Source organism: Mycobacterium malmoense (assembly GCF_019645855.1).
GTDB classification, from domain to species: domain Bacteria; phylum Actinomycetota; class Actinomycetes; order Mycobacteriales; family Mycobacteriaceae; genus Mycobacterium; species Mycobacterium malmoense.
Window position 1 is genome coordinate 2220795 of sequence record NZ_CP080999.1, and the last position, 57671, is coordinate 2278465.

Annotated in this window: 55 protein-coding genes and 4 pseudogenes (2 of these 59 cut by a window edge); 38 read left to right on the forward strand and 21 right to left on the reverse strand. The window is 63.4% G+C overall.

The annotated features are described in order from the left end of the window. Positions 1–787, forward strand: partial view of a VWA domain-containing protein gene (locus tag K3U93_RS10420; protein WP_071513480.1) — the 3' portion only. It extends 221 nt beyond the left edge of the window; 787 of the gene's 1008 nt are visible here — the last part of the coding sequence; its start codon lies off the left edge, out of view; its stop codon occupies positions 785–787. 87 nt (positions 788–874) lie between these two features. Here the strand turns inward: K3U93_RS10420 and K3U93_RS10425 are convergent, their stop codons facing one another. Then, complete coding sequence (locus K3U93_RS10425; protein ID WP_083010914.1) at positions 875–1717, reverse strand: type IV toxin-antitoxin system AbiEi family antitoxin; 843 nt, start codon at positions 1715–1717, stop codon at positions 875–877. 165 nt (positions 1718–1882) lie between these two features. On the opposite strand from K3U93_RS10425, the gene fabG1 reads away from it, so the two are divergent. From fabG1 to K3U93_RS10440, 3 genes are read left to right on the forward strand one after another with little or no spacing between them, the layout of a single operon-like run. After that, complete coding sequence (fabG1, locus tag K3U93_RS10430) at positions 1883–2623, forward strand: 3-oxoacyl-ACP reductase FabG1 (protein WP_083010888.1); 741 nt, start codon at positions 1883–1885, stop codon at positions 2621–2623. A 10-nt stretch (positions 2624–2633) separates the two neighbouring features. Further along, a complete protein-coding gene (gene inhA / locus K3U93_RS10435) occupies positions 2634–3443 on the forward strand; it encodes an NADH-dependent enoyl-ACP reductase InhA (protein WP_071513535.1) in 810 nt (269 codons plus the stop codon). Between the two features lie 6 nt (positions 3444–3449). Next, positions 3450–4460, forward strand: a complete 1011-nt coding sequence (locus K3U93_RS10440; RefSeq protein ID WP_083010889.1) for a ferrochelatase — start codon at positions 3450–3452, stop codon at positions 4458–4460. A gap of 51 nt (positions 4461–4511) precedes the next feature. Here K3U93_RS10440 and K3U93_RS10445 read toward each other — a convergent pair whose 3' ends face one another. Further along, a complete protein-coding gene (locus tag K3U93_RS10445) occupies positions 4512–5420 on the reverse strand; it encodes an Rv1486c family protein (RefSeq protein ID WP_083010890.1) in 909 nt (302 codons plus the stop codon). A gap of 57 nt (positions 5421–5477) precedes the next feature. Between K3U93_RS10445 and K3U93_RS10450 the strand changes: the two genes are divergently transcribed. The 3 genes from K3U93_RS10450 to K3U93_RS10460 are packed head-to-tail and all read left to right on the forward strand — an operon-like array spanning position 5478 to position 7450. Further along, positions 5478–5912: an NfeD family protein gene (locus tag K3U93_RS10450; RefSeq protein WP_071513476.1), complete on the forward strand. Its 435-nt coding sequence runs from the start codon at positions 5478–5480 to the stop codon at positions 5910–5912. A gap of 29 nt (positions 5913–5941) precedes the next feature. Further along, entirely contained in the window at positions 5942–7084 is a 1143-nt protein-coding gene (locus K3U93_RS10455) for an SPFH domain-containing protein (RefSeq protein ID WP_083010891.1), read from the forward strand. Positions 7085–7093: 9 nt separating this feature from the next. Continuing rightward, a complete protein-coding gene (locus tag K3U93_RS10460) occupies positions 7094–7450 on the forward strand; it encodes a DoxX family protein (protein WP_083010892.1) in 357 nt (118 codons plus the stop codon). Here K3U93_RS10460 and K3U93_RS10465 read toward each other — a convergent pair. Continuing rightward, positions 7447–7863, reverse strand: a complete 417-nt coding sequence (locus tag K3U93_RS10465) for a nitroreductase family deazaflavin-dependent oxidoreductase (protein WP_139797001.1) — start codon at positions 7861–7863, stop codon at positions 7447–7449. The genes K3U93_RS10460 and K3U93_RS10465 overlap by 4 nt on opposite strands. A 195-nt stretch (positions 7864–8058) precedes the next feature. On the opposite strand from K3U93_RS10465, the gene K3U93_RS10470 reads away from it, so the two are divergent. Beyond that, on the forward strand, positions 8059–9411 hold the full coding sequence (locus K3U93_RS10470; protein ID WP_230981668.1) for an MFS transporter: 1353 nt from the start codon (positions 8059–8061) through the stop codon (positions 9409–9411). A 13-nt stretch (positions 9412–9424) separates the two neighbouring features. Here K3U93_RS10470 and K3U93_RS10475 read toward each other — a convergent pair whose 3' ends face one another. The 3 genes from K3U93_RS10475 to K3U93_RS10485 form a co-directional block, all read right to left on the reverse strand. Beyond that, positions 9425–9832 carry a type II toxin-antitoxin system VapC family toxin gene (locus tag K3U93_RS10475; protein ID WP_217808429.1) on the reverse strand — a complete coding sequence of 136 codons (408 nt, stop codon included), beginning with the start codon at positions 9830–9832 and terminating at the stop codon, positions 9425–9427. Beyond that, entirely contained in the window at positions 9829–10062 is a 234-nt protein-coding gene (locus tag K3U93_RS10480; protein ID WP_071513471.1) for a FitA-like ribbon-helix-helix domain-containing protein, read from the reverse strand. Before K3U93_RS10480 ends, K3U93_RS10475 begins: the two co-directional genes overlap by 4 nt. Before the next feature lie 129 nt (positions 10063–10191). Further along, complete coding sequence (locus tag K3U93_RS10485) at positions 10192–10962, reverse strand: TVP38/TMEM64 family protein (RefSeq protein ID WP_083010896.1); 771 nt, start codon at positions 10960–10962, stop codon at positions 10192–10194. 226 nt (positions 10963–11188) lie between these two features. On the opposite strand from K3U93_RS10485, the gene mutA reads away from it, so the two are divergent. The 6 genes from mutA to K3U93_RS10515 all read left to right on the forward strand — a co-directional run bounded on the left by mutA (position 11189) and on the right by K3U93_RS10515 (position 19899). Then, positions 11189–13042 carry a methylmalonyl-CoA mutase small subunit gene (mutA, locus tag K3U93_RS10490; protein ID WP_083010897.1) on the forward strand — a complete coding sequence of 618 codons (1854 nt, stop codon included), beginning with the start codon at positions 11189–11191 and terminating at the stop codon, positions 13040–13042. Between the two features lie 5 nt (positions 13043–13047). Next, positions 13048–15333: a methylmalonyl-CoA mutase gene (gene scpA / locus K3U93_RS10495; protein ID WP_083010898.1), complete on the forward strand. Its 2286-nt coding sequence runs from the start codon at positions 13048–13050 to the stop codon at positions 15331–15333. A gap of 88 nt (positions 15334–15421) precedes the next feature. Further along, positions 15422–16402, forward strand: a complete 981-nt coding sequence (meaB, locus tag K3U93_RS10500) for a methylmalonyl Co-A mutase-associated GTPase MeaB (protein WP_083010899.1) — start codon at positions 15422–15424, stop codon at positions 16400–16402. Between the two features lie 63 nt (positions 16403–16465). Beyond that, positions 16466–17752 (forward strand): esterase/beta-lactamase LipL, encoded by a 1287-nt coding sequence (gene lipL, locus K3U93_RS10505; RefSeq protein WP_083010900.1) that lies wholly within the window; start codon positions 16466–16468, stop codon positions 17750–17752. Positions 17753–17765: 13 nt separating this feature from the next. Continuing rightward, positions 17766–18944 carry an ESX-1 system-associated protein gene (locus tag K3U93_RS10510; protein WP_230981629.1) on the forward strand — a complete coding sequence of 393 codons (1179 nt, stop codon included), beginning with the start codon at positions 17766–17768 and terminating at the stop codon, positions 18942–18944. 85 nt (positions 18945–19029) lie between these two features. Then, positions 19030–19899: a peptidylprolyl isomerase gene (locus tag K3U93_RS10515; protein ID WP_083010902.1), complete on the forward strand. Its 870-nt coding sequence runs from the start codon at positions 19030–19032 to the stop codon at positions 19897–19899. Between the two features lie 93 nt (positions 19900–19992). Here K3U93_RS10515 and K3U93_RS10520 read toward each other — a convergent pair whose 3' ends face one another. From K3U93_RS10520 to K3U93_RS10530, 3 genes are all read right to left on the reverse strand, one after another. Then, entirely contained in the window at positions 19993–20364 is a 372-nt protein-coding gene (locus K3U93_RS10520; RefSeq protein ID WP_083010903.1) for a hypothetical protein, read from the reverse strand. Positions 20365–20476: 112 nt separating this feature from the next. Continuing rightward, complete coding sequence (locus K3U93_RS10525; RefSeq protein ID WP_139797002.1) at positions 20477–21127, reverse strand: hypothetical protein; 651 nt, start codon at positions 21125–21127, stop codon at positions 20477–20479. 405 nt (positions 21128–21532) lie between these two features. Further along, positions 21533–22093 (reverse strand): MarR family winged helix-turn-helix transcriptional regulator, encoded by a 561-nt coding sequence (locus K3U93_RS10530; protein WP_071513463.1) that lies wholly within the window; start codon positions 22091–22093, stop codon positions 21533–21535. Between the two features lie 893 nt (positions 22094–22986). On the opposite strand from K3U93_RS10530, the gene K3U93_RS10535 reads away from it, so the two are divergent. The 8 genes from K3U93_RS10535 to K3U93_RS10570 all read left to right on the forward strand — a co-directional run bounded on the left by K3U93_RS10535 (position 22987) and on the right by K3U93_RS10570 (position 30987). Further along, positions 22987–23286, forward strand: coding sequence for a PE family protein (locus tag K3U93_RS10535; RefSeq protein ID WP_220688608.1), 300 nt, complete (start codon positions 22987–22989; stop codon positions 23284–23286). A gap of 15 nt (positions 23287–23301) precedes the next feature. After that, on the forward strand, positions 23302–24522 hold the full coding sequence (locus K3U93_RS10540; protein WP_434084834.1) for a PPE family protein: 1221 nt from the start codon (positions 23302–23304) through the stop codon (positions 24520–24522). A 233-nt stretch (positions 24523–24755) separates the two neighbouring features. Next, entirely contained in the window at positions 24756–24980 is a 225-nt protein-coding gene (gene vapB, locus K3U93_RS10545) for a type II toxin-antitoxin system VapB family antitoxin (protein WP_071510089.1), read from the forward strand. Continuing rightward, positions 24971–25384 (forward strand): PIN domain nuclease, encoded by a 414-nt coding sequence (locus tag K3U93_RS10550; protein WP_083011642.1) that lies wholly within the window; start codon positions 24971–24973, stop codon positions 25382–25384. Before vapB ends, K3U93_RS10550 begins: the two co-directional genes overlap by 10 nt. An 861-nt stretch (positions 25385–26245) precedes the next feature. Then, positions 26246–27430, forward strand: coding sequence for a PPE family protein (locus K3U93_RS25370; protein ID WP_176220041.1), 1185 nt, complete (start codon positions 26246–26248; stop codon positions 27428–27430). An 81-nt stretch (positions 27431–27511) separates the two neighbouring features. Then, positions 27512–28312, forward strand: a complete 801-nt coding sequence (locus K3U93_RS10560) for a sulfotransferase family protein (RefSeq protein WP_230981670.1) — start codon at positions 27512–27514, stop codon at positions 28310–28312. 488 nt (positions 28313–28800) lie between these two features. Continuing rightward, entirely contained in the window at positions 28801–29133 is a 333-nt protein-coding gene (locus tag K3U93_RS10565; protein ID WP_139797137.1) for a hypothetical protein, read from the forward strand. Positions 29134–29685: 552 nt separating this feature from the next. Next, complete coding sequence (locus K3U93_RS10570; RefSeq protein WP_083011651.1) at positions 29686–30987, forward strand: hypothetical protein; 1302 nt, start codon at positions 29686–29688, stop codon at positions 30985–30987. A 1184-nt stretch (positions 30988–32171) separates the two neighbouring features. Here K3U93_RS10570 and K3U93_RS25650 read toward each other — a convergent pair. Then, positions 32172–32642 (reverse strand): annotated as a pseudogene (locus tag K3U93_RS25650) (PE family protein); the annotation flags it as partial. 1171 nt (positions 32643–33813) lie between these two features. On the opposite strand from K3U93_RS25650, the gene K3U93_RS10580 reads away from it, so the two are divergent. Then, positions 33814–34698 (forward strand): TetR/AcrR family transcriptional regulator, encoded by an 885-nt coding sequence (locus K3U93_RS10580; RefSeq protein WP_230981630.1) that lies wholly within the window; start codon positions 33814–33816, stop codon positions 34696–34698. A gap of 321 nt (positions 34699–35019) precedes the next feature. Here the strand turns inward: K3U93_RS10580 and K3U93_RS10585 are convergent. After that, positions 35020–35380 (reverse strand): annotated as a pseudogene (locus K3U93_RS10585) (PIN domain-containing protein). Positions 35381–35815: 435 nt separating this feature from the next. On the opposite strand from K3U93_RS10585, the gene K3U93_RS10590 reads away from it, so the two are divergent. Next, positions 35816–36409 (forward strand): helix-turn-helix domain-containing protein, encoded by a 594-nt coding sequence (locus K3U93_RS10590; protein ID WP_071510044.1) that lies wholly within the window; start codon positions 35816–35818, stop codon positions 36407–36409. Beyond that, the gene (locus K3U93_RS10595; RefSeq protein WP_083011661.1) at positions 36406–37035 is read left to right on the forward strand and encodes an RES family NAD+ phosphorylase; all 630 of its coding nucleotides are present in this window, start codon (positions 36406–36408) and stop codon (positions 37033–37035) included. Before K3U93_RS10590 ends, K3U93_RS10595 begins: the two co-directional genes overlap by 4 nt. Positions 37036–37168: 133 nt before the next feature. On the opposite strand, the gene K3U93_RS10600 is transcribed toward K3U93_RS10595, so the two are convergent. Together K3U93_RS10600 and K3U93_RS10605 are read right to left on the reverse strand one after the other, a co-directional pair. Beyond that, positions 37169–37420, reverse strand: a complete 252-nt coding sequence (locus K3U93_RS10600; RefSeq protein WP_230981631.1) for a MazF family transcriptional regulator — start codon at positions 37418–37420, stop codon at positions 37169–37171. Between the two features lie 47 nt (positions 37421–37467). Next, positions 37468–37698 (reverse strand): hypothetical protein, encoded by a 231-nt coding sequence (locus K3U93_RS10605; protein WP_083011666.1) that lies wholly within the window; start codon positions 37696–37698, stop codon positions 37468–37470. A 588-nt stretch (positions 37699–38286) separates the two neighbouring features. On the opposite strand from K3U93_RS10605, the gene K3U93_RS10610 reads away from it, so the two are divergent. The 4 genes and pseudogenes from K3U93_RS10610 (at position 38287) to K3U93_RS10625 (ending at position 40452) form a co-directional block, all read left to right on the forward strand. Beyond that, a complete protein-coding gene (locus tag K3U93_RS10610) occupies positions 38287–39015 on the forward strand; it encodes a hypothetical protein (protein ID WP_230981632.1) in 729 nt (242 codons plus the stop codon). Beyond that, on the forward strand, positions 39015–39737 hold the full coding sequence (locus K3U93_RS10615; RefSeq protein WP_083011669.1) for a hypothetical protein: 723 nt from the start codon (positions 39015–39017) through the stop codon (positions 39735–39737). The genes K3U93_RS10610 and K3U93_RS10615 overlap by 1 nt, the downstream gene beginning before the upstream one ends. Positions 39738–39817: 80 nt before the next feature. Beyond that, a pseudogene (locus tag K3U93_RS10620) lies at positions 39818–39970 on the forward strand (type II toxin-antitoxin system VapB family antitoxin); the annotation flags it as partial. Between the two features lie 80 nt (positions 39971–40050). Beyond that, positions 40051–40452, forward strand: coding sequence for a PIN domain-containing protein (locus tag K3U93_RS10625; protein ID WP_338156891.1), 402 nt, complete (start codon positions 40051–40053; stop codon positions 40450–40452). A gap of 113 nt (positions 40453–40565) precedes the next feature. Here the strand turns inward: K3U93_RS10625 and K3U93_RS10630 are convergent, their stop codons facing one another. Continuing rightward, complete coding sequence (locus K3U93_RS10630) at positions 40566–40814, reverse strand: hypothetical protein (protein ID WP_083011671.1); 249 nt, start codon at positions 40812–40814, stop codon at positions 40566–40568. A 534-nt stretch (positions 40815–41348) separates the two neighbouring features. On the opposite strand from K3U93_RS10630, the gene K3U93_RS10635 reads away from it, so the two are divergent. Both K3U93_RS10635 and K3U93_RS10640 read left to right on the forward strand, forming a co-directional pair. Next, positions 41349–42515, forward strand: a complete 1167-nt coding sequence (locus K3U93_RS10635; protein WP_139797141.1) for a hypothetical protein — start codon at positions 41349–41351, stop codon at positions 42513–42515. Between the two features lie 119 nt (positions 42516–42634). After that, entirely contained in the window at positions 42635–43288 is a 654-nt protein-coding gene (locus K3U93_RS10640) for a DUF5642 family protein (RefSeq protein WP_083011727.1), read from the forward strand. Positions 43289–43337: 49 nt separating this feature from the next. On the opposite strand, the gene K3U93_RS10645 is transcribed toward K3U93_RS10640, so the two are convergent. From K3U93_RS10645 to K3U93_RS10660, 4 genes and pseudogenes are all read right to left on the reverse strand, one after another. After that, positions 43338–43595, reverse strand: a complete 258-nt coding sequence (locus K3U93_RS10645; protein WP_071510051.1) for a Txe/YoeB family addiction module toxin — start codon at positions 43593–43595, stop codon at positions 43338–43340. After that, positions 43592–43867, reverse strand: coding sequence for a type II toxin-antitoxin system Phd/YefM family antitoxin (locus K3U93_RS10650; RefSeq protein WP_083011676.1), 276 nt, complete (start codon positions 43865–43867; stop codon positions 43592–43594). Before K3U93_RS10650 ends, K3U93_RS10645 begins: the two co-directional genes overlap by 4 nt. Before the next feature lie 575 nt (positions 43868–44442). Continuing rightward, positions 44443–44769: pseudogene (locus K3U93_RS25655) on the reverse strand (hypothetical protein); the annotation flags it as partial. A 141-nt stretch (positions 44770–44910) separates the two neighbouring features. After that, complete coding sequence (locus K3U93_RS10660) at positions 44911–45468, reverse strand: hypothetical protein (protein WP_071510053.1); 558 nt, start codon at positions 45466–45468, stop codon at positions 44911–44913. A 1089-nt stretch (positions 45469–46557) separates the two neighbouring features. Here K3U93_RS10660 and K3U93_RS10665 point away from each other — a divergent pair. Both K3U93_RS10665 and K3U93_RS10670 read left to right on the forward strand, forming a co-directional pair. After that, positions 46558–47070 (forward strand): MarR family winged helix-turn-helix transcriptional regulator, encoded by a 513-nt coding sequence (locus K3U93_RS10665; RefSeq protein WP_071510054.1) that lies wholly within the window; start codon positions 46558–46560, stop codon positions 47068–47070. A 200-nt stretch (positions 47071–47270) separates the two neighbouring features. Further along, complete coding sequence (locus K3U93_RS10670; protein WP_071510055.1) at positions 47271–47930, forward strand: DUF5642 family protein; 660 nt, start codon at positions 47271–47273, stop codon at positions 47928–47930. A 13-nt stretch (positions 47931–47943) separates the two neighbouring features. On the opposite strand, the gene K3U93_RS10675 is transcribed toward K3U93_RS10670, so the two are convergent. The 3 genes from K3U93_RS10675 to K3U93_RS10685 all read right to left on the reverse strand — a co-directional run bounded on the left by K3U93_RS10675 (position 47944) and on the right by K3U93_RS10685 (position 49861). Then, positions 47944–48435, reverse strand: coding sequence for a MarR family winged helix-turn-helix transcriptional regulator (locus K3U93_RS10675; protein WP_071510056.1), 492 nt, complete (start codon positions 48433–48435; stop codon positions 47944–47946). A gap of 632 nt (positions 48436–49067) precedes the next feature. Further along, on the reverse strand, positions 49068–49658 hold the full coding sequence (locus K3U93_RS10680) for a hypothetical protein (RefSeq protein WP_139797143.1): 591 nt from the start codon (positions 49656–49658) through the stop codon (positions 49068–49070). Between the two features lie 26 nt (positions 49659–49684). Continuing rightward, on the reverse strand, positions 49685–49861 hold the full coding sequence (locus tag K3U93_RS10685) for a hypothetical protein (protein WP_176220042.1): 177 nt from the start codon (positions 49859–49861) through the stop codon (positions 49685–49687). Between the two features lie 1441 nt (positions 49862–51302). Between K3U93_RS10685 and K3U93_RS10690 the strand changes: the two genes are divergently transcribed. From K3U93_RS10690 to K3U93_RS10710, 5 genes are all read left to right on the forward strand, one after another. Continuing rightward, positions 51303–52718, forward strand: coding sequence for a mannosyltransferase (locus K3U93_RS10690; protein WP_083011729.1), 1416 nt, complete (start codon positions 51303–51305; stop codon positions 52716–52718). 398 nt (positions 52719–53116) lie between these two features. Further along, the gene (locus K3U93_RS10695) at positions 53117–54691 is read left to right on the forward strand and encodes a hypothetical protein (protein WP_139797144.1); all 1575 of its coding nucleotides are present in this window, start codon (positions 53117–53119) and stop codon (positions 54689–54691) included. 383 nt (positions 54692–55074) lie between these two features. Beyond that, positions 55075–56130, forward strand: coding sequence for a rhamnan synthesis F family protein (locus K3U93_RS10700; RefSeq protein ID WP_176220043.1), 1056 nt, complete (start codon positions 55075–55077; stop codon positions 56128–56130). Between the two features lie 61 nt (positions 56131–56191). Next, positions 56192–56995, forward strand: coding sequence for a methyltransferase domain-containing protein (locus tag K3U93_RS10705; protein ID WP_083011685.1), 804 nt, complete (start codon positions 56192–56194; stop codon positions 56993–56995). A 541-nt stretch (positions 56996–57536) separates the two neighbouring features. Beyond that, positions 57537–57671, forward strand: partial view of a hypothetical protein gene (locus K3U93_RS10710; RefSeq protein WP_139797145.1) — the 5' portion only. The gene runs 678 nt beyond the window's last position; only the first 135 of its 813 coding nucleotides appear in the window; it begins with the start codon at positions 57537–57539; its stop codon lies off the right edge, out of view.

The window sequence follows — 57671 nt, forward strand, 5'->3', positions numbered from 1 at the left end:
GGCGCTGGTGCTGTTCACCATCGCGATGGCGGGGCCGACCAACGACGTCCGGATTCCCCGCAACCGTGCGGTGGTGATGCTGGTGATCGACGTGTCGCAGTCCATGCGCGCCACCGACGTGCCCCCCACCCGGATGGCCGCCGCGCAGGAGGCCGCCAAGCAGTTCGCCGACGAGCTCACCCCGGGCATCAACCTGGGCCTGATCGCCTATGCCGGGACCGCGACGGTGCTGGTGTCGCCGACGACCAACCGGGAGGCGACCAAGAACGCGCTGGACAAGCTGCAGTACGCCGACCGCACCGCCACAGGCGAGGGCATCTTCACCGCTTTGCAGGCCATCGCCACCGTTGGCGCGGTGATCGGCGGCGGCGACACGCCGCCGCCGGCGCGCATCGTGTTGTTCTCCGACGGCAAGGAGACGATGCCGACCAACCCGGACAACCCCAAGGGCGCCTTCACCGCCGCGCGCACCGCCAAGGACCAGGGCGTGCCGATCTCGACGATCTCGTTCGGCACCCCGTACGGCTTCGTCGAGATCAACGACCAGCGCCAGCCGGTGCCCGTCGACGACGAGACGCTCAAGAAGGTGGCCCAGCTCTCCGGGGGCAACTCCTACAGCGCCTCCAACCTGCAGGAGCTGAAGGGCGTCTACGCGACGCTGCAGCAGCAGATCGGCTACGAGACGATCAAGGGCGACGCCAGCGTGGGCTGGCTGCGGCTGGGTGCGCTGGTGTTGGCGCTGGCGGCGCTGGCCGCGCTGCTGATCAACCGCCGCCTGCCCGGCTAACCTTCCCCTTCTTGCGCCCGTCTTACAGCGTCTTGCGTCGCGAGCGTAACGCCACTGCGAAATCCAAGCCCGCTTTTGGCAGTGGCGTTACGTTCGCGAAGCGCGTGCCGCGGCCACTCGGCGGATGATGTCGGCGGGATGGTCCTCGGCGACCACGCGGATCACGATCCACCCGTAGTGGTGCTCCAATTTTTCACTACGGCGGATGTCCTTCACGTATTGCGCACGGCTGGAACGATGTTGATCGCCGTCATACTCGGCCGCGACCTTGATGTTCTCCCAACCCATGTCCAAATAGGCCTCCGCCCAACCCCATTCGTTGCGGACGGGGATCTGCGTCTGCGGACGCGGAAACCCGGCCCGCACCAGGAGCAGACGCAGCCACGTTTCCTTCGGCGACTGCGCGCCGCCGTCAACGAGTTCGAGAGCGGCTCGGGCCGCCTTGATGCCGCGGCGGCCCCGATAGCGGTCGACCAGAAGCTCGATGTCGGCCAGCTTCAACTCGGTCGCCTGCGCGAGGGCATCGATGGCAGCGACCGCGACGTCCGTCGGGTAATGGCTCGCCAGATCGAGCGCCGTTCGCGCCGACGTCGTGACGCGCATGCCGCCGACGACCGCGATCTCGTCGGCCTCGATGCGTTCTTCCCATACCTGCACCCCCGCTGCGTGTCGACGGTTGGTGTCGACGATTGCGGCCGGCCGGTCCGGATCGATCCACTTCGCACCGTGCATGGCGGAGGCGGAGAAGCCGGCGAGGATGCCGCGGCGGCGCGAGCGCAGCCAACATGCTTTGGCCCGCAACGCCGGCGTGAGCTCGGTGCCTTGTGGGATGTACACGTCCTGATGGAGCGTGACAAATCGACTCCGCAGCTCATAGGGCGTCAACTTGCCTGCAGCCAGGGCCTCACTGCCCAAAAACGGGTCCGTCATGGTCGGAAGTGTGCCGACCCACACCGACAACGCCCACGAGTGGAACGCCACTGCGAAATCCCGCTTACATTTTCGCGGTGGCGTTACGCTCGCGAAGCGCATGGTGCCTTCAGCTCGCGATGAGCCGATTGCAGCCCCGCCGCGGTGAGGCGATAGGTTGACGGGGTGACTGACACAGCCACCGACGGCAGACCCGCGTTCGTATCCCGTTCGGTCCTGGTCACCGGGGGAAACCGGGGAATCGGGCTGGCGGTGGCGCGCCGGCTGGCCGCCGACGGGCACCGCGTCGCGGTGACGCACCGGTCGTCCGGCGCCCCCGAAGGTTTGTTCGGCGTCGAGTGCGACGTCACCGACAACGACGCCGTCGACGCCGCCTTCAAGGCCGTCGAGGAGCGGCAGGGCCCGGTGGAGGTGCTGGTGGCCAACGCCGGAGTCACCTCCGACATGCTGATCATGCGGATGAGCGAGGAGCAATTCCAGAAGGTCATCGACGCCAACCTGACCGGTGTTTTCCGGGTCGCCAAGCGGGCGTCGCGCAACATGATCAAGCACCGGTTCGGGCGCTACATCTTCATGGGGTCCGTCGTCGGGTTGACCGGCCTGCCCGGGCAGGCGAACTACGCCGCGTCCAAGGCCGGGCTGGTCGGGATGGCCCGGTCGCTGACCCGTGAGCTGGGGTCGCGCTCGATCACCGCCAACGTGGTGGCCCCCGGTTTCATCGACACCGACATGACCCGCGCCATGGAACCCAAGTACGTGGAAATGGCGCAGCAGGCAATTCCGTTGGGCCGCATCGGCAAAGTCGGGGAGATCGCCGGGGTCGTCAGCTTCCTGGCGTCCGAGGACGCCTCGTACATCTCGGGCGCGGTCATCCCGGTCGACGGCGGCGCCGGCATGGGCCACTGAGAGGATGGACATGGCAGGACTGCTCGAAGGCAAGCGGATTCTGGTCACCGGGATCATTACCGACTCGTCGATCGCGTTTCACATCGCGCGGGTGGCCCAGGAGCAGGGGGCCGAACTGGTGCTGACCGGGTTCGACCGGCTGCGGCTGATCCAGCGCATCGCCGACCGGCTGCCGCGGCAGGCCCCGCTGCTCGAGCTCGACGTGCAAAACGAGAAGCACCTGGACACCCTCGGCGAGCGGGTGACCGAGGTGATCGGTGAGGGCAACAAGCTCGACGGCGTGGTGCATTCGATCGGCTTCATGCCGCAGAGCGGGATGGGCATCAACCCGTTCTTCGACGCGCCCTACGAGGACGTCGCCAAGGGCATCCACATCTCCGCGTACTCGTACGCCTCGCTGGCCAAGGCGCTGCTGCCGATCATGAACCCCGGCGGCGGCATCGTCGGCATGGACTTCGACCCCAGCCGTGCCATGCCGGCCTACAACTGGATGACGGTCGCCAAGAGCGCGCTGGAGTCGGTGAACCGGTTCGTAGCCCGCGAGGCCGGCAAGTACGGCGTGCGCTCGAATCTTGTTGCGGCAGGGCCGATCCGGACGCTCGCGATGAGCGCGATCGTCGGCGGAGCGCTGGGTGAGGAGGCCGGCGCCCAGATACACCTGCTCGAGGAGGGCTGGGACCAGCGGGCGCCGCTGGGCTGGAACATGAAGGACCCCACGCCGGTCGCCAAGACGGTGTGCGCCCTGCTCTCGGAGTGGCTGCCGGCAACCACGGGCACCGTCATCTACGCCGACGGCGGCGCCAGCACCCAATTGCTCTAGGACGCAATGGAATTTGACGCGGTCCTGCTGCTATCCTTCGGCGGGCCGGAAGGGCCCGAGCAGGTGCGGCCATTCCTGGAGAACGTCACCCGGGGACGCAACGTGCCACCCGAACGCCTTGACGACGTCGCCCAGCACTACCTGCATTTCGGCGGGGTCTCACCGATCAACCGGATCAACCGGGCGCTGATCACCGAGCTGGAAGCCGAACTGGACCTGCCGGTGTACTTCGGCAACCGCAACTGGGAACCCTACGTCGAAGACGCCGTTGCGGCTATGCGCGACAACGGCATTCGGCGTGCCGCGGTGTTCACCACGTCGGCGTGGAGCGGATACTCCAGCTGCGCACAGTACACCGAAGACATCGCCCGGGCGCGGCGAGCGGCCGGGCCGGACGCGCCCGAGCTGGTCAAGCTGCGGCCCTACTTCGACCACCCGCTCTTCGTCGAGATGTTCGCCGGCGCCATCGCGGCGGCGGCCGGCACCGTGCCCGCCGGCGCGCGCTTGGTGTTCACCGCGCATTCGGTTCCGGTTGCCGCCGACCAGCGCTTCGGCCCGCGGCTGTACAGTCGCCAAGTAGCCTATGCCACAAGGCTTGTCGCGGCGGCCGCCGGATACGCCGACTACGACCTGGTCTGGCAGTCGCGATCGGGCCCGCCGCAGGTTCCCTGGCTGGAGCCCGACGTCGCCGACCACCTGACGACGCTGGCCGAAGCGGGCACCAAAGCCGTCATCGTCTGCCCGATCGGGTTTGTCGCCGACCACATCGAGGTGGTGTGGGATCTCGACCACGAATTGCGAGAGCAGGCCGAGGCGGCGGGCTTGGCGTTTGCCCGGGCCGCGACGCCCAACGCCGACCGGCGACTCGCGCGGCTGGCCGGGGGCCTGATCGACGAACTCCGATACGGCCGTGAGCCGCTACGGGTGAGCGGTGCCAATCCGGTGCCGGGCTGCCTCGCCGGCGTCAACGGCGAGCCGTGCCGCCCACCGCATTGCGTTGCGCGGGAAAGCGGTTAGCGGCGATCGCGAGCGCGGGGGACCGGGCGAAGCGGGTCGCCGCCATCAGGACTAGTCGGGCCAGGCCGAGTGCAGGATCGCGGTGACCGCGGCCATCCGCGCCGAACGCACCACCGCGGTGAGCGGCCGCAGCGCATCGTTGGCGATCCGAGCCTCCGACGATGACTGCGCCCCAATCGCGGTGACGATGCGGTCCGTCACGGCGTCGGACGGTCGATTGAGCCCGGCGCTGACCGCGATGATCGCGTCGACGTGCGCGGCATTCTCCAGGACCCGCAACGCGCGCGACGGCGCATGGTCCGGAATGCGGTGTTGCCGTGCGGATTCCAGCAGCCGCTCGACGAGCCCGCGCGGGTCGTCGACGTCGGACGCGGCGCCTCCCGGCCCAATCGCGACGAGCGCGTCAGCGGCCGAACGCACCGCCGACCGCAACGTGTACTCGGCGTCGCCCAGCTCGTGGTGGTCGAACACGGGCGCACCGGGCAGCGAGTACACCGTCCACGACAGCGCGCACAATTCCGGCGGGCCCGCCTCGTCGGAATCGTCGTAGGAGAACTCGGGCACCAGCCCGACGGCGGCGGCGGGATCGTCGGGGTTGGTGACGATGATCGCCTCACCGGCGGCCAGGGCATCGCGCTCGAACTGCGTTCCCGCGGCCAGCCCGCGCACGTCACCCGGCACCGGCAACACCACGTTGATCGTCCCCCGCAAACGACACGGAACACCGGGCGAAGCCGACCGGCCAACCGCCGCGCGCAGCGTCTGTAACAACGTGACGGTCCCGGCGTCGTGGACATCGGGCCACGGCAGCCCCGTGTGCCCCGCGGCGACGGCATCATACGCGGTGACCGATTGCTTTGGCGCCCAAAGAGATAACGCGTCCAAAACGTCGTCGGGCGCGGCCTTGCCCGCGAGCCAGGCGTTGGCCCATACCGACAGCGAAACGCTGGGACACCACATGACCTCGGAGTGTAGTTGTTCGATCCGGCAAAGGCTGATCACGCGTATTCTGACCGCATGCCCGCCGCGGTGATTTGGCTCATATTCGCGCTGGTGCTTGCCGGCGCGGAGGCGCTGAGCGGCGACATGTCCCTGTTGATGCTTTCCGGCGGCGCGCTGGCCGCCGCGGGGAGCAGCTGGTTGCTGGGCTGGCCGCTGTGGGCCGACGCGGCGGTGTTCCTGGTGATTTCGGTCTTGCTGCTGGTCCTGGTGAGGCCGGCGCTGCGGCGGCGGCTGAGCCCCGCGAAGGGACTGCCGACCGGCATCGAGGCGCTGGAGGGCAAGAGCGCGCTGGTGCTCGACCGGGTCGCCCGCGACGCAGGCCAGGTGAGGCTGGACGGCCAGGTGTGGACGGCGCGCCCCCTCAACGAGGACGACGTGTACGAGCCCGGCGAGCGGGTGACCGTCATGCAGATCAACGGCGCCACCGCGGTGGTGTTCAAAAGCATGTAATCCCCGATGCAGAAATGGGAGGAAGCGCGATGCACGGTGAAGTTGCTCTCCTGGTGGTGGCGGTCGCGCTGGTGGTCTTTGCGATCGTCGTGGTGGCCAAATCCGTTGCGCTGATTCCGCAGGCCGAGGCCGCGGTGATCGAGCGCCTGGGTCGATACAGCCGCACGATCAGCGGGCAGCTGACGCTGTTGGTGCCGTTCATCGACCGCATCCGCGCCCGGGTGGACCTGCGCGAGCGGGTGGTGTCGTTCCCGCCGCAGCCGGTGATCACCGAGGACAACCTGACGCTGAACATCGACACCGTCGTCTACTTCCAGGTCACCAGCCCGCAGGCGGCCGTCTACGAAATCAGCAACTACATCGTCGGGGTCGAGCAGCTGACCACGACCACGCTGCGCAACGTGGTCGGCGGCATGACGCTGGAGCAGACGCTGACCTCCCGCGACCAGATCAACGGCCAGCTGCGCGGCGTGCTCGACGAGGCCACCGGTCGCTGGGGGCTGCGGGTGGCGCGGGTCGAGCTGCGCAGCATCGACCCGCCGCCGTCGATCCAGGCCTCGATGGAAAAGCAAATGAAGGCCGACCGGGAGAAGCGGGCGATGATCCTGACCGCCGAAGGCATGCGCGAGGCGGCGATCAAGGAGGCCGAGGGCCAAAAGCAGGCGCAGATCCTGGCGGCCGAGGGGGCCAAGCAGGCCGCGATCCTGGCCGCCGAGGCCGACCGGCAGTCGCGGATGCTGCGCGCCCAGGGTGACCGCGCCGCGGCGTACCTGCAGGCGCAGGGGCAGGCCAAGGCCATCGAGAAGACGTTCGCCGCGATCAAGGCCGGCAGGCCCACCCCGGAGATGCTGGCCTACCAGTACCTGCAGACACTGCCGGAGATGGCCCGGGGCGACGCCAACAAGGTGTGGGTGGTGCCCAGCGACTTCAGCGCGGCGTTGCAGGGGTTCACCAGGCTGCTGGGCACCCCGGGCGAAGACGGCGTCTTCCGGTTCGAGCCGTCCCCGGTCGATGACGCACCCCAGCACACCCCCGACGACGACGCCGAGGTCGCCGACTGGTTTTCCACCGAGACCGACCCGATGATCGCCCAGGCGGTGGCCAAGGCCGAGGCGATAGCCCGTCAGCCGGTGGACGGACGGCCGGGAGCGCCGCCGGAGTTGAGTCAATAAGCTTGCGGCATGAGTGTTCTGACTTCACCCAAGGCGTATGCGGCCCTTGCCGCTTTCCATGCCGGCGACGCGGTGGCCTGCGCGGTCCAGGTGGCTCCCATCAAGAAGGTCCTCGACGACCTGGGGGTCCCGGACAACGTTCGCCCGGTGCTGCCGGTCGTCAAGGCCGCGGCCGCGGTCGGTCTGCTGTCGGTGACCTGGTTCCCGGCCTTGGCGAGGCTGACGACGGCGATGCTGACGCTGTATTTCGTGTTGGCCGTCGGCGCGCACATTCGGGCCCGGGACAAGGTGGTGAACACCGTTCCGGCGGCGTCATTCCTGGCGACGTTCGCGGTGATGACGGTGCAGGGTCCCGACCGGGCCTAAGACAGCCTCAGCTCCACCATCGGCAAGGGCGTGTTGGTGTCGGTGATCGGCGCGCCGAGGGTTTCCTCCAGCACCGGTTTGAACCGCTCCCACGCCCGGGCGTGGCGGCCGCGGTAGGCGGCCAGCGTGCGGTCGGCTTCCGGTTGGTCGAGGACGCGTGCGACGGCGGCCGCCGGTGCGTGGCTGCCGGCGTAGACGCGTACCCGCGGGTTGGCCTGAATGTTGCGGAACCACTGGGCTTTTCGGCCGAAGCCGGAGGCGACGACGTAGGTGTCCGGGGCGGGGTGGTCGACGACCTCGAGGACGACGTAGCGCCGCGCGCCGGAAGTGCGGCCGATGTGTTCGAGCATCAGGATCCGCGAGCCGAACAGTGCGCCCGCCCGGGCCTTGTAGATCCACGTCGGCGCGCGCATGAGACGACGCGACCGCAGCAGCCGCGCGCCGATTCGGGCGATAGGGGATGCTTTTGCAGACCGTGCCATCCTTGTGATTCTCGTCCAAGTGATGAGGCGGGCCGCATGGAGGCCGGGCATTTCGGGTAAGAAATCTTCTCAATGAGTCGAAAAGCCGGCAAAGGCTCCCGCGAAACGTGGGCGCGCGACGAGATCATGGTCGTCGACACCGGGGTGACGCGTCGGTCAATCCAGGGCACGGCGATCGGCAACTTCATGGAGGCGTACGACTTCACCCTGTTCAGCCTTGTCGCCACCATCCTCGCGCAGAAGTTTTATCCCGGGGAAAATTCCGGCGCGGGCAACCTCATCGCCACCTTCGGCACGATGACGGCGGGATTCGTCGTGCGGCCGCTCGGTGGGTTTATCTTCGGCCCGCTCGGCGACCGCATCGGGCGTAAGCCCGTCTTGGTGATGACGATCTCGCTGATGGCGGTGTGTGCGGCGGCGACCGGCGTCCTGCCCGTCTACCACACCATCGGGGTCTGGGCGCCGGTGCTGCTCACGGCCGTTCGGATCTGCCAGGGCCTTTCCTCCGGTGGGGAGTACGCGGGCGCCATGACCTTCATCGCCGAACATGCCCCCGACCACAAACGGGGGATGTTCGCCGGCTTCTTGCCGGTGGGCACGCTGAGCGGTTTCGTGGTGGGTGCCACGCTGGTGACGGTGCTGCAGACCGCCCTGCCCACCGCCGACATGCTGGCCTGGGGCTGGCGCGTGCCGTTCATCCTCGCCGCTCCGTTGGGCCTGGTTGCGGTGTACCTGCGCTCGCGGATCGACGAGTCGCCCGATTACGAGGAGATGCACGCGGCCGCGGAGCCGACCTCGGGCCGCACGCAGTTCAGGCGGACGGTCGTACAGCAGTGGAGGGCGCTGCTGATCTGCATCGGCCTGGAGCTTGCCATCAGCGACACCAGCTACATGCTCAGCGGATACGTGCCGACCTACCTGAAGAAGACCGTAGGCCTGCCAGACACTCTGGCACTGGTGATGGTCCTGGCGGTGTTGGCCGTACTGAGCGCCGGCGTGCTGCTCGTCGCGATGCTCTCCGACCGCGTCGGCGTCAAACCGCTGCTGTGGACGGGCTGCGGGCTGCTGATCACGGTCTCGATACCCGCGTTTTCGTTGATGCGGTTCGGCGGGGGTTACCCGACAAAATTCCTCGGCGTGCTGCTCGTCGGCCTGGCCATGCTGTTCTTGAGCAGCATCGAACCGGCGGTCCTGCCGGCGCTGTTTCCCACCAACGTGCGCTACGGGGCGGTGTCCATCGGATTCAACATCTCTGTGTCGGCGTTCGGCGGCACCACGCCGCTGATCGCCGAGACGCTGGTGGCCGGCACCGGCAATCCGATGATGCCGGCCTACATGCTCATGTGCGCCGGCTTGGTCGGTTTCGTGACGCTGCTGTTCACCCCCGAGGTCGCCGGCAAGCCGCTGCTGGGTTCGGGGCCGTCGGTCGAGACCCGTCAGGAGGCGCGCGACCTGGCCGGAACGCGGCGCGTGGAATAGCGCCGCATCGTCGTCAGCCGAAGCCGGGGACCGACACCGAACAGGTGATGCCGGGCGCTCGCGGGATGCGTTGGTCCAAGGTCACCAGGGGAACGGCCAAGATCTCAGCGAGCGCGACGTACGCGGCGTCGTAGCTGGACAGATTGGCCCTTAGTTCCCGGATACGGGACGCCAGCACGTCGTATGGCCACAGGTCTACCGCGAGATCGAGTAGATCGGCGTGGGCTTGCGCGGCCTGGTCGGCGCCGATCGCTCCGCCCAGTTCTGCCCGCCTGATGACGTTGGCGCATTCGTACGGCAACAACGTGGGTGCGAAGAGATCCGCTTCCGTCAATTGTGTTGTGGCCCACTGCCCGTCACTGCCGGAATCCAGTAGGACGGCCACCACCGCCGACGCGTCGCAGACGACGCGGTCGTTCACCGACGCTCGGCGTCTTTGGCAGCGAGGATGGCGGCCGCGTCGAGGCACGCTCCCGTCGCGTTCACCCGGGCGCGGGCGCGGGCGACGACGTCGCGCGCTGCCGGCTTGTCCGCCGTCGCGACGAGCAGACCACGCAGGTACTCCTGCAGTGACTGCCCAGAACGCGCGGCGCGCGCGGCCAGTTCGTCGCGGACTTGATCGGGGACGCCACGAATCGTAATCGCAACCATGCCTGCACAATAGCAGCATCGCAGGCATAACGCTGGCTGGGGCAAGTCGCTGTCTGGGGATGGTAGGCATTCAGTTCATCGAACGCGAGGAAAGCCGTCCTTAGGGCGCAGCCGCAGGGAGCTGCGCGGTCAGCCGATGGTGGCCGGCTCGGGAGAAGGCTCGTCGCCGTGCGAGGCGCTTCCCATCTTGCGGCGATGGTGCCGGCGGTAATGCTTAATCTCGACGACCAGGCCCGTCAGCCCCAAAGCGCCCGTGCACAGCGACACCAGGTAGAGCAGCGGGCTGGGGTGACCGGCCAGCGCGTCGCCGAGGATCACCACGGCAGCGGTGCCGGGAAGCAGACCGGCCAGCGTGGCCAACGCGTAAGGCAGCACCCGCACGGCCGACGCGCCGGCGGCGTAGTTGATCGCCGAAAACGGCACGGCGGGTATCAATCGCAGCGACAAAATGGCCAGCCAGCCACGTTGCCGCAACCGCTCGTCGACCGTGTCGATCGATCGGTGGCGAACCAGGCGATTGAGCTGCCACCCAGCCGCGCGCACCAGCAACATGGCGGCCATCGCGCTCGCGGTGCTGGCCACCACCGCGATGGCAACACCCAGCACCGGGCCGAACAGCAGCCCCGCGGCCAAGGTGAACGCCGTGCGGGGGATTGGCACCACCGTGACGACGGCGTGCGCCATCAGGAACGCCAGCGGAAACCACGGGCCCACCGATTGCGCCCAGTCGCGCAGCTGCACCGGGGTGGGCAGCGGAACCAGCAGCGCCACCGCAACCAGGGCGGTGACGCCGACCACTGTCCCGACCGCGCGTGGGCGGGACAGCTGCCGCGCGGCCGCGCCGAGCGCGCGGCCGAGATCACGCAGCGTCTCGTTGATTCTGCTGGTGGCGGAAGCCATCACGCCTGTCAAGGTTACGGGGCCCAGATGAATAACTCGTATCCCGAGGCTGGCGTTTCTTGGGTGTCACGAGGCGTCCCGAGGCTGTCCCGAGGCTTCCCGCCGCGATCGCCCACACCTCGCGGTTTTTAGCGGAGCGCCTCGATCAATTAGCCTGATTAGTAACTGGCAGACCCCGGGCAACCCACGCGTCACTGCCAATTTGCTGGGAAAAAGGGAGCAATCGGTGTCCATAGAGGTACCCGAGCTCGCCGACCTAGAACAGGTTCGCGGGCGTTGGCGCACTGCGGTCGCCGGTGTGCTGTCCAAGAGCACCCGCAAGGACCCCGAAGAGTTGGGGGAAGAGCCGGAGCGGCTGCTGGAAACCCCGACCTATGAGGGGATCGCCATCCGGGCGCTCTACACCGCGCTCGACGAGCTGCCGGAGCCGCCGCTGCCCGGCGAGTGGCCCTACGTGCGCGGCGGCGACGCGCTGCGCGACGTCAACTCCGGCTGGAAGGTCGCCGAGGCGTTCCCTGCTCCCGGCGGCCCCGACCACAACGCGGCCGTGTTGTCCGCGCTCGGCGACGGCGTGAGCGCGCTGCTGATTCGGGTGGGGGAGTCCGGGATAGCGGCCGGGGAGCTTAAGCAGCTGCTGTCGGGGGTGTACCTGGACCTGGCGCCGGTGATCCTCGACGCGGGCGCCGACTACGCCGAGGTCGGCGATGCCCTGCTGGCGCTGGTCGATCAGCTGGATCCGGACAGGCGCACCGCCGTGTCGATCGACCTGGGCGGCGACCCGCTGACCGCGCAGCTGAGCGGCCGGGGGAGCCCGTCGCTGGAGCGGGTGGTCGCGGTCGCCAGGCGGGTGGCCGGCAACGGCGGCGTGCGAGCGATCACCGTCGACGGTCCCGCATTCCACAATCTGGGTGCCAATGCGACCTGGGAGCTGGCCGGCAGTATTGCGGCCGCGGTGGCCTACCTGCGGGTGCTCACCGCCGCCGGGATCGCGGTCGGCGAGGCGTTGCGGCAGATCAGCTTTCGGCTCGCCGCCGACGACGACCAGTTCATGACGATCGCCAAGATGCGCGCGGCGCGTCGACTGTGGGCGCGCGTCGCCGAGGTGGTCGGTGACCCGGAGGGCGGCGCGGCCGTCGTGCACGCGGAGACCTCGCTGCCGATGATGACCCAGCGGGATCCGTGGGTGAACATGCTGCGCGGCACGCTGGCCGCGTTCGGGGCCGGGGTCGGTGGCGCCGACACCGTGCTGGTGTCCCCGTTCGACGCGGCGATCCCGGGCGGCTTCCCCGGCGTGGCGAGGGGCTTCGCACGCCGGATCGCCCGCAACACCCAGCTGCTGCTCCTGGAGGAGTCGCACGTCGGCCAGGTGTTGGACCCCGCCGGCGGGTCGTGGTTCGTCGAGGACCTCACCGAGCGGCTGGCTTCCCAGGCTTGGCAGCGCTTCCAGGAGATCGAGGCCCGCGGCGGATTCGCCGACGCCCGAGGCTACGTCGCCGAACGGATCGCCGAGGTAGCCACGCGGCGCGCCGACGACATCGCGCATCGCCGCACCGCGATCACCGGCGTCAACGAATACCCGAACCTGGCCGAACCCGCTCTGCCGCAAGGCGATTCGGCGTCGACGGTGCGGCACTACGCCTCCGGATTCGAAGCGTTGCGGGACCGCTCGGACGCCCATCTGGCCCGCACCGGCGCGCGTCCGCGGGCGCTGCTGCTGCCGGCGGGGCCGTTGGCCGAGCACAACATCCGGACGACGTTCGCGGCCAACCTACTGGCGTCCGGCGGTATCGAGGCGATCAACCCGGGGCCCGTCGACGCGGCCGGGGTCGCCGCGGCGGTCGCCGAATTCTCCGCCGAGGGATCGCCCGTCGTGGCGGTGATCTGCGGCACCGACAAGCGCTACCACGAGGAAGCCGTGGACATCGTCGAGGCGGCCCGCAACGCCGGGGTCTCGCGGGTTTATTTGGCGGGACCCGAACGGGCGCTGGGTGACGCCCGGTGCCGGCCGGACGAATTTCTGACCGCGAAAATCGATGCGGTCCAAGCCTTGTCGAATCTGCTTACCCGATTGGGAGCATAGCCGCGATGACTGTTAATGATATCGCCGACCAAGCGGCTCCGGCGACGACCGGTACCGTTGGCAGTTTCTCGGATGTTCCGCTACACGGCGATCGCGAAACGCGGCCGCCCACCGAGGCCGCCGCGGAAAAACACGTCGCCGCCGCCGCGTCGGCGCACGGCTACACCCCCGATCAGCTGCAGTGGCACACGCCGGAAGGCATTGACGTCAAACCGGTCTACATCGCCGCCGACCGTGCCGCCGTCGTGGCCGACGGCTACCCGCTGAACAGTTTCCCCGGCGAGCCGCCCTTCGTGCGTGGCCCCTACCCGACGATGTATGTCAACCAGCCCTGGACGATTCGCCAGTACGCCGGGTTCTCCACCGCCGCGGATTCCAACGCCTTTTACCGCCGCAACCTGGCCGCCGGCCAGAAGGGCCTGTCGGTGGCCTTCGACCTGGCCACCCACCGCGGCTACGACTCCGACCATCCCCGCGTCCAGGGTGACGTCGGAATGGCCGGTGTGGCAATCGATTCCATCCTCGACATGCGGCAGCTGTTCGACGGCATCGACCTGTCGGCGGTAAGCGTGTCGATGACGATGAACGGTGCCGTGCTGCCGATCCTGGCGCTGTACGTGGTGGCCGCCGAGGAGCAGGGTGTGCCGCCGGAAAAGCTGGCCGGCACCATCCAGAACGACATCCTCAAAGAGTTCATGGTGCGCAATACCTACATCTATCCACCCAAGCCGTCGATGCGTATCATCTCCGACATCTTCGCCTACACCAGCGCCAAGATGCCGAAGTTCAACTCGATCTCGATCTCCGGCTATCACATTCAAGAGGCCGGCGCCACAGCGGATTTGGAGCTCGCCTACACGTTGGCCGACGGCGTCGACTACATCAAGGCGGGCCTGGACGCCGGGCTGGACATCGACAAGTTCGCGCCCCGGCTGTCGTTCTTCTGGGGCATCGGGATGAACTTCTTCATGGAAGTCGCCAAGCTGCGGGCCGGCCGGCTGCTGTGGAGCGAACTCGTCGCCGGATTCGGCGCCAAGAACCCGAAATCGCGGTCGCTGCGCACACATTCGCAGACCTCGGGCTGGTCGCTGACCGCCCAGGACGCCTTCAACAACGTCGCGCGCACCTGCATCGAGGCGATGGCCGCGACCCAGGGCCACACCCAGTCGCTGCACACCAACGCCCTCGACGAGGCGCTCGCGCTGCCCACCGACTTCTCCGCCCGCATCGCGCGCAACACCCAGCTGGTCCTGCAGCAGGAATCGGGTACCACCAGGCCGATCGACCCGTGGGGCGGCTCCTATTACGTGGAGTGGCTGACCCACCAGCTCGCGCAACGGGCCCGCGCCCACATGACCGAGATCGCCGAGCATGGCGGCATGGCCCAGGCGATCGGCGACGGCATCCCCAAGCTGCGCATCGAGGAGGCGGCCGCGCGCACCCAGGCCCGCATCGACTCGGGCCAGCAACCCGTGATCGGGGTCAACAAGTATCAGGTCGACGAGGATCAGGAGATCGAGGTCCTCAAGGTCGAGAACAGCCGGGTGCGCGCCGAACAGCTGGCGAAACTGCAAGAGCTGCGGGCGAATCGGGACCAGTCGGTCGTCGACGCCGCCCTGGCCGAGCTGTCCCGCGCCGCGGCCGCCCATGGCCGCGCCGGTGAAGATGGCCTGGGCAACAACCTGCTGGCGCTGGCCATCGACGCCGCGCGCGCCAAGGCCACGGTCGGGGAGATTTCCGACGCGCTGGAGAAGGTGTATGGCCGTCACCAGGCGGAGATCCGTACCATCGCCGGGGTCTACCGTCACGAAGCCGGAAAGGCCACCAACATCGCAGCCGCCACCGAATTGGTCAAGAAGTTCGCGGAGGCCGACGGACGCCGGCCCAGGATCCTGGTGGCCAAGATGGGCCAGGACGGCCATGACCGTGGGCAGAAGGTGATCGCGACGGCCTTCGCCGACATTGGGTTCGACGTCGACGTCGGATCGCTGTTCTCCACGCCTGAGGAGGTGGCCCGCCAGGCCGCCGACAACGACGTGCACGTCGTCGGGGTGTCCTCGCTGGCCGCCGGGCACCTGACGCTGGTGCCGGCGCTGCGCGACGCGCTGGCCGAAGTGGGACGGCCCGACATCATGATCGTGGTCGGCGGCGTCATCCCGCCCGGCGACTTCGACGAGCTGTACGCCGCCGGGGCCGCCGCCATCTTCCCGCCCGGGACGGTGATCGCCGACGCCGCAATCGACTTGCTGCACAAGCTCGCCGAGCGGCTGGGATACGACCTCGGCCAGTGACCCAGCCCTTGCCCGCGAGCGTAACGCCAGTGCGAAAAACCGCCCACAATTTCGCGGTGACGTTACGCTCGCGCGCGGTGACGGCCATATGAGTCCGCAAACGATCGAGAAGTTGGCCGAGGCCGTTCGCAAAGGCGACCGCGCGGCGCTGCCGCGAGCCATCACGCTGCTGGAGTCCACCCGCGCCGACCATCACGAAAAGGCGCAAAAGCTGCTGCTCGAGCTGCTGCCCGACTCGGGCAACGCCCATCGCGTCGGCATCACCGGGGTCCCGGGAGTCGGAAAGTCCACCACCATCGAGTCACTCGGCATGCATCTGATCGAGCGGGGCCACCGGGTGGCCGTGCTGGCCGTCGACCCCTCATCGACCCGCACCGGCGGCTCGATCCTTGGCGACAAGACCCGGATGGCGCGCCTGGCGGTGCACCCCGACGCCTACATCCGTCCCTCGCCGACGTCGGGCACGCTGGGCGGGGTGGCAAAGGCCACCCGGGAAACCATCGTGCTGCTGGAGGCCGCCGGGTTCGACGTGATCCTGATCGAAACCGTCGGCGTCGGCCAGTCCGAGGTGGCCGTGGCCAACATGGTCGACACGTTCGTGTTGTTGACCCTGGCGCGCAGCGGCGACCAGCTGCAGGGCATCAAAAAGGGCGCGCTGGAGCTGGCCGACGTCGTCGTGGTGAACAAAGCCGACGGGGAGCACCTGAAGGAGGCACGGTCGGCCGCGCGCGAACTATCCGCGGCGATCAGGTTGATCCACCCGCGTGAAACACTCTGGCGCCCACCGGTTCTCACGATGAGCGCGACGGAGGGGACCGGGCTGACGGAGCTGTGGGACACCATCGAGCGTCATCGCCAGGTGCTCACCGACGCCGGCGAGTTCGAGGCGCGCCGACGGGCCCAGCAGGTCGACTGGACCTGGCAGATGGTCCGCGACACGGTGCTGGACCGGGTGCTCTTCCACCCGGACGTCCGCAAGATCCGCGCCGACGTCGAGCGGCAAGTCAAGTCAGGGGAGCTGACCCCCGCGCTCGCGGCCCAGCAAATACTGGACGCCGCGTCTCGCTAACGGAAAGGTAAATTCATCATTGTTTGCCCTTGGCCCGTGTGAAATCCAAGTAAATTCGAAAGCGTGACGGTGGAAACCGGGGTCGATCGCCGCGCGGTCCTTCCCCACGATGCCCCTGGCGCGGGTCATCGTGTGTTCGGCGCGGCGGACCCACACTTTGCTTGCGCCATTCGTAGCTTTTCCACCATGTTCCCCGGGCGCCGGTTCGGTGGCGGGGCGCTGGCGGTGTATGTCGACGGCCAGCCCGCCGTCGATGTCTGGACCGGCTGGGCTGACCGGTGCGGCCAGCTGCCGTGGACGGCCGATACCGCTCCGATGGTGTTCTCGGCGACCAAGGGGATGACCGCCACGGTCATCCACCGGCTCGCCGACCGCGGGCTGATCGACTACGACGCCCCGGTTGCTGAATACTGGCCGGAGTTCGCGGCCAACGGCAAGTCCGCCCTGACCGTGCGCGAGGTGATGAGGCACCAGGCCGGCCTGTCGGGTCTGCGCGGCGCCACCCAGGAAGACTTGCTGGATCACGTCGTCATGGAAGAGCGGCTGGCGGCCGCGCCTCCGGGACGCCTGCTGGGCAAATCGGCATATCACGCGCTGACGTTCGGTTGGCTGATGTCCGGGCTGGCCCGGGCGGTGACCGGGAAAGGCATGCGTGCGCTGATCCGTGAGGAGCTCGCCGAGCCGTTGGACACCGACGGCATGTATCTGGGCCGGCCGCCGGTGGAAGCGTCGACGCGGGTCGCCGAGATCATCATGCCGCAGAACATCGTCGCCAACCCGGTTGTCAACTATGTGATGCGCAGGGTCGCCAACGAGCTGTCGGGCGGATTCCGGTCGATGTATTTCCCGGGCATGATCGCCGCGGTCCAGGGTGAGGTTCCGTTGCTGGACGCCGAGATCCCGGCGGCCAACGGGGTGGTGACGGCTCGTGCGCTGGCGCGCATGTACGGGGCGATCGCCAACGGCGGCGAGATCGACGGCACACAGTTCTTGTCCCGCGAGCTGGTTGCGGGTTTGACCGGTCGGCGGAGCCTGCGTCCGGATCGAAACCTGTTCGTGCCGTTGGCTTTCCACCTCGGCTACCACAGCCTGCCGATCGGGAACGTGATGCCGGGCTTCGGCCACGTGGGGATGGGCGGTTCGGTCGGCTGGGCCTGCCCTGCCGAAGGGGTGGCGTTCGCGTTGGTGCACAACCGGTTGTTGTCGCCATTGGTGATGACCGATCACGCCGCGTTCGTCGGAATCTACAAGCTGATCCGCCAGGCCGCCGCGAAGGCCCGCAAGCGTGGCTTGCAGCCGGTGACCGAGTTCGGGGCGCCGTTCCCCGAACCCGGAGCGGTCGCCGGTTGAGGTTGCCCCAGCCGTGTCGTCCCGCCGACATCCGCTTGCTACCGTCGGCCAGCCGCGGGATGCGCGCGAATTGCGAATCCGTCGACAGTGCAACGCGTTCTCATTTAAGCTGCCGAGCGTGAAGTCTGAGATCGACGAGCTGGACGACGATGACGATGACGACGACGATGACATCGACGAGCCGGATGACAAAAAGAACCTGAAACGAGCACTGGGTGCGGTGACTGTGGTCGCCGCATTGGCGATCATCCTTGCGGTGGTGTTGTTTTTCAACGGCAGCGATTCCGGAAACAATTCGTCTGCAACTCAGGGGACCAGTTCGAACCAGGAGCCTGCGCCTGGAGTTGCCAGCGCCCATGACGACGGGCCGGCCGCGGTGATCACCGACGACCCCAGCTGCCCGGCGTGGTCGTCGATCAACAATTCGCTGGCCAACGATGGGCAGGGGCTCTGGAACGACCGCGACCGGTCGGTCCCGGCTTCGGCGTGGAACGACAAACAGCGCGTGCAGTTTATGGCCGCGGCCCAGTCGATGCGTAACGCGGCCTCGCAGACCGTCGGCCTGGTCAAGCTGACGCCGCACCGGATCATGCGGGAGCTCTACGAGCAATTCATTGCCTATGCGTTCGCCTACGCCATGCATGTTCCGAAATACACCCCCGCCGACGACAACTTCGCCGGCACCGCGAACAGTGCGGCTTCGGCGCTCGGCGCGATATGCACCGCCATCGTCGACGGGTCGGCGGCGGCGCGTGGACCGATGGTGCCGCCCGCGGCGCCGCCGGCAAAGGTCGCGCCTGTCGGCAACCCGACCAACCCGCTGCCGTTCCTCACGAGTCCCAATCCCACCTGCGCTAAGTGGAAGGCGGCGCTGGATCGGTTCGCCGAACAAACCACCGCGTGGCAGAGCATCAATCCGAGCATTCCGTCGATCCTGTGGAGCGCGGAGCAAAAGGCGGCCAATTTCGCCGCGGCGCAGGTGATGAACACATTCGCCGGCAACCTGGAAGAGCTGGGTCGCGGCAGCGCCAATCTCATCTGGCAGGATTTCGCCAATCTCTCCGCTCAGTACCGCCGGGCTTTTGCCCAGGCCGTGCCGACGTATTCGCCGGCCGACAACCATCTGGCAAACGCGGCAAACTATCTTTCCACAACCGTCCTGGGAGCGTGTGCCGTAATCCAGGGCACCTAACCCAATGCTGGCGAGCTAGCGGCAGCCTTCCAAGGAGGGTGCCCCTGTCCAAGTTTGCGGAACGACCACGGAGGGATACCGGCGGGTGACGACCAACCAAGAGCGACGTGAGACGGCCAGGCGCAAGCTGCAAGAACACCTGGAGCACCAAGCTCAGCAGGCCCGTCGTCGCCGGATCCTGACCGTCATCGGTTCGTCGGTCGGGGCGGTGGTCGCGATAGCCGCGATAGCGACGAGCATCTACCTCGCCAATCACGACAACAAGCACAACGCGACGTCGGCGGCCACGAGCAGCGTCGCCCCTTCCCACGGGGGGATATCGCCGCTGCCGCCGTTCACGCCGTCGTCCAACGTGGGCGCCGACTGTCAATACCCGCCCTCGCCGGAGCCGGCCGGCAAACCGGTCGACCCGCCGAAGTCGGGCAAGGTGTCCACCGACCCGGCCCAGACGAGCGCCAGCATCGTTACCGACCAGGGGCCCATCGGGCTGCGGTTGGCCAACAACGAATCACCTTGCACGGTCAACAGCTTCACCAGCCTGGCCAAACAGAAGTTTTTCGACGACACCCACTGCCACCGGTTGACCACCTCACCCAAGCTCGGTGTGCTGCAGTGCGGCGACCCCAAAGGCGACGGCACCGGCGGCCCGGGTTATCAGTTCACCAACGAGTACCCGACCGACCAATACAAGCCCGACGACCCCAAGGCGCATCAGCCCGTCGTCTACCCGCGCGGCACCCTGGCCATGGCCAACACCGGGCCGGACACCAACGGCAGCCAGTTCTTCCTCGTCTACAAGGACTCCCAGCTGCCACCGGAATACACGGTGTTCGGCACCATCCAGGCCGACGGGCTGGCCACGCTGGACAAGATCGCCAAGGCGGGCGTTGCCGGCGGTGGTGACGACGGCGCGCCGGCCACCAGCGTCACGATCAAGTCGGTCCAGGTCGGCTGAGAAAGCGTGTGATCGCGCGCCGCTGATTTGGTCCGCGGCAGGTGGCCGTGTGTCAAACCTCTGCGGCGGCTCTCAACGCCGCCCGCTGGGAGCTTACTCGGCGGTTCCGTTCCGTTCTTCATCAGTGATGATCGTCTGAAGAAGGTCGACGATTTGCTGTTGTCCTGCTGCGGTGGCATCGAATTTGCCGCGCATCTCGGTGAATCCTTGGTCGACATGGTCGCGGAGGTCGCCGAAATCCTGGCGGAGGTCGACGAAGTCCTGGCGAAGCGCGTTGAAACTTGCCGCTGTGGCCTGGCGGAAATCGCGGAATTCACCGCGGAATTCGCTGACGTCGCGGTCGGCGGCTCCTGCGAGCACCCGAGCCGCTGCGGCGTCCTGTTCACTGGCCTGTACTCGCCCGGCCAGGTCGCGCACCTGGCGTTCGAGTGCAGCGACGCGTGGTTCGAGATCCGCGGCGTCCATGACGGATGAGCCTACCGGTCTTCGCTGACAAAGACACTTCGCTGGTCGTCCTGCCGTGGCGGCGTCGAGTTTGCCGCACGCTCTGACGCAAGACGCCGGCGCAAATCGGCGTTCAAGACGCCGGCGCGAGCAACGGGGGAAGCTTGTTCGACGATTCCGATTGAGCTGGGAGTTGACGAAGCACAGCAGCGAATACATCACGCAGCGACGAACCTGGCGTTAGTCCGAACTTCGTCAGGCCGACGGGGGGCCGGCGGGGATCTGCAGATGCTTCCGAACCCGCGATGACAAGCCACATCAGTTGCTTCGGTTTCGGCCCGCCGTCCCCAAGTCCCATGACGACGATCAATGAATCGAACGGGGTCATCTGGTTAAAGATGGTGTCCAGCGAATCATCGGGGGCGCCAGGGATTACGACGGCATCGCCGCCGGCACTCGGATTGCTATAGAACCATTCGAGATCTTCACGTGGGTAAAAAGAGATCTGCCTGGCGATCTCTTCGAATGCATGCTCTCGTCCTGGAGCTGTCATCGGTGTGCGCACCCAAATGCCGAGATGAGCCTCCTCTTCGACGTATTCGCGAATCTTGGGCAATCGATCCGTACCGAGTGAGAAGCGAAGAGCGTCGCGATACTGTTCACGTGCTTCATCGAGTGTCTTGCCGCCCCCAACGATGCTTTCTGGCATCGAGTGGAACTGCCATCTTGGTTCGTGCGCCTCATCGAAGCGGTAGATGGCTGTCTGTGCGGGTGCTGCTGCCATCAACTCACCTCTCGTCGTGCTTCGTCTTCACTGAGGCCGACTCCTTGGATCAGGATCCGGCGGACGGCGTTGCCGTGAATGTCATCACGATCATGGTATGCGAATGTAAATTGCCTGGTACGCCCTTGGTACCGGCGGTGTGACCCATCCCGCCTGAGCGGGGTACCGCAGTGTTTCTGGATAATTCGCTCCAATGCTTTACCACGCATCGAAGGCCATCTGTGGGTCAACGGCGCGGGCTCCGAGTCACCGGGGGATGGCTTGTCACTTGATGTAGCTTAGCTGGCAGCAGGTAGCTACAATCCGGCTCCGATCTTCGGGCTGTGGATAAAGCGAGCCGGTCAGTTGCGCCAGATTATGTTTCCGAGGCCACCGTTTTCGGGGGCACTCAGACGCAACGTGTGATCACATGCCTGGCCCGCGTAGCGGACCTGGGTGTCGAGGGCGTCGGGCGCGCAAGTCGACAAGGTTGGTCGACGCTTCAGCATCTTTCAGCGCCCCGGCGATCCGGCGGCACTTGCTTTCCATGGCAGTGATTCGCGCCTGCGACAACGGGGCGAGGAAAATCTTTCGGACTTCGTTGGCATAGGTCACCATCGCTTGCTCCACCAACATTTGCCCCTGGTCGGTGATGGTCGCTATTACACCGCGCCGGTCATTCGGGCTCACACCACGTCGCACCAGCTCCTGGCTTTCAAGGCGACGGATTTTCCTGGTAACCCGCGTCGGGGGAGAGGGAAGCGCGGCAGCGAGATCACCCATGCGGGCACTGCCGTTGGGCGAGTTGCTCAATATATGCAGTAAACGCACGTCGCCGAGTGATAACCGGTGGGCCTCGACCAGCCTTCCGTTCAGCACGGCATACACGCGTATGGCGGCCGAAAGGAAGTTCTGCCAAGACTTCTGTTCGGCTATATCCAACCCAGGAATATCGCCGGCGGTCCGGCCGCCGATGAGGCCGTTCATGAATGCTGATGGTAAGCGACGAACGGCGCGAAGAAGGCAAAATCGGCAATTCTCGTCACACCGGGGTGTACCGTGTCACGCTGGCCAACCGGCGCATGAATCCTATTGCGGTGTAACGATACTTGGCCAAAGAACTCGCCACCGTATTGCAAACAGATATTTTCACCTTGAAGCAATCTAGCCGTAATAAACATTTGCTAACCGCAGGTGACGAACGCCATGATCAGCGGATCTTATCCATGAGTGCGTTGCCAGGCACGGGAAACGTTACGCGGCTTGGTCTTTTGAGCCAGAACGTGTCATTCGGCGGCGATGTCTTCGATACTGTGCCGACAACGGATGAGGTTATCCGAGGTGGGAGGTGTTGGAGGGGATGGAAATGCGGCAAGCTTTTTGTCATCGACCCACCGTCGGGGTGGTCGGGACAGGGCGGCGTCGCGTCGGCATCGTCGTGTTGGCGAAATGCCTCCAATCCTTTGCGCAGTACAACTCATCGCGGGTCCGGGCACTCCATTCGATGCATTGGGTAGCACCATGATCGAAGGCTCCGATTCCGGTGAGTGTCCCGCCCTGTGGGTGACACCTAGGGTGCTGCTGTTGGTTCTTCTGGTCGGAAGGCTAGCTGGCGACGACGGGCGGCGTTCGGCACGCCCGCGGCTGCCGGAAGGCCGCCGGCGCGTCGGCTGCCCGCCGCGGGCGCAGACGCCGAGACAGTCGCGCCGGCCGTCGAACTCGGTTGTGCCGCGGGCCAACCCGATGGCAGCGAGATTAGGAAACGTAATAGCCGGAGCCCAAAGCGCCGGACATTTGGACGTGAGACGCGTTCTCCAGCAGGCAAACTGAATGAATCCGCCGGGCAGGGAGTTCGGCGGCGGTAAGAAGGAGGTGGGGGCGTGTCCTTTGTGACAACGCAACCGGAATTGTTGGTCGCTGCGGCGGATAGTTTGTCGAGTATTGGTGCGTCGATGGCGGCGCAGAATGGGGTGGTGGCGGGGCCGACGACGCAGGTGGTGGCGCCGGCGGCGGATCAGGTGTCGGGGTTGGTGGCGACGCAGTTTGCTGCGCATGGGTTGGCGTATCAGACGGTGGCGTTGATGGCGACGCAGATTCATGAGGCGTTTGTTAGTGCGTTGGCGGGTGGGGGTACGGCGTATGCGGTGACTGAGGTGGCTAATATTGCTGCGGCCAGTTAGGGGGGTGGGGTCGGGATGTTTTTCGCGTTTTTTCCTCCTGAGGTGAATTCGGGGTTGATGTATACGGGTCCGGGGTCGGGGCCGTTGGTGGCTGCGGCGGCGGCGTGGGAGGGGTTGGCCACGGATTTGTATGCGACGGCGGGGTCCTATCAGTCGGTGCTTGCGGGGTTAAGTGGGGGGTGGTCGGGTCCGTCGGCGGCGGCGATGGTTTCGGCGGCCGCGCCGTATGTGTCGTGGATGAGTGCGACGGCGGCTCAGGCGGTGCAGGCTGGTGTGCAGGTGAAGGCGGCGACGGCGGCCTATGAGGCGGCGTTTGCGATGACGGTGCCCCCGGTGGTGGTGGCGGGGAATCGGGTGTTGTTGGCGGGGTTGGTGGCGAGCAATATTTTTGGGCAGAACACTCCGGCGATCGCGGCCACCGAGGCTGAATACGTGGAGATGTGGGCCCAGGATGTGGCGGCGATGAATGGTTATGCCGCCGCGGCCACGAGTGCGGTGCAGGTGCAGGGGTTTAGTACACCGCCGGCCACCACTACCACGGCGGCGGTGAATGCGGTGGTGGGGGCGCCGGCGGCCGGGATCACCGACGGGTCCAGCATTTTGGCGGGGTTGACGGGTTTGGGTACGACGGTTAATGGGGCGTTGGGGGCGTTGACGACTTCGGGTCCGTTGGCGGGGGTGCTTAGTCAGTTGGGGTTGGGGTCGTTGGGCACGACCGCGTTGAGCAGTGTGAGTTCGACGAGTAGTTTGCAGCAGGCTGCGGTGGTGGCGCAGTTTGCGATGTATCCGGCGCAGATGTTGATGCAGATGAGTTCGATGGGTCAAAACGGTGGGGCGGGGTTGGTGTCCTCGGGGCCGGAGGAGTTGTTGACCACGATCGGTAATTTTGTGGATGACAAGATGAAGCTGGTGGTGGGGGGGATCAGCAATCAGCTCAGTACGTTCGGGTCCTCGATCTCGGCGAAGTTGGCCAGCGCCACCCAGCTGGGTGGGCTTTCGATTCCGCCGGGTTGGTCGAATGCCGCGGGCGGGCTCGGTGAGCTGAGCCGGGCCGCGCCGTTGTTGCCGTCTAACAGTGTGAGCAGCGTGCCGCTGTCTCAAGCTGTGGCTGGGATGCAAACCAGCCCACTAGCCCAAGCCCTGGCCGGGGCTCTGGGCGGCGAACACAACCCCGCGGGCATCGCCACCAAAATGCCACCCATCAAATTCATGCCCCGCTCACCCCTCGGCGGATAACCAAACACGTTGCGCCGCATGGGCTAATGACGTCGCCTGAGTATTTGATAGCGTGCGTGCTATCACATCGATGATTCGTCATGAGGAAGTTTCGGCCGCTGCGAGTATGGCTTCAGAGAGCCTGATCGCCGACGAACTTACGGACCGCCCATCGGCACATATCAGAGGTCAGCACGGCCGGGAAGCCTGCATCTGATATCTTGATATCAAGCCAATGTGTTGAGGTGAGCAGCATGCCGGACGTCTTGATCCGAGGCCTGTCCGAGGAGGCCGTCGAAAATATCGATGCCGCCGCGGCAGCTCTCGGACTGTCACGTAATGAATACTTGCGGCGCACGTTTGAGCGAGCGGCCGTCCAGCCGGTCAAAAAGACAGTCACCGCCGAAGACTGGCAACGGTCCGCCGAGACGTTCGCCGATCTCGCCGATCCTGATGTCATGGCGGCCGCGTGGCGGTGACACGCTGGCTGATCGACAAGTCCGCGTACGCACGTCTTCAGCTCGGCCAGGCATCCAACGTCGACCAGTGGAACGCCCGCATTGGACGTGGCTTGGTTCACCTGTCCACGATCACCCGGCTCGAGCTCGGGTACTCGGCCCGCAACGGTCATGCTGGGCGACGCCAGTTCGCCTCGCCGCCCTTGTCCCTGATGCCGGTGGAATACTTGACGCCTGCCATCGAGGACCGAGCGCTAGAGGTTCAGATGCTTCTGGCCGACCGGGGCCAGCACCGCGCGCCGTCGATCCCCGACTTGCTCGTCGCCGCCACCGCCGAGAAGGCCGGGCTGCGGGTTCTGGTGGCGGACAAAGACTTCGACTTGATCGCCAATATCACCGGCCAGCCAATCGACGCCTTAACGTGAGTTGGCCTGAATACGCTTTTGGTTATGCTGACAGCGTGGGCCGACGAGAGTGGGTGGCGCCCAGGCCTGGACCTAGGTGCATATCTGCTGGCGGCGGTCTTGTGCGTATAAAGGGACGCCTCCATGATTTCGGGGGAAGCCGATGTCGGTCACCAACGGATGAATCCCGTTGCGGTGCAGTCAAACTTGGCCAAAGAACTCGCCACGCCATTGCCATCGAATATTTTCAACTTGAAACAATCTAGCTGTCGTAAGTATTTGCCCTATAAGCGAGGCATGGTCGATGACCAGCGCTTCTCATCGAGGAGTGCATTGCCGGCAACCAGAGGGGTTCCCTAGCTTGGTCTTTTAACTCGGAACGCGTCATTTGGTGGTGACGTCTTCGGTACTGTGCGGACACACGTCAATTCAATCCCGGTCAATCCCGATCCGGGATGATGTCGGAGGAGACGGAAAAAAATATGGCTCGCAATCATCACACATGCTTCGCATGTCGCCTTGACCACAGAGTCGATCCCTTAACTACCGGGCATTAGAGACCAACGGGTAGCGGTGGCCGCGAGTCGGCTGCCGCGATTGTCGAACACGCCTAGGTAGCTCTCGAGTTCGGTTGCGTTGTCGACCGTTTCGATGACGGCATGGCCAGCCCAGTCGAAGGCAAAACGCACCGACGTCTATCGAGTGTGAAACGTGTTCTGCACCAGGGAAATTAACTAATGCCCGCCGAGCGGGGAGCTTGGTGGCTGTGTTGAAGGAGGCGGGGCGTGTCCGTAGTGATCACACGACCGGAATTGTTGAGCGTGTCGTATGCGGCGCTGATTGAAGCAGCTAACACAGCTGTGGCTAGCTAAGGGGGTCGCGGTGTTTTTTTCGTTTTTTCCTCCGGAGATTAATTCGGGGTTGATGTATGCGGGCCCGGGTTCGGGGCCGTTGGTGGAGGCGGCGGCGGCCTGGGATGGGTTGGCGACGGATTTGTATTCCACGGCGGCGTCGTATCAGTCGGTGATCGCGAATTTGAGTAGTGGATGGTCGGGACCCTCGGCGATGGCGATGGCTTCGGCGGCCGTTCCCTATGTGTCGTGGATGAGCACGACGGCGGCGGCAGCGGCCGAGGCGGGTGCGCAGGCCAACGCGGCAGTGGGCGCCTACGAGGCGGCGTTTGCCATGACGGTGCCCCCGGCAGAGATCGCCATCAATCGGGCGTTGGTGATGGCGCTGACGGCGACGAATATTTTGGGTCAAAACAGTCCGGCGATCGCGGCCCTGGAGGCCCAGTACGCGGAGATGTGGGCCCAGGATGTGGCGGCGATGAACGGCTATGCCGTCTCGGCGCAAGCCGCGGTGCAGGTGCCGACGCTAAGCATCCCGCCGACGATCACGAACGCGATGACGTCGGCGGGGAGTATCACCGATGGGGCCAGTGTGCTGGCGGCGTTGACCACGCTAGGTACCCAGGTGCAGGGGGCGTTGGGGGCGTTGACCGTGGCGCCTCCGGTTGCCGAACTGTTGAACGTCACGGGCCTGAGTTCGTTGGTGAATGGGACCGGGTTGAGCCAGTCGTCGATCTATTCCATTGAGGCTGCCTACTACGGGGTGATGATGGGCAGCACGCCGGCGCGGATGTTTATGAGCATGGGCAATTCGGCCAGTTCCTCGGGGGTGGGATTGACCGGCAGCAGCAACAGCCTGCTGGAAAGTATTGGTCAGTTCATTGACGGCAAGATGCAGCTCGTCGTGGGTGGGGTGACCAATCAGCTCAAGTCGTGGGGCGGCTCGATTTCGGCGCAGTTGGCGCATGCCAGCAAGATTGGGGGGCTCTCGATTCCGCCGGGTTGGTCGACGGCGGCGCAGGGAGTGGGGATGAGTCGGGCCGCGCCGGTGCTGCCGGAAACCAGCGTGGCCACCCCGGCGATGGCGCAGGCCTCGGCCATGCCCCAAAGCCCGTTTGCCCAAGCACTCATGGGAGCGCTGAGCGGACGCGGCCTCGGCGGCATCGCCGGCAAGATGCCCGCCAAGATCATGCCCCGCTCACCAGCCGGCGGATAATGTAATGCGTTGCGGTGCAATGCTCTTCATGTTGACTTCCGCGCGGCGGATGCGTTAAGGAGGTAGTGCACCATGGCGTCCATGCACTTCATCTCGGGTCTGCCGCGCTCCGGCTCGACTCTGCTGGCCGCCTTGCTGCGACAAAACCCCCGTTTCGAGGCCGGGATGTCGGGTCCGCTGGCTGGTCTGTTCGGTGCCCTGCTGGGCCAGATGAGCGCCCGCAACGAGTTTTCGGTGTTCATCGATGACGCCAAGCGTGAGCGTATCCTGCATGGGTTGTTCGACAATTTTTATGCCGAGTGTCCCGCCGAGGTGATCTTCGATACCAGCCGCGCCTGGTGTGCGTGGATGCCGGCGATTGCGCGGCTGTTCCCCGAGTCGAAAGTGATTGCCTGCGTGCGCGAATTGCCCTGGGTGATCGACAGCATCGAACGCTTGGTGCAGCGCAACGTCTTTAGCCCGTCGTCGATTTTCAACTACGAGCCCGGCGGCACGGTCTATACCCGCGCCAATGGGGTGGTGGCACCGGATGGGATGGTCGGCGGTCCCTACGATGCGCTCAAGCAGGCGTGCTACGGCGCGCAACGGGAGCGCTTGTTGCTGGTTCAGTACGAAACTCTGAGTACCGACCCTGTCAAAGCGCTGCACGCCATCTACGCGTTTATCGGCGAGCCGGTTTTCGAGCATGATTTCGACCACGTCGATTACGACGTCACCGAATTCGATGAGCGTGCCGGCACGCCCGGGCTGCACACCGTGCGGGGCACGGTCAAGGCCCAGCCGCGCGCCACGCTGCTGCCGCCGGACTTGTTCAACCGCTTTGTCAACGACGCGTTCTGGCGTGATCCGCAGAGCGTTCCCGATGGTCTGCAGGTCGTATAAAATTAAGCGAGCGTCGCGCTGCCGTGTGCTTTGAACGTAACCTGCATTCGGTCATTGGTGTGATCGCCTTGAGAACCGAGAATCGGAAATAACGTGTTACATTACGCGAAGACATGACTAAAAAAGAAATTCCAGACTCCAGTAGCTCAACTGCAGCCTTCGGGTAGTGGACCGATTACTAGCTACCGACTTATCGTTCTAGAACGTGTCTCAAAGAGCTATCAACGGGTAACTTTGCTTTGGAGAATATGTTCCATCGTTACTGCCTTCTGACGTGGGGGCTATAACACTCTGCGAACAGGACAAAGCGCACAGCGGAATAAGTTGCGGATGCCGGGTCCAACTAGCGGATCTACGACTGTTATTTACACTAACGCTGTTTCAACTTTTGACTGCCGACTCGGTTGGATACCGTCCTCCGTCGTGGACGAGACAGGTCCCGAGTCGCCAACGCGACATTTGCCCGAGATTGGTGAGATGGAGCGAAAATGCTGAGAAGCGTTTCTGGAGTGTTCCTCCTGACCTTGAACCGGCGCCTTGTCGATCATCACGAACCGACGTTATTCGATTTTCTGGTGCTAGATCTGCTTGCCGAGGTTCCCACCGGCTGGGCTCGTATGGGTGATCTGCCGCAGGTTTTCGCGCCCAGGCCCAGTCGAACGACCCAGCAGGTGAGGGGCACAGATTCCGAGGATTGTTCGGTCGTGGTTGCAGAACAAAAAGACGCGCGGGGTGTAACCGCAAGCATTATGCCCGAAGGGTTGTACGCGACCGCGGCCGCCACCCAGACCTATGCCGGCTTATTCACGAGGTCAACCTGAATCAGATGGCCTGGACCAGAAATGATTGCGATGGCGACAGCCACCGCCGGATCAACTATTCGCGGAGAAATTTCTCACGAACATCACAGGGTTGCGTCCGCGCACACCTCATCAAAGCCCAGCTACGCGGCCAAGCACCTGGAGATCTTCGAATCCTGATCGCCAGAAAAGTGCCTGGCAGGCCATCGATTTCAGTCAAAGTGAATCATCGAGGAGAAATCGAGAGCACAACCGCCTGGCAGAGCAAAATCAAAGCTACCGGCTTACGATCGGAGAACTAGCGGGATGCGCAACTAAAGTTAGTGACCCCCAATGGACACCTTATTGGTTGTAGTTGTCACGGTTGTTTCGCAATGAAATATTTGGCTGCGAGCCATGGTTTGCCATCCGTAACAAAGTCCTAGTTCGAGCTGCATCTTTCGATCTATTGGCGGATTGCGGAGTGTCGAATCTTGTGATGGATTGGCGTATGTTGGCCGAAAGTGCCAGCACTTAACTTTCTCTCAGGTAGGTTTTGGCTCGTCCGCATAGGCAATCTTCAAAGGAGACGTCGTGCAGCTCGCAGCTCGCCCCTACCTCACCGCCGGTGTAGCCCTCGCCGGCGCCGGCATCATCGCCGCACCCCCTGTGGCCCAACACCTGCCTGAAATTCAGGCGTCTGAGGTGCGCCTCGCCAACGCAGAGGAGAGCATCACTGACTTGTTCTCAGGGGCGGCGAACGGCGCCGCTAACCTCGCTAGCGCAGCCTCGGCGGCCGACGTGCCGGGGAGCCTGTTCAGCCCCCTGGCGGCCGCCGCGGGCAGCGATCCGTACTTCGTCAACCCGCTCCAAACCTGGGTCGACGTTTTCGCGAACTCGGCCGCCAACCTGCAGACGATCGGCGCCGACTGGGCCAACATTCCCGCGGTGCTCGCGCAACAGGTCGCCGCGAACTGGATCGAGTACGCGAACCTTTACGTCGGCGCGTACCAGGCTGCCGCGAATGGCGCCGTCAACTTCTACACGTCAGTGGCGGTCCACGGCACGCCGACCACCTTTTGGCCGCTAATGACGACGATATTGTCTGATTTCCAGACGGGCGACCTTATCAACGCGTTTGAGGACCTCGGCTACGCCCTGATTCAGGGCCCAATCCAACAAATTTTTGAGCCGATGGAACAGACCCTGAACATCCCGGTAGATATCACACAGAATATCGCGACCACTACTAGCAATCTCATCGGTACTCAACTCACCAGCGGCATCTCGGCTCTTGGTGCCTCCCTAGAGGTCGGGGCGATTCCGTCTTTCTTTGAGGGTCTGGGCGCTGGCCTTCAACCTGCTTACGATGCGTTCGCCGCCGGGGACTTCCCCGGCGGGGTGCTCAACGTACTCAATACCCCGGGTGTGGCAGTGGACTATTTGCTCAACGGAGTGCCAGGCGGCGGGGCCACGGGTCTGCTCAGCCCCGAAAATGGTTCCGTAGATATAGATAGTGGTCTGCTTTCGGTCTTGGTGAACTACATCCCCCAACAGCTGGCAGCGGCAATCCCGGTTTCCGGTGCGGCCAACATCACTGAAGGCGGCAGTCTCGCCACGGGGTGGGGGGCATTCGTGAACCAATTGATCAACGGTTGGCCACAGGCGAACCAAATCGTCGACAATATCGTTGCTCTCATCAACTATCTTTCCCCGGCCGACTTCGGAAACGCGGCGGCGGCTGTCGGCGCTCTGCCGATCGACGTCGCGGGCATAGCCCCATCCATCGCGGCCGATCTCTCCGGCTTGCTGCCGTCGATCGCGACAGGCATTGCCGGGACGTTGCCGACCGAACTCGGGACATTGGCGGCCAATATCTTGACATCGCTGCTCTGAGGGTTCGTTAGGCGTACACGGTCGTCGCAACACTTTCCATGTGGGAGGTTGCGGCGACCGTGTCCTTTTTTGGGGGGTTGTACTGGAATTTGGGGATCCGCCGGCGAAGCTCGTTGGCGGGTCCCTTCTGATCAAATTAAGGATTGGCCTGAGTATCGGGAACTCGCCACGTCGCTGCTGGTGTTCACGTCGGGGATGTAGCTGCAACTACTTTCGGCACGTCGTGGCCAAACACACCATGAGCTTTCGGGAAGCTTTTGTGGCACAGGTTGATTCGCTTGGTAATGGAAACTGCACCACTGGAATTTAAGGCACATCAACACCTCAACACGACACCATGCCGGCCGGTGGACGCACGGTGGACTGAGCCGGACTATTTAACCTTCGCCAAGGTCCCGATCGTCCGACACCGGCGCCCAGGCGTCAAGGTCCTCAACCCGTGGGTCGCCTAACTATGCCTGACGACAGATGGTGTGGAGAGCGCGTTGGGTGGCAACAGACACGGCGGGTTCGCCGAGCGGCGTGGGGCCGCCACCGCACCCAGGCCGACTCAACCACGAGGACCGCCCCAGGTGGCACCGGCGCTGGAAAGGCGGTTTGATCATGTGGACGATAACAACAAGACTGGTCGACACTACGCTGCTGGCGCATGCCTATCCAATGAGGTTCGCTGGTTGACGCCGCTACTTCGCGTTGACTTCACAACGATGAAGACCGAAACGGACCACGTAGCAGATCCGGGCTCGGAGCGGGCGGCTAGATCAGCAAACAACTTCTCCGTCGACAATCGACATCGGATGAGGCAGCTGAATTGTTCGCCTGCGATTGACTCTGCCGGGCCATTTCGAAGAATCGTGGAGATCCTCGCCTGAGGCATGGAAATACTCACCTGAGGTACGACACGTCCGCGATATGGTTGGACGCAATGCCTATGGTGGCCGCCGCATTTCGCACGAGGCATTGGTGTCACGTTCGTATATCGCGGGCAGAGCCACAGGTTGGGCTGGGCATGGGGTGCTACTACTCCCGACAAGAAGTGCTACTACTCCCGACAAGAAAGTGATGGGGTCTTTGCACGCGAGACGCGCAAAGACCCCATCACAGCCACTGCGTTATTGACTTAGGACGCATCCTGTGTTACCGGCCGCATCGGCTACCGCCAAAGCCAATCAGGGTAATGGCTCACCGGTACCGGCCACACCGACGGCGCCGAGGATCCCGGCAAGGCCGCCATTACCAGCAAAGCCCACGGAGGTGCCGGTGCCGCCATCGCCGCCATCGCCCCCGTTGCCGGCCAGTAATCCGCTGATCCCGCCATTGCCGCCAATACCACCGTGGCCTGCGGTAGGGCTGCCACCGGCGCCGCCATTGCCGCCATTACCGACCAGTTGACCGCCGGCGCCACCAGGGCCACCAGTACCGGCGACGAGGCGGGCGCCGGTGCCGCCGGCACCCCCCGGACCCCCGTCACCGAACAAAAGGCCGCCCGGACCGCCGGCACCCCCAGCACCGCCGGAAATGGTGCCGATAGTGCCGCCACCCCCAGCACCCCCATTACCGAACAGGAAACCGCCGGCACCCCCGGGGCCGCCGATATAGCCACCGGCACCGGTAGCGGTGGCGCCGGCACCACCGACACCCCCGTTGCCGATCAAGCCGGCGGCACCGCCGGCGAAACCGGTGGTGTGAGTGGCGGTACCGGCCGCGCCGGCTCCGCCATCGCCGAACAAGAACCCGCCATCGTGGAGGCTGCCGTTGAGGCCCAGGCTGCCGATCAACGACGTGTTGGTGCCGCTGAAGTTGTCGACACCGTTGCCGATCAGATCGCGGCCGAACAAGTCGACGAACGGCGTATTGATCGCCCCATCCAGTTGCTGACCGGTCGGGCTGGCGATCCATGCCTCGCCGGCCGAGTGAATCCCGTTATAGAAAGTTTCGAATGCCCCATAAACGAGTTGATTCAGAGTCACATTCCCCGCAGGGACACCAGCACCTAGGCCGCCGACTTCCACAGCGGCGGCGCTTGTGTTGATGCTGTTAGTAATGCTCTCGAGCGCGGCCGAATGAAGGGCATCGAGAGTTCCCGTAGCGGTATTTATGCCATCGAGAGCGACTGTGCTAAACCCGCCGACATCGAGAGCGGCGGCGCTGGTGTTGATACTGCTAGTAATGCCTTCGAGGGCGGCTGAATGAAGGCCGCCGAAGGCAGCTGCGCCGGCGCCAAGGCCGTCGATTGCAGCACTGCCCGCGTTAATGCCTTCGAGGGCGGCGGTGCTGGCGGCCGAGATCACGGGCTGGATGATCGGGTCGATGATCATGTCAAGTACGCCGGCGTGGGCGGTCGGCGCGGTCGCCATCGGAGTCATTGCAGCAGTGAAAAAGGCCCCAGCCGCCGTGCCCAACCCAATCACGCTGCCGCGGCGGCGTGTCGTCGGGGTGGGCGACTGGCGATCCTGCCTCGTGCTGTGCTGCTTACGTTTCATCTGCGAGCCTTCCTGTCACGACAACTATGACGATGAGTCAGAAACCTACCTGAGAAGAATCTAAGTGCTGGTGGCTTTCGATCGACGTTTGAGGATCCGCTTAGCGGTGCCAGCTTCCGCAATCTTTTTGTCTTTAAAAATCGCTGGCAATCGGCTAGCGCACGATGAAGCAGCAAATGCTTGAAGTCACTTAGGTATTTCAACGCGAAATTACAGCGTGGTAGCAGTGGTAGCAATTGAAACGCGTTCACCTGCGGTACGCAGTTGACTGACCGGTGGCCATCTGCCGGTCTATCTGCATAGAAGCTCCACCACCTGCGCGCGACGAAGGCGAGGTTGATGAGTGGTGTTTCGCGACGTGCGGCACCGACGTCGCCTACAAACAGCGAATGCGCCGCTGCAGGATCCCTTATCATCTGCCTCTAACTTAAGAACACCTAAGAAGATGCTGCTCAGCGCATTCCCGATCTTGGCCATCGGGCCCCGAGGTGGAGGTCGCATCGTCAACATGTCGCATTCAGGCTCCCCGCCGTCGCACGGTGCACTGCGCGAGCGTCCTCGGGTCGACCAGAACAAATCCGCTGTCGTTCCGTTTGCAAAGATGAGCAGCAGTCAGCAGAAACGGCAAGCCAAGATCGTCGACGCGGTCATCGCCCTCATCGCCGAGGCCGGCGCCGAGGCGGTGCAGATGCGAGACGTGGCCCAGCGCTCAGGGGTGGCCCTGGCTACGGTCTATAAGTACTTCAACTCCAAAGAGGATCTCTTGGCCGCGGCCCTGGACGGTTGGCAGAAACGAGTGGCAGGGCTCATCCTAGGCACCGACGAACTGCCCGATCAGGATCCGGTGCACAGCGTTCTTGGCTACTTACGGCGTTCGCAGCGCGCCTTTAATAGCGACCGCGAGATCATCGCGCTGGCGCTGCAGTTGACGATATCCACCGATCTCGCGGCTAAGGTGGCGGTCGACCAAATGAGGTGCACGAACGCCAAGATTTTCAGTCGCCTCGTCGATGTTGTTGCGCCGGAAGATCTTCAGCACCTCAATTTCGGTCTCAGCGGCGCGTTGACTGGTTCGTTGATTGGCTTACTCACCGGAAGAGTGACTTTGGAAGAATCCCTGAACCACGTCGAGTGGGTCGCGCGTGCCCTGCTCGGCGAAGCACAGCCGCGCACGCGAAAGTGGTCGACGTCGCTTCGCGCGAGGGAAGAGATCGATGAGACCGAGTAGCGGCCGTGGTGTCTCCGATAGCCGCGTTCACGAGCTGACCGGCCTGCGGTTGGTCGGCGGTGCCCGCGGGCGCTCCGCTGCTGGATGCTGTTGGGGTCGGCAAGGCATATCTGGTGAACGCCGTCGGGCACATCGCCACGCGCAGCCGCGCCCCGAACCCGACGCTTGGTGCCGTCGCAACGTTCAACTGCTGTAAGGCATTCCGACGCGACAATAGCCGATATGCACCGCCCACCATCGGCGCCTCCGAAAACCCCAGTTGACAACAACAGCCCGAGCCAGATTGCCGGCTAAGTGCAGGCCGTCTTGTCGGCGGAACGGTTACGCGACTGCGGCGCCGGGTGATGCGGTTGCGATGCCGACCTCGTGGCAGCCGTCCAACGAACGCCGTGAGTTCCCGCTTGATCTGGGCCGCGGCCGCAAGATGAATGGCGTCGAGAGAACGCAGGGTGGGCGGGCCGATGGTTTCGGCCAGAGCGATCACTGGTTTGGCGAGCGGGAGGATGTCCAGCCCGTCGAGTAGGTAGCGCGCACGCTCAGCCTGGCCTGGTTCCCCGTGTCGGGCAACGACTCTCATCAACTCGACCCGGCCAAGCGCGCTCGTCGCGGCGTACTCGCCCTGGCCGCTTTGCGCGGCGAGCCACGCCTGGGCGCACGTTAGAATTGTTGTCTTGCGCGCCAGGGCACACGCCCGTGTCGGCGTCCATCAACCGGCGATGTCGTGTCGCTCGTAGGTGGGCACATCGGATGCAGTCTCTCCCGCCGTGACAGCTGGGGCAGAAGGGGCTCGACCGTCGGCGCCGGTGGTCCAGCTGCGGTTCAACACTCGCCCGTGCCAGACACCAGACATCGCCACCGTAACGCCACTGCGAAAACTCGGCGCGAGTTTCGCAGTGGGGTTACGGTGGCGGCCGCCAACGCCCAATGGAAGAAGAATCCCCGAACGTGAATCTCTGCCGCCGTGACAGCTGGGGCAGAAGGGACTCGGCGGCAATGCGACGGTGGGTTCTCGCGCGTATTGCTTTGCCGTGCCGGCCGCTTGAAAGACAGGTGACGCCCCGGCGAACTCCCGCCACAGGGCCGCATGCAATCGCACGGCCGTGCTACGATGTGCGCTATGGGTGGCTCGGGCGTTCATAGGCTGGATGCGCTATTGGAAAGGCATCAGGTTGACATGACGAGCCAAGAAGTTCTGGACCAGCTGGACTCCGCGTTCGCGACAATTCCCGGCGCCGGCGCGGCGCCCCTGTCAACGGATGAAGTGCATTTTCTTCGCGCGCACGCCGGCCCCCCAGCGACGGCGGTGATCGACAACTGGTCTGGCGAACGGGAACGTCAGGCCCGCGCGGGCTTGGCGGTGCGAGAGCTCGGCGACACCCTCTCTGGGTCGATGAGCATCAAGGAAGCAGCCGCCGTCCTGCAGATCGACCGGTCGCGCGTGTCCCGGCGTATCACAGGAAAAACATTGTGGGCGTTCGACATTCATGGCAGCCGCCGTATCCCTCGCTGGCAGTTCCTCGACCGCCGGTTGCTTCCCGGCCTGGATGTAATCGTGCCCGCGATACCGCTCGACGCAACGCCGGCAGCCGTCGAAGCGTTCATGAAAATACCGCAGCCAGATTTCGGCGACCGCACACCGATCGAACATCTCGCCGCCGGCGGTGATCCCACGCTGATTGCCCAGTTCATATCGGATCTCACTCGCTGGTGAGTCGGCCCAAACCGAAAGTCCCGCGGACACCGCCCAACCGGCTCGCGAGAGAACCAGACGACGTCGTCGACTACGCGGGCATACTGTGGCGAGTCCACCGCAGCAAAGGCGAATATGTCCGGCCGTGGAACGAATTACGCACCTACGGCCCACTGGCTTCGATGCGGTGGGACCCGCATCCGGGTTTATCACCCGCTACCCATCCCGATGGCGTCCTGTATGCCGCAACTGACGTCGCCACCAGCCTGGCTGAGGTCTACCAAACAACACGGGTCATCGACACACGCGCCGGTGCGCCGAGGCTCACCGCGTGGCAGCCGACGAGGCCTCTCAGGCTGCTGGACTTGTCCGGGACATGGCTGCTGCGCAACGGCGCTTCGGCGGCACTGCTCGCCGCACCTCGATCCATCTGCCGCCGCTGGGCCGGCGCGATTTACGCAAACTGGCCTGAACTGGACGGCCTGTACGCGCCCTCCACCATGACGGGGCAGCTGAGTGTGGCTCTGTGGAGCGCCGCAGCCGACTCCATACCCACGACGCCGGCCTTCTCCCGCCCCCTCACGCAGCCGCTGGTCTGGTCCCTCGCGCAAGCGGCAGCCGCCGAAATCGGCTACCAGATCGTCTGAGGAAGGGCATCGATCGAGCGCGGTGTCGCCGCCGTAATTCCGGCGGCACCAGAATTTCGCCGGGGCGTCACGGCGGCGGGCCGGCTTGCACGTGAGCCGCCAACTCGCCCCGCCGTGACGTAAGTGTTGCCCGCTACCTGTCTGGCGTGGCGAGGATCTTAAAAAGCATGTTGTTGACATCGGTGAGGGACTGGATGTCCGCTTCGCGGTGGAACTCGTCCAGGGCAGACTTGCGGAGGCTGGTGACCAGACCGGGGGCCGTCCACTTGGCATCGCCCAGCTCTATTCCGAAGCCCGTGTCGGGGTCGTGGTCGAATATCGGGACGACAATAACGGTCGGTTCGCTGGCAATCTCGTTGTAAACAGTCGAAGAGATGACAAGCACGCCGATTCCGGTGTCCGTCGTCCAAATATCGCCCCGGCGTGGCGATCTCAACGCTTCGTCAACTCGTTCAGATTCCGGTCGGCCCATGCCTCACTGAATGCGGCGACATCAGGGTGTTCCTGCAGCCACTGGTCGTGGGCTTGGCAGCGGCGCCGCATGTCCTCCATATCGAGCAAGTGCTCGATCCAGGAGTTCATCGATTTCTGGTCGGCCTCCGCGTAGCGTTTGACGGCGTCGTACGCGGTGTCCGAGAGTCGGACCGTAATCATCCTCGCCATCGGGAAATGCTAGCACCTACTGCTAGCTGATGAGGTGAGCGCCACCTTCGCGTCGCCTACGGACCGGGCGCGGGTGAAACTCTCGCGCATATAGCTTCGTCGTGCTGGCCGCTTGGACCTACTGAATCCCACAGGCACCGTTTAATTCAATGCGAAAATACTTAGTGGCCGCAAGCCACAAATGTTTACCGGTGTCGCTCCGCGCCGCTTCGTGACTTCACCGATCGGGCAGTTCTTCGACGGTTGCCGACTTCAAGGCGGCACACCATTTCCCGATGAGCCAAATGAGCGTTCTGCAGCTGGTAGCCTCACGACGTGTTCAGCTCGCAAATTGGACTCAGCTGGTGGATGCGCCGCCCCGCCCCAGCAGACAAACCGTCTTCCTCGATGGTCCAGAAAAACGGGTACCGGACACGCCAATCGCATTGAAAGCGGTAGCCGTTTGACCCGTACTGTCCGCTCGCCGAAAGTTGTGCACCCATGCCGAGAAGATCATCGGTAACCGATATGCGGGAACACCGCACGCACGGATCGAGAGGGGGATGGGGAATCGGACCCGCGACGCGGGCGCCGCGCCCCTGACTGCCCATGCCCGACGCAGAGTCCGCCAACGCACCCTCGGATAACGAGCCGGTCGACGACACCGACGACGAATCCCCGGAAGCATCAGACGACGAGCCGGCCGAGACGTCGGAAGACACCGACGACGAGCCATCGGAATCGTCAGACGACTCCGATGACGAGTCGCCGAAACGGTCTCGCCGCAGGCCGCTTTCGGTCTACGGCATCGGGTCGGCCGTCGTCGGAATCGTGTTGGTTGCCGCGATCGTCGTGTGCGCGTTCCTGTGGTCGTCGCATCGCGGCGACCTCGATGAGCGCGACTACCAGACCCGCGCCAAGAAGGCGGCAGGGGAGTGGGCCTACGTGCTGATGAATATGAACACCGACAACCTGGATGCCAGCCTGCGACACCTGCACGATGGCACGGCCGGCCAACTCAAAGCCGGGTTCGACGCCGCGATGCAGCCCTACCGGGACATGGTCCAGCAATTGCCGTCGCACAGTGCCAGCCAGATCGAGTCGGTGGTGGTCCAGTCGATGCACCACGATCTGGGTGACGTCGGCGGGTGGCCTTCCGCGGCACCCGAGCCCGCGCCTTCCTCGGTCGGTAAGCGCACCGACACCATCCAAGTGGTGGCCAAGTCGCTGCGCGGGAACCCCGGAACCAAGCCGCAGTCGGTCTACTGGAACCTGCTGCTGGACGTCTCGGATGTGGACGGCAAATTGCTGATTTCCCATTTGAAGGCGATCCACTGATGAAAAGGTGGTGGAGCTTCATCAACGGCGCGTTCCGGACGAACCTGTGGCGCGTGCTCGCCTTTGACATCGTCCCTCCACTCGCGGCGATCGCCGCGTTGGTGATGATCGGGGTCGCCCTTCGCTGGCCGCTGTGGTGGGTTTCGGCGTGCTCGGTGCTGGTGCTCCTGGTGGTCGCGGGTGTGGCGGCGAATGTTGTTTTGCTACGCCGTAATTCGGTGAGCGTCGGCACCAACGCCAACGGCCCTAGGCTTCGACTGCTCGTGGTCGCGGTGTGCACGGTGGCACCTGTGGCCGCGGCTGTGGTCGCCTACACCCACTGGACGGTGCCCGACCGTGACCTCAAGCATGACTCCGCGGAGGTGGTGCGGATCGCGTCCGCGATGGCGGAAAGCGCGTCGTCGTTTTCCCCGCAGAACCCCACCGCGTCGCTGGATCGCGCGACGGCAATGATGGCACCCGAGCACGTCATCGCGTTCACCGAGCTGTACAACAAGTCCACCGCCCCGCTGGCGGAACGCATGATCACTGCGGAGGCCGCGACGGTATCGGCCGGGGCCGAGGCGGTCGAACCATCGGCGGCCAGCGTGGCCGTCGTCATGCGCGGCACCCGAAGCAGGCCCGACGCGGCGCCCGTATATGAGGTGATCGCGCTGCGGGTGAAACTGATGAAGAACGACGGCCGGTGGATGGTGCTCGACGTGTCGCCTATTCATCACTGACCGGGCTATCGCCACCGGTCGGCTTCCGCTATGTTGTCGATATATGCTTAAGCAATACATTACCAACATGGAGGTTGCTGGTGTCGGTGACGCAGGTTGACCTTGACGACGACGCGCTGGCCGGGGTGATGCGGATCGCCGGGGTGCACACCAAGAAGGAAGCCGTGAACCTTGCGATGCGTGATTACGTCGAGCGATTCAGGCGCATCGAGGCGTTGGCCCGGTCGCGCGAACAAGCGAAGGGCTGGGACCATGAGGGCTGGCTTACCGCAAGGGCCGATGAGAAGGCCGTCGGCCCGTGATCCACTTTTTGGTGGACTCCTCGGCGGTCTGGCGGCTCCAACGCCAATCGGAACTCGCCGAAAGCTGGGACGCTGCGCTTGTCAGCGGGGCCATCGGATCATGCGAACCCCAACGAGCTGAGTTCCGTCGATCGGCACGAAACGCAGACGAGTTCGATCAGATGAACCAGACGTTCCGCGACCTCTACCCCGATGTGCCGGTGCCGAAATCCGTGTGGCGCTGGATAGATTCGGCACAGCACCGGCTCGCGGGCTCGAGTGCGGTGCGGGCCCTATCGGTCGTTGATCTGCTGGTCTGCGCCACCGCGGCCGCCAAGGGTCTGGTAGTCCTCCATGACGACGCCGACTACGAACTCGCACAGCGCTATCTTCCTGATGTCAGAGCACGGCGCGTCGTAAGCGCCGACCAATAGAGCTTCGCCACACGGCTACGGGACCTCTTCGAGCGCAAAGCCTTTGAGGCGCTGGTACTTTCGCCTCAGCGGATCGGCTGCTGATTGCCTTCAGTATCGAAAAGGCAAAGCCCCTACTCGGGGGGCTGCGCGAGTTTCTTCACACCCTCTTCCAGGGCGCCGAGGGCGTGGACAACCTCCAAGTGCGAGCCGATAAGCAAAGCCATCAGCTGGCGGTTGGCTTTGAGCTGCTGCTCGATTCCCGCGGAGCTTTGGTCGGTTTCGGTCTGGCTGATCAGGAAGTCCTTGAGAGCCTTGCTGGCGTTCATCTTTTCGGGAACCTTGAGGCTCCGCAGCCCGGCGATCGCATTGGGGTTGGTCACGACGCGTCTCCTCTGCTGGTGTGTGACGACATGAGCTTAGAGAAGAGCGGCCCCTAATCCGGGGGATAGCTTCGAATTTGTGTCACCGGCCGTGCTCGTGGCGGAGGTGTTGCGGGCCCTTGGCGACATCCGTGGTGTGGTTGGCCCTTCGGACCGGCCGACCTCTAAGCGATTTCTCAGCTACTTCTCCATTAAGGTCTCGCCGGCGGGCTGCACGTGGTACAACGCGCAGCTATTAAAGCAAACGGGACCCATAGGCGAAATATCCAGACAAAGCCGATATTGACCCGCCCGGCAGCTAATTAATTGTTACCAGCAAGTAATTTCATATTGAACTATATAACAGGTTGTAAGCGTTCGCTACACTGCATGGATAGCCCACTCTACCAGCGCCTTCCAACCTTACAAAGCTTGCGAAGCTGCCGGTTACTAGATCCATGTTCAAAATGTTCGTCGAGGGGCGGTAACGCTTAAGTTTTTCTCAGTTATGTTTGCATTCTGAAGTATCGGCGTTTGATCGACAAAGGAGTCGTCATGGACCTCGCCGTTCGTCCTCGCATAACTGTTGGACTCGCTTTAGCTGGTGTCGGAATTATCACCTTGAATCCGTTGGGCGCCCGCCTACCCGAAGTCCAGGTAGCCCAACACCTTCCCCAAGTTCACCTCTCGGATGTGCGCCTTGCCAACGTCGACGGCTTCACGGACTTGTTTTCCGGTGTAGAGGGCGACCTCGCCAGCCTCGCAGGCGGAGTCGCCGCGGCCGGTGTGCCCGCCAACCTCCTCGCTGCAGGCGCTTTTCCAGGATGGCCTAGCTGGCTGGACGTCTTCACGACCGCGGGCAATAACGTGGAGACGCTCGCCAATAACTGGCTCGCCGAGCCTTTTCCGGTTCTACAGCAGCTCATCACAAACCAGATCGGCTACGGCCAAACCGTTGCCACGTCGGTTCAAAGCGCTGCGACGAGTTTCCTCAACTTCGTGACAGGTAGTGGGGCATCTGACCTGCCAGCGCTGTTCGCGAACGCCATCCAGGCTATCAACGGCGGCAATATCGAAGGCGCGACGTCGATCTTCCAAGAAATCGTCGTGACCCTGATGTTGGATCCGCTGGAACAGCTCTATCCCGCGATCCAGATCCCCGCCACGATGTCGCAGAATTTCGCGGACGTGGTCAGCGCGCTGACAGGTCCGGCTACGCTCCTGCCGGTCTTTGAAGCTTCGCTGGGTCCGTGGCTCAGTGCGACCACCGACTTGGGCGACGTCCTGCAGTACGTTGACGGCTTCTGGCATGCGGGTCAGCCGCTCGAAGCGCTGACCGCGCTCGTCAACGGGCCGGCTTTGGTCGCGAATGGATTCCTCAATGGAGTGACCCTGCAGTTCCCGCCCGGCGAGCCGCCCGGCCTGCTCAGTGAGGCCGGACCCATCGGGACGCTGCTTATCACGTTGCCGCAGCAGATCGCGCAGGCACTGGGCGATGGGCCTCAAAGCCTCGCCGCCGCCGCTGGCCTGGCCGGCCCCAGCATCGCGGGCGACCTCGGCGGCCTCGCCGTTTCGCTGGACCTGACCGGTTTGCTGCACGGCCTCGATCCGTCAATCCTGACGGATCTGGCCGGCATACTCCCGTCGGTATTGCCCGAGGCTGCCTCGACGTTGTCTACCAATTTGGGGACGCTGGCCTTCGATCTGCTCGCATTGTTGTGAGTCCGCCGGAGGCTTGCCGACACTGCAGGTAACGAGTAACGGTGATCGGCCCTCTTCGGGACGAAGGGGGCCGATTGCTTTATGCCGTGTTCGTCAATGCGTTGGGTACATTAGCCACCATGTTGAAGGTATTGCTGGTGATCGCCTCTGTGTGCATGCTCGTCGGTTGTTCATCGGGTGTGAATGCCTCGTCGACGAAGGCCGACATCAGCAAGGTTGCCGACGTGAAGTCGAGCTTTGGGTCCGACTTCAAAGTCAAGGACACCCCGAAGCGCGCCATCGATCCCAAGTTTTTCTCCGCCCATAAACTGCCCCCGGGGCTGACGTTCGATCCGGCCGAGTGTGCGAAGGTCGCCGTCGGACCCGAGATGCCGCTGGGCTTGCAGGGCACGATGGCCGCTGTCTCGGCCGAGGGTGCTGGCAACCGGTTCGTCGTGATCGCGATGGAGACCTCCCAGCCGCTGCCGTCCAACGATCCCGGGCAGCGCTGCAGCAAGGTGACGTTTTCCGGGCCCAAGGTGGAGGGCAGCATCGAGGTGGTCGATGCGCCGCACATCGACGGCATACCGACGGTGGGTCTGCACCGTGTGCTGCGGGCGACCAACGGCTCGGGTCGCAGCGCCGAGCTTTACCACTACTCGGCTCAGTTCGGCGACTACGGCGTGATCGTCACCGCCAATCCGACGATGAACCCCAAAGAGCCGGCCGCGCCGGTCGACACCCAACGTGCCCGCGACCTTCTGGTCAAGGCGGTGAATGCGGTCCGGAGCTAAACGCTGACAATCAGCACCTGGCCAACGTTCCGGTGGGCTCTCACAGAAATTAGTAGTGGTATCGGGCCTTGAGGATTTTGACTTCGTCGCCATCGGCTCGGTACACAAGCCGATGTTGGTCGTCGATTCGACGGGACCAGTAACCCGATAGCTCGCCCTTGAGTGGTTCGGGTTTGCCGGTGCCACGGAAAGGATCGCGTTGGACCTCGGCGATCAGGCGGGTGACCCGACGGGCCGCCTTGCGGTCGGAGCCCAGCCAGAATAGAAAGTCCTCCCAGGCATTGGGATCGAAGTGGATGCTTCTCACTCCTGGCCGCCGGCCATCTCCTGCAGCTCGTCGACGGACTTGGTGAGTGCAAAGTGCCCGGCCTTGTCCCGGGCGACCGCTTCCATGAGTCGTTGGGCATTCTTTGGTGAGCGCAGCAGGTAGACCGTTTCCTGCCAGGAGTCGTAGTCGTCGGCGGACATGAGCACCGCGTCGCCGGCTTTGGAGGTGATGCGCACAGGTTGGTGATCGGTATTGACTTGCGCGAGAAGCGGGTACAGGCGTTGTCTAGCCTCGCTTGCGCTGATGCTCATTGCGGTCCTCTCGGGGGACACGTAGATACGTACGGCTACATCGTACCACCATGGTACGGAAAAGCTGTACGAACGTTCGGCCGCAAGCTCGCGCCACCACTACGGCAATCCCCTGAGCGTGTAAGGCACGCAATGCCTGAAATCGCTTCGGCGGCAACTGGTATGGCCGGTTTGACCGGCACATAGTTCATGCTCGACGGCCTCGATGACGAATCACGTTGCGGCGGCTGGCATTTGGATCCACAGCAGGCTATCGATCAACGCGTCCGGCCGTCGTCTCCTTGATCGGTGATGATCACCTGCAGAAGGTCGACGATTTGTTGTTGTCCCATGGCCATGGCGTCGAACTTGCCGCGCATCTCGATGAATCCGTGGTCGACATGTTCTCGGAGTCCGGTGACGTCTTCTCGCAGGCTGGTGTAGTTGTTCTGGAGTCCGGTGACGTCCTCTCGGAGGGTGGTGACGTCTTCTCGCAGTCCGGTGACGTCTTCTCGCAGGCTGGTGTAGTTGTTCTGGAGTCCGGTGACGTCTTCTCGGAGGGTGGTGACGTCTTCTCGTAGGGTCGTGACGTCTTCTCGCAGGCTGGTGTAGTTGTTCTGGAGGGTGGTGACGTCCTCTCGGAGGGTGGTGACGTCTTCTCGCAGTCCGGTGACGTCTTCTCGCAGGTCGACGAAGTCCTCTCGGAGGGCGTTGAAACTTGCGGCCGTGGCTTGGCGGAACTCTCGCAGGTCTCCGCGGAAGTCGCGGAGTTCGCCGTGGAATTCGCTGACGTCGCGGTCGGCGGCGCCTGCGAGTACACGGGCGGCTGCGGCGTCCTGCTCACTTGCGTGTACTCGCCCAGTCAGGTCGCGTACCTGGCGTTCAAGGGCGGTGACGCGTGATTCAAGGTCTGCAGGATCCATGAACGAGAGCGTACTGGTGTCCGCCGAAATCAGTGTCCCTCTATCCACAGACTTCGATGGTGCGCGTCGAAGCCGAAGTCCGGGTCGCGCAGTTCTCGATCGAAGGGTCGTGGCATGCGTCGAGCGCCCTTGACCCGGCGATCAGGCCGACTCAGTTTTGACGGGGAGGTCACGAATTTCGGTGGGCTGTCCGGGGGTGTTGTCGGTGAGGTAGCTGCGTGCGATACGTTCGCGCTCGCCGTCGGCCCAGGCGTTGGCGAGCCGCTCGAGGAACCTCGCCAAGCCGAGGGCGACTGCAACGACAGGGTCGGTGTTGTCAGCTTTGGGCGGCTCCGACAGATCGACCGCGGCTGGGACGTGTGGCCAAGATGGCGCCGCGAGGGTTTTCCTGCGGGATGCGGGTAGCGAGTCATAGATGGCTTGCAACCGATCCTGTTCTGAGGCAACGTTATTGACGGTTCCCGCAAGATCGACCGTGCCGGCTGCGGCACCGCCCGCGGACCGTATCGCCGCGGCCCCAGCGGGCGTAGCGACGAGGAGCCGGTCCCGGGTGAGCAGTTCGACTTTGTCGGCTTCGTTGGTGAGCACCCACGCGCCGCACATCCGGCTCATACCGGGCGCTACAGAGCCGATGTCGACGTGCCACACCGCGACGGTGTTGGTCGCGGCATCGGCGTCGACGACCGCAACGATTTGCATTAGGCCAGGACCTCCGCACGGTGGCCGGCGCAGTCGGGATCCCACCACTGCAGCTCCACCTGGCTCCACGGGTCGGGATACCAGTTAGCCGGCGCAGACACAGCCACCACCCCCGATCTGATCCGCCACCTGAATGGTCAGCGGTGTGACCCTACAAAGGATCGGGATGGCATGCGAAAATTCACCCGGATTGGCTGCGCAAGCGATCTTTTCCAGCTCCGCCGCCACCGAGCGGACGCCTGCGAATGGATACCCCGATGATGCGCTCGCTGATTACTCGTTCGATCATATTACCGTTGGGCCGCTGACGCTTTGGCCTCAACGGCTCCGCTTCTGGTTGCTCAGGACTCAGGCGTCCTGCGCGAAACCAAAGCCGATACGACCGGGCCCCGCCGGCATCTAACTACTACAGAAGGGCAATAACGCTATTCGAGACTGGCGCAGCAACTGGACGGTCTCGTGTGGTCGATCAGGAAATCCTCGGGAGCCCTAGTGGCGCTCGCCTTTTCGGGAACGTTGAGGCTCCGCGGTTGGGCGGCGCCGCCGGTGCTGGCCCGCAGCGTGCGGCTGTCTTGGAGGACAGCCGGCGATCTTGAAGTGAAACGGGTGAGCGGCAGTACATCGCGAATTTGCTGTGGTAGAAGGTTCTGCGAAAACGATCGGGATCTGCCGGCGCGTGCCTTCGGATCGTCTCGCGGAGATCCGGGGCTGTCCGCACCCCGCGTGCACGCACCGTGAAACCGCTCCGATAGATCTTGTTGCATTGCTCGGATATCCAGCAAACTTATAGATCAGATCTTTACGGCGAGTGAACATTGAGTTAAGGTAATTCACATAGCCGTTGGCTACCTGCCCTGCCGCATAGAACGCGTTCTAGAAAAGCTGCCCGGACAGGTAGTTTGCGACTTAAATAAATTATTTCAATGTGACAGTTTGCTGTCGCAGGGGTCGAGGGTAATATGAACAGGGCAATGTCGCTTCCGCAAAAGTTGCGGGCGCGTTTTTTGAGGTGGCGGATCGATGACCGTCATTGAGGTTAGCGCCGTTCCAGCTGTCGCACGCCGAACTTGTTGGATACCGTCCCCCGCCGTGGAAGGGACGGGTCCCGAGCAGCCAATAGACCATTTGCCGGGGCTCGACGATATTGAGCAACGATGCTGGCAAGCGTTTCTGGAGTCGTCGGCGCAGCTACTGGAGACGTTGGAGCGGCAACTCGTGAAAGCGCACGAGCTAACGTTATTCGACTTCCTGGTGATGGACTTGCTCGCCAAGTCTCGCAGTGGCTCGGCCCGGATGGGCGATCTGGCACAGGCGCTCGCGGTCGGACCTAGCCGGGTTACCCAGCAGGTGAGTCGCATGGAAGCCGAGGGATTGGTTCGTCGTAGCCGCAGCGTAAAAGACGGGCGGGGGGTGATCGCCACCATTACGCCCGAGGGTCGTACGCGATTGCGGCCCGCTACCAGGACCTATGCGCAGCTGATCCGCAAGCTCTATTTGGATCAGATGTCCCGTCGGGAGATGATCGCAATGAGCGACAGTTGTCGTCGCATCAACGACCCGCTGAAGAACATCGAAAACCCCGAGAAATTCAAGCTTCTGTGAGGCTCGCACGCCGCAGTCGTGTGCTGAAGTCGTCCATCGAGTCGGAACCGAAATTGATTGGTGGGCATATACATTCAGCGTCTAACTGAACTCGTGGTTCGATGCTTCCAACGCTGCCACCCCAATTCGGCGCTGATTTGGTTGGCAAAACGGTATCCGCGTTGCGCAGTTGAGCATCCGGTTTGGGTAGATTGGCCACCATGTTGAAGGTGGTGCTCCTTACCGCATCTGTATGCGTGCTCGCCGGCTGCTCGTCAGGTGGGAACGCCGCTTTGACGAAGGCTGACATCACCAAGATCAGCCAAGTGAAGTCGACTTTCGGACCCGAGTTCAAGATCATCGACGTCACCAAACGGCCCATCGATCCCAAGTTCTTTTCGGCCCGCCAGCTGCCCCAAGGCCTGAAGTTCGAGCCGCCGAAATGCGCGAAAGCGGCGGTCGGGCAGGACATGCCATCGGACTTGCAGGGCAGTATGGCCGCGGTGTCCGCCGAGGGCGACGGCAACCGGTTCGTCGTCATCGCCGTGGAGACGTCCAAGCCGCTGCCGGTCAACCAACCGGGAAAGGACTGCACCAAGGTGGCCTTCGTCGGGGACCAGGTGCGGGGCGGCTTCAAGGTGGTCGACGCGCCACACATCGACGGGGTACACACGCTGGGCATCCACCGCATTCTCCAGGCGGACGTGAACGGTGGCGGCTCGCGGACGGGCGAACTGTACGACTACTCCGCCCAGTTCGGCGACTACCAGGTGATCGTTATCGCCAATCCGTTGGTCGTGCCGGACCAGCCGGTTTCACAGGTCGACACGCAACGCGCCCGTGACCTGCTCGTCAAGGCAGTGGCCGCGATCCGGAGTTGAGCCGTGAAGCTGTCTATGTTTGGGGGTTGTTCAGCGGTTGGTTGATGCGCCGGCAGCTGTCGGCCATGGCAATCATCTGCTGGCGCGTCATCTGGTCGAGGTAGTGTCTGCGGATGTGCATCGCGTAGGTTCTGGCAGCGGGCTGAAGGCGCGCGCGGCCTTGCCGGGTTATGGTGGCGACGACTCCTCGTTTGTCTTTTGTGCTGCGACTGCGGCGAACGAGACCCGCTGACTCCAGGCGGCGGATCTGTTGGGTCACGCGGCTAGGTCCGACCGCGAGCGCCTCTGCCAAATCGCCCATCCGGGCCGAGCCGCTATCGGACTTAGCCATCAGGTCCAGCGCCAAGAAGTCGAACAGCTTGAGCTGATGTGCTTCCACGAGTCGCCGTTCTAATGTCTCAAGCAGGAGTGCCGACGATTCCAGAAACGCTTGCCAGCATCGCTGCTCAAGATCGCTGAGGCCCGGCAGATAATCTCCTGGCGGCTCAGGGCGCGTTTCTTCCACGGCGGGGGACGGTATCGAACAAGATCGCCCTATTGGCGATGAAACAACGGCGATTTCAGCGATTGTCATGGATCCACCATGGGGGAATGTCTGTCGGCAACTGCCGATGCGACAATTTCGTGCTGCTCATAGGCTCCTCGACACGTGTCTCAGAAAACTGTCGGTTTGAAATATCTGGTTCAAGGCGAAAATTACTTATCGGTAGTTTTCTAGAACGCGTTCCACACGCACCGCGTATAGCCAACGTTCAGGACACCTAGGATAACGCCCCGGTCACGGGTAGTACAGAGGTCATTCTAAAATTAGCTAGATGCGTCTCGAGTGTAACTGGGTTCTAGTGGCTTTCACGCAGTGTGCACGAAGGCTGCTTTGGCCGTTGTCGCCGGTTCGGTAACCGAAGCTTCCGCGGATCCGATCGGTTGTTTTTCACCATTTTCGACCCTAACTTGGGATGTGATCTTTACGCCTGGTTGGTCGCGTGCAGGTCGAAAGCCGCGAGCCGGTCAATGGCGACTTTCGTCCCCAAATGTTCGCTGGCGAAGAACATTTCAGTCGAATTGGCGGTTCGACGTGGCGCCTGGCGCTAAGCCGGGGCAGGTATTGAACGCCAGTACAATACTGCCCTGTCGGTGTCACGGCGACTGCTGTTGGTTTACTTGGTATCTGGTGCTCACGCCGTCAGATGCGCTCGCCGGTCGGTCTTCTGGCGCAGGTTTCGTCGTGGAGGGACGAAGTTCCTTGGCGCCGTGGCGGTTTAAGCTTCTAGAAATTCGATCAACTGATGGTTCGATCTCGATGTGGACCCCAATCTTATTGTGGCGCTGGAGAAGAAGGTCCCGCTGATGTTGCGCCCAATCGACAAAGTCGTATGCGCTTCGCGAATCGGCTGTGGTGATCCGTGCGGCGCGGGCCGACCCGATGATCGCCTTGCGTTCGATCATTTGCTGGCCCTTCCGCGGATGCATCTGCGGGGTCGAAACGGACCGCCGGTGCCGATGCTGGCGAGGGGCGATGCCGGAGCGGCACGGCCGGGCTTTGGGTGCTGTGGCTGACCACGCCGGCGGTATGAACAGCCCGCCCAATGACCGTGTGTGCACCATCTGCGCCGAGACCGCCGACTGCGACGCGAGCAGCTGATCGGTCATGTCGCTCGCAACCAACTGTGCGGTGGAGCCGACGAGCTGACCAAAACCGTTGAGCAGCCCATTGCCATGGGGGCTCAACTCTGGAGCGCGACCGCGACTTCTGCCTAATCGGCAGCCGCGTCGGCCACCTCAATGACCGCATGCGAAGACGTATTGGCACCCGGAACTGCCTGCGGCGTCGGCTCTGCCGCCATACGGTGAGCAACGATCGAAAAACAGATGCTCGATAAAGTGCCCGCCGCCGCACCCGGTGATTCCGGATGAGTGGTCGGAAACGTCACGCCCCAACCTCGCGGAATAAAGCCCACCGAGCTGCGTGATCGATGGTCGTCGCGCCGCGGGTTCATTCAATTCCCTCTTCCGAGAGCGGGTTCTATCGATGATTGGCGAAGCCCTGTAATGTGCCCCAAACCGGGCGAACACGGGCGCCGGACAATTGATGTACGGGCAGCTTTCCCGCAGCGGGTGGGGCCCTGCAGGAAAGCTGCCCGTCGCTGCCACCGGCTAGGGTAAGGGTTCGTTAACCGGCAGCAGCCCCCTGGAGTCACCGGCGGGATCGGGCCATCCACCGGCAACTGGGCTTTCTTTCATGGTGTCGTGCAACGGATCCGAGGGACGAAGCACTAGCCGCATCTACTCCCTCCGATGATCATCCACAACCCCATGTCTGACGCGTGTGGAACAGTACCGAAGACGCGGCCGAGGGATGATGCGGTTTTGAGGAAATTGATGAAGCCGCCTAACGTCTTTCAAGTTCGGCAACACGTCAGCATGTAGAAAGTTGCTGGTTGCATGGCCCACCGTTATCGCTTAGCAAATTCCCAAGGCCATTTGCAATTTTCAAGGTGAAATTACCCGTTGGTAGCGGCGTAGAGTGAGCTATTTTGACTTTAAATGCGCACTGCACAATATGATTCGACTGCGTGTTCCTGCCTGGACATGGATCACACCGGACCGGCCACACCGGCAAAGGGTCAGGAGGCCGATCGGGGCCGTCGCAAGTGCGATGTCGGTCGGTCTCCGGAACCTGAGCACCAGCGTCTGGTGGCCATCGCGGGCATGCACGATTGCTCATTTGTGCAGCTTCCATCCCGGAAGTTGGGGGAGCGAGGCCGCAAGGTTGCAGAGGCTTCGGGCTACCGTTGGAACCGTCGGGTTGGGCGGGCTGCGGCGCCACATTGCACTACATAGCCGACTTCAGGTTTGTCGGTCGGGGGAGCCTGTGGCCCGATCGGAATCTATTCGTGCCGTTGGCTTTCCATGTTTCACCGTAGCCCGCCCATCAGGAATGTGATGCGGGCTCCGGTCATGTGGGAAGGGGTGGTTCGGTCCGCTGGACGGAAGCCTGCGACGAACGTGGCTTCGCGTCGGTGCACAACCGGCTGCTGTCGCCGTTGGTGATGACGGTTTGTCGGGGTTTATGTGCTGATCGGCCAGGCTGTGGCGAATGTCCGCAAGCGCGGCCTTCGACCGGTGACCGAGTTCAGGGGCGCCGGCTCCTCCGTTGCCGGTGCTGGTGTCGGTGAAGCTCTTACACTATTCGGCGGCCCGGAGACGCCCGTGCGGCACATCGCAGCACTGCATTGAGAATGGATCGGCGCGTCGTGAAAGTCGTGTGCGGGCTGTGAATCTTCCAGCTGGAAGCTAACTTTCATCGTCACCTGGAAGTATGCAATGGTGCCCTCGGCCACCGCATCGAGGGCTGGTGGGATCAGCGCGGTGATGCCCATAGCGTCCCAGCCCGGCAACCTCTTCGACTGCGTATTTAGTTGCAGGTCAGCTGTTAGAGTCGGGCCCGTGGGCACTACCTCTACCGCCACACCGTCAACCATCCCCCGGCGGCTGGCGGATCTGCTCCACGTTGCCGCGCCGCTGCTGCTAATCTTGAGCGTCGCAATACGATTCGTTTCCGAGCACGTGGTGCGTGCCGAAGACTTATTGATTGATCTGCACGTCTACGTCGGTGGCGCGGCGGCACTCGACCACCCCGGCACCTTGTACAGCTACAATTACGCGAGCCCGGTCCCTGGCCTCCCGCTGCCGTTTACCTATCCGCCGTTTGCGGCGGTTGTCTTCTACCCGCTGCATCTGTTGCCGTTCGGCCTGGTTGCTTTCGTGTGGCGGGCCGGGACAATAGCCGCACTGTATGGCGCGATTCGGATCAGCCAGCGCTTGGTGGGTGTCCCGAGCGGCAGTGGTCAACGCGTCGCGATGTTGTGGACGGCAATCGGCATTTGGGTCGATCCGGTGCGCCATACTCTTGACGATGGGCAGGTCAACGTCTTTTTGATGCTGGCGGTGCTGTGGGCGGTCTACTCGACGCGGTGGTGGTTCTCGGGCCTGTTGGTCGGCGTGGCGGCGGGGGTGAAATTGACGCCGGCGATTACGGACGTCTACTTCGTCGGAGTCCGGCGATGGGGCGCGGCGGCGTTTTCTGCGGTCGTGTTGCTTGTCACTATTGCGGTGTCGGCGTTAGCTGACGGCGGGCAGACCCGCTATTACTTCCTGGAGCTGCTCGGCGAAGCTCGCCGGATTGGCCCGGTCGGCACCGCCCTGAATCAATCGTGGCGGGCCGGTATCTCCCGGATCCTGGGCTATGACGCCGGCTTTGGTCCGCTGGTCCTGGCCGCGCTCGCCGCCACGGCCACCTTGGCCGTCCTGGCTTGGCGGGCGCTCGACACTGGCCGAATCGCTGGCGCCACCGAGTCCGACCGGCTCGGCAAGTTGCTGGTGGTCGAGCTGTTGGGACTGCTGGTCTCACCGATTTCGTGGACGCACCACTGGGTATGGCTGGTGCCGCTGATGATTTGGCTTATCCACGGGCCACTGTGCGAGCATCTTGGCGCACGCATCCTCGGCTGGGGGTGGCTGGTGCTGATGCTTCTCCGAGTACCGATGGCGCTGGCCCTTCTGCAACCATCGTTCTGGCAGATTGGTCGGCCCTGGTACTTGGCTTGGGCCGGGCTGGTCTATGTTGCGTCGACGATAGTGACCTTCACCTGGATCGTCATCAGCGGAAGAAAGACCGCCAGTAATGATCACCCCCTCCCGGCGCGGGGTTGCTACTCTAAAGCTCCCGCAAGCGAGGCAGAGCCGCCTTCGCCGGGCGACCCCGACAGCCAAAATGTCGTTGGCTAGTCGAATCAGCGTGGCGTCATGGAGGCTGGCCGTGGGCAGATGCTCCATCCCGACAGCTTCCGCTGGCACCCTTGTGCTTTAGTGGCCGACCGGACAGGTTGGGATCTCGCCGATGACCTCGTGGGCGGGTTCGGGCGTGGTCGGCGAGCTTGAAGAGCCATCAGCCTGGGACGAGGAAGCGGCCGACCCGGACGATGCCGAAGCCAGCTGGGCGCAGAACGCGGCTGGCGCGCCGACAATTCGCAGATTCGCGCGAAAGCCGCGACGCGGGCGTGCGGTGGTTTGCGAAACAGGGTCGCGGTGGATAGCGGTGTGCTGAGATGCTTCAGGCGACGCATGTGACGGCAACACTTTCGCCGGCTCGATATGATCCGCGCGTGCGGGTTAGGGAGCGACGCGTGGCGTGGCGCCAGCCGCTCCCCGTGGCAGGCGTTATCGCCCTATCTGTCGGTTGGCCTGGACTTCTGGCTGTTGTTACAGGAAGCCTGGCCATTCCTCACAACGATGCATGGGCCCACTCCTTGATTGCCCAGCACTTCGCCCGGAGTGGCTCGTTCGAACTCATCGGATGGAATCGCAGCGCATTGGTCGGCCAGGTTGTTGTCCTGGGACCGCTCGGCGAATCGATCGTTGTTCAGCAGCTTTTCGTCTCCCTACTGGCGGCGGTGGGGCTTCTGGCCACCTATGGCTGGCTGGTGCATCGAGTGGGACCGGGCGGCGCCTTGCTGGGGACTGCTCTGGTTGGACTGACGCCGGATCTCGGGCTTTTGGCGACGTCGTATATGGCGGACATCCCTGCCTTCACTGCCGTGATTGTCTGTCTCTTCTTAACGGACCAAGCGCTCCGGACCGAAAATTTCTGGTATCTGCTGGGCGCCCTTGCGGTCGGGAGCTGGGGAGTCACCGTGCGGGAACAGGCAATCGTCGGGCCCGTCGTGGCGATGGTGCTCGCTGTGGCGGCTTGGCGAGGCAGAAAGCGTCGGGTGACGCTGGTCAGTGGGATGTTCTTTGCTCTCGCAATCGTCTGCTTCGAGGTATGGCGTAGATCGCTGCCGCACGGTGACTCGCCGTCGTTCAGCTTTAAGCCCGAATATGCTGTGGCGAACGTGGTTTGCGCGTGCTTTACCCTGGCGCTCGCCGTCTTTCCAGCGGTGCTCATCGCGGCCCGACCCGGCGGCTGGTCGGGCCGCGCGCGACTGATGAGTGGCGCGCTCGCGCTTATGCTCCTCGTCGTCGTCGTGGCGCAAGCCTACCGACCAGCGGGGACCATCTTCCTCGGCAACTACTTGGCTCCAGACGGTGCGTACAGCGCAGCCTCGATTGGAATGCGGTCCGTGCTGCCGGACTGGTGGTGGTTGACGCTGGTGGTGATGGCTTGCATGTCATTGGTTCTCATCGTCGGGCACTTCATCGACTCTGGGCTGTCGCTCGACCGCATGTCCGGCCTTGTGCTGCTCCTGACGGCCGGCGGCACGCTCGCGCAAGCCTTGGTGGGGCAGTTCACTTTCGCGCGGTACCTCCTCGTCCTGATCCCGGTCGCCTGCGTGGCGTTGCTCGGCAGCCGTGCGGCCGACGACCGCTCTCGGCCAAGCCGATGCGACCGGCTGCTCTCGCTGGCGGCGCTGGCAGGCCTCGCGGCCACGTCGACGGCCATCACCGCAAATGCCCTTGCCTTCGATGCGGCCAGGTGGCGAGCTGCCTCCTCGCTTGTTGCCCGAGGGGCAGCAGCTACCGACATCGATGCGGGGTTCGAATGGGTGGGATATCACGCGTCCGAGCCTGCTGCGCGGAGTTCCGCTCATGCCGATGCGTTGAGCTTCTACATGCGTATGTTCGAGTACTCGAGGGAGTGTTACGTCGTCTCCGCGTCTCCGCTGAACGGCCTGCGGCTCGACTCCACGGAGCAGTACCGAACCTACGCCCTGGTGGGCTCCTCGAAGCTCTGGGTTTATCAGGTATCCCCCTGCCGGTGACCTCGCCGGGCGGGCGACAGATATTTGGTACATCTCCGTCGCGCCTGCTGACCGGAAAATGCCCGACTGACAGATGATGATCCGGTGGCCCTACCACTGTGGGGGTTGAGCAGATAGGCGCGGCAGGCTACCGATCAGGTCGGGCGCCTATGCCGGGGTTGCGCGATCTGATCCGCAGTGGAAGCGGTGATCGCCTGTGGGTGCACCTGTCGAGTGCCGAGTTCCGCCGCGATGCCGTGGTGGCTAGATGGCCTTGGAATACGCCGGATTTGTGATTCCGGATATTACGACCATCTGGACCGACTCTGGGCGCTTGCAAGGTAAGTTCTGAGACGGGGCTTGGCCTGTGAGCCCGGACGCGCCGGATGCGGGGTGGGGTGATCTTGAAACTCTTGGATAAGCTGCGGGATGAATCGGAGCGTGTTTCGGCGGCGGCGCGCTATCGGCGGGGCGGTGACGCCTTGGGTTTCGTTTGCGAAACGCACCAAGAGCTTCCAGCCCAGCCCCCTTCGGGTCGGCGCACGCTGGTGTTATTCGCCCACTTCGATCCGCAGGGTGTCATCGATCCGTACGTCGTGTATTACCTCAAGGCATTGCGTGGATTGGGAGCCAGCATCGTTTTTGTCTCTGGCTCGCCGACCCTCACGCCGGAGTCTGTTGATCCCATCCGGTCTCTTTGTGCTGGCATTTACACCCGGCGCACGCTGTCCCTGGATTTCGGCTCCTGGCATCTGGCGTGGTGCCTCCTTTGGCGGCGTGGCTGGTCGCTGGATCAGTTCGATCGCTTCGTGCTCGCCAATGACAGTGTGTATGGTCCGCTGTTTCCAATCGAAGAGATGTGGGGCGCGTTCCACGGCGCCGATATGTATGGTGCCATCGAAAATGCCGAACACGCGCCTCACCTCCAATCCTTTTTTCTGGCCTGGGATCTCAACCCGCGCACCCGCCGCTTCCTCAACGACTTCTGGAGCGACTTCCAATACATTGTCCACAAATACCCGCTTATCTGGCGATACGAGATCGGTCTGTCCAAGCTCGCACGTAAAGCGGGGCTTAGCATCAAACCGTTTGTGTCCGCGGCAACCATCAAAGCAGCTTATAGCTGCACGCCGGACCATCAGTGGGCCACCTTGTTATCCAGGCGGCCTCTCAACAATGCCATTTACTTTTGGGACGGCTTGATCGAGCACCTCCGATTCCCTTTCCTCAAGGCAAGCCTGCCGCGTTACAACACTCCGCGGCACGACTCCATGGCGAACCTGCCTGAGTTCCTCCAACAGCACACTGCGTATCCCTGCGAACTCATCCAATCGAATGTTGAAAGGCTCGGGTGCGGAATGCCCACCTGGGTCAGGTCCCCCCGCTATGCGCACATAGCGACCAGACTAGGCGGTTCCAGAGGGGGGGCCGGGTCCGCCAAGGGGCGACCGGCACAGTGAGATACCGTGCGTGCGACACCCGATTAAGCACCTTAATCGTACCTGATCGAAAAGGAACAAAATGCGGAATACGATTAAATCATTTGCGTCGAAGTCGGCGGTCGACCTGTTTTATACGGTAAAGTATGCTCCTTTCCGGTTGCCGATTCGCCAAAAATACCGGTCGTTTATCGAGAACAAATACGGGGTCGAAATCGGCGGACCGAGTGCACTCTTCAAAACCGTTCTGCCCCTTTATCAATTCGTTGGGGGATTGGACGGTGTAAACTTCTCTGCAGATACCGTATGGGAGGGTAGTATCGAGGCAGGAGATAATTTCAACTATTACTACAAAAAATCCGGTTATCAATTCATCGCCGATGCGACTAACCTAGGCGAAATCGCATCTTCGCGATACGACTTTCTTCTGTCTTCGAACTGTTTGGAGCATGTCGCTAATCCCATCAAGGCACTTATGGAATGGAAACGGGTGATCAAGGAGTGCGGAGTAGTGATACTCGTTCTTCCCAACAAGGAAAGTAACTTCGACCATCGACGTCCGTTCACAAAATTCCAGCACTTATTAGATGATTTTACCCACGATGTCGGTGAGGATGATCTCACTCATCTAGATGAAATCTTGACACTTCACGACTTGCCGATGGATCCGCCCGCAGGTGATCTACACCACTTTAAAGAACGCAGCCTGAAAAATTTTCAGAATCGAACTCTACACCACCACGTATTTAATGTTCAGCTGATCCAAGAAATGCTAAACTATGTTGGATTTGAAACCTTGGACATGACAACCACGCGAACTGACTTCTTTGCGCTCGCAAGACCAGCCCAATTTTCGAATCAGCACAATCTAGATGCTAAGCGCTAAGAGGCATTTTGAAATTCGTCACACATGTCGCACAGCGAATCCGAGTTCTTCTTGGCTTCTATGCGCTATTGCCCAGATGGCGAGGCTTTGGGGTTCGTCTGCGAAACGCGCCGACGACTCCCGGCGTGGCCCCCTCTGACTCCACCCAAGCGCGCTTTGTCCGCGCACTTCCATCCCACAGCGTAATCGATTTTCGCATCGGCTCTGGTCTCCGTGGTGCGCCACCGCGGGAGCCCATCATCGTTTTCGCCTCCTGTACGCCTAACTCCCTCGGGAGTTGCCTTAGGTGGTACGGGCCAGCCCGACTCAGGGCAGCGGCCAATGCCTTTCTCCTTGTCGTGAATCCGCTGCTGACCTCTCGGCAATTGGCCATCTCATGAAGAAGATATATATTGTGGCCCCTGGCAATCTAGTCACGGGCGGGGCAGAACTCAGTCATCAGCTTGGTGATGTCCTTAATCGGAACTCCACACGCGCATTCGTGATATATTCTCCGTTTCACCGGCACTACGAAATTCCCGTACCGTACCGAAAATATAACGTGGGTCTTGCGCGCCGACAGGATGTTGAGCCGGGATCGATAATTGTTCTGCCAGAGGTCTTTGCCAGGCTGGTCAAGTATTTTCCGCGGGCTCGAGTATATTTCTGGTGGCTAAGCGTAGACAATTTCTTCGCC

Bases quoted from the DNA above. Each gene is read 5' to 3' on its own strand.
- K3U93_RS10565 (WP_139797137.1), top strand. From the start codon at position 28,801: ATGCTGAGAAGCGTTTCTGGAGTGTTCCTCCTGACCTTGAACCGGCGC.
- K3U93_RS10560 (WP_230981670.1), top strand. From the start codon at position 27,512: ATGCACTTCATCTCGGGTCTGCCGCGCTCCGGCTCGACTCTGCTGGCC.
- K3U93_RS10520 (WP_083010903.1), bottom strand. From the start codon at position 20,364: ATGGACGCCGCGGATCTCGAACCACGCGTCGCTGCACTCGAACGCCAG.
- K3U93_RS10530 (WP_071513463.1), bottom strand. From the start codon at position 22,093: ATGAACGGCCTCATCGGCGGCCGGACCGCCGGCGATATTCCTGGGTTG.
- K3U93_RS10455 (WP_083010891.1), top strand. From the start codon at position 5,942: ATGCACGGTGAAGTTGCTCTCCTGGTGGTGGCGGTCGCGCTGGTGGTC.
- K3U93_RS10640 (WP_083011727.1), top strand. From the start codon at position 42,635: ATGTTGAAGGTATTGCTGGTGATCGCCTCTGTGTGCATGCTCGTCGGT.
- K3U93_RS10440 (WP_083010889.1), top strand. From the start codon at position 3,450: ATGGAATTTGACGCGGTCCTGCTGCTATCCTTCGGCGGGCCGGAAGGG.
- K3U93_RS10470 (WP_230981668.1), top strand. From the start codon at position 8,059: ATGGTCGTCGACACCGGGGTGACGCGTCGGTCAATCCAGGGCACGGCG.
- vapB (WP_071510089.1), top strand. From the start codon at position 24,756: ATGCCGGACGTCTTGATCCGAGGCCTGTCCGAGGAGGCCGTCGAAAAT.
- K3U93_RS10445 (WP_083010890.1), bottom strand. From the start codon at position 5,420: ATGTGGTGTCCCAGCGTTTCGCTGTCGGTATGGGCCAACGCCTGGCTC.
- K3U93_RS10610 (WP_230981632.1), top strand. From the start codon at position 38,287: ATGCCCGACGCAGAGTCCGCCAACGCACCCTCGGATAACGAGCCGGTC.
- K3U93_RS10525 (WP_139797002.1), bottom strand. From the start codon at position 21,127: ATGGCAGCAGCACCCGCACAGACAGCCATCTACCGCTTCGATGAGGCG.
- inhA (WP_071513535.1), top strand. From the start codon at position 2,634: ATGGCAGGACTGCTCGAAGGCAAGCGGATTCTGGTCACCGGGATCATT.
- K3U93_RS10605 (WP_083011666.1), bottom strand. From the start codon at position 37,698: ATGGCGAGGATGATTACGGTCCGACTCTCGGACACCGCGTACGACGCC.
- scpA (WP_083010898.1), top strand. From the start codon at position 13,048: ATGACTGTTAATGATATCGCCGACCAAGCGGCTCCGGCGACGACCGGT.
- K3U93_RS10485 (WP_083010896.1), bottom strand. From the start codon at position 10,962: ATGGCTTCCGCCACCAGCAGAATCAACGAGACGCTGCGTGATCTCGGC.
- K3U93_RS10705 (WP_083011685.1), top strand. From the start codon at position 56,192: ATGCGGAATACGATTAAATCATTTGCGTCGAAGTCGGCGGTCGACCTG.
- K3U93_RS10425 (WP_083010914.1), bottom strand. From the start codon at position 1,717: ATGACGGACCCGTTTTTGGGCAGTGAGGCCCTGGCTGCAGGCAAGTTG.
- K3U93_RS10590 (WP_071510044.1), top strand. From the start codon at position 35,816: ATGGGTGGCTCGGGCGTTCATAGGCTGGATGCGCTATTGGAAAGGCAT.
- K3U93_RS10540 (WP_434084834.1), top strand. From the start codon at position 23,302: ATGTTTTTCGCGTTTTTTCCTCCTGAGGTGAATTCGGGGTTGATGTAT.
- K3U93_RS10670 (WP_071510055.1), top strand. From the start codon at position 47,271: ATGTTGAAGGTGGTGCTCCTTACCGCATCTGTATGCGTGCTCGCCGGC.
- K3U93_RS10460 (WP_083010892.1), top strand. From the start codon at position 7,094: ATGAGTGTTCTGACTTCACCCAAGGCGTATGCGGCCCTTGCCGCTTTC.
- K3U93_RS10450 (WP_071513476.1), top strand. From the start codon at position 5,478: ATGCCCGCCGCGGTGATTTGGCTCATATTCGCGCTGGTGCTTGCCGGC.
- K3U93_RS10465 (WP_139797001.1), bottom strand. From the start codon at position 7,863: ATGCGCGCGCCGACGTGGATCTACAAGGCCCGGGCGGGCGCACTGTTC.
- meaB (WP_083010899.1), top strand. From the start codon at position 15,422: ATGAGTCCGCAAACGATCGAGAAGTTGGCCGAGGCCGTTCGCAAAGGC.
- K3U93_RS10635 (WP_139797141.1), top strand. From the start codon at position 41,349: ATGGACCTCGCCGTTCGTCCTCGCATAACTGTTGGACTCGCTTTAGCT.
- K3U93_RS10690 (WP_083011729.1), top strand. From the start codon at position 51,303: ATGCCCATAGCGTCCCAGCCCGGCAACCTCTTCGACTGCGTATTTAGT.
- K3U93_RS10615 (WP_083011669.1), top strand. From the start codon at position 39,015: ATGAAAAGGTGGTGGAGCTTCATCAACGGCGCGTTCCGGACGAACCTG.
- K3U93_RS10650 (WP_083011676.1), bottom strand. From the start codon at position 43,867: ATGAGCATCAGCGCAAGCGAGGCTAGACAACGCCTGTACCCGCTTCTC.
- K3U93_RS10660 (WP_071510053.1), bottom strand. From the start codon at position 45,468: ATGCAAATCGTTGCGGTCGTCGACGCCGATGCCGCGACCAACACCGTC.
- K3U93_RS10480 (WP_071513471.1), bottom strand. From the start codon at position 10,062: ATGGTTGCGATTACGATTCGTGGCGTCCCCGATCAAGTCCGCGACGAA.